This is a genomic window from Paenibacillus thalictri, from assembly GCF_004307995.1.
Classification (GTDB): domain Bacteria; phylum Bacillota; class Bacilli; order Paenibacillales; family NBRC-103111; genus Paenibacillus_AF; species Paenibacillus_AF thalictri.
In genome coordinates, this window is record NZ_SIRE01000020.1 from 57,672 (window position 1) to 115,342 (window position 57,671).

The 57,671-nt window shown below is 51.8% G+C and carries 44 protein-coding genes and 1 pseudogene (2 of these 45 cut by a window edge); 32 read left to right on the forward strand and 13 right to left on the reverse strand.

Translation table 11 applies throughout. The features are described from left to right. The 13 genes from EYB31_RS25825 to EYB31_RS25885 all read left to right on the forward strand — a co-directional run. Positions 1 to 293 carry the 3' end of an ROK family transcriptional regulator gene (locus EYB31_RS25825; protein ID WP_131016324.1) on the forward strand. 892 nt of this gene lie to the left of the window's left edge, so the window shows 293 of its 1,185 coding nt (coding positions 893-1,185); its start codon lies beyond the left edge, outside the window; its stop codon occupies positions 291 to 293. A 58-nt stretch (positions 294 to 351) separates the two neighbouring features. Then, a complete protein-coding gene (locus EYB31_RS25830) occupies positions 352 to 1,452 on the forward strand; it encodes an extracellular solute-binding protein (protein WP_131016435.1) in 1,101 nt (366 codons plus the stop codon). A 189-nt stretch (positions 1,453 to 1,641) separates the two neighbouring features. Then, positions 1,642 to 2,760, forward strand: coding sequence for an ABC transporter ATP-binding protein (locus EYB31_RS25835; RefSeq protein ID WP_131016325.1), 1,119 nt, complete (start codon positions 1,642 to 1,644; stop codon positions 2,758 to 2,760). Further along, positions 2,761 to 4,482, forward strand: coding sequence for an ABC transporter permease (locus tag EYB31_RS25840; protein WP_240762867.1), 1,722 nt, complete (start codon positions 2,761 to 2,763; stop codon positions 4,480 to 4,482). A gap of 54 nt (positions 4,483 to 4,536) precedes the next feature. Continuing rightward, positions 4,537 to 7,068 (forward strand): NEW3 domain-containing protein, encoded by a 2,532-nt coding sequence (locus tag EYB31_RS25845; RefSeq protein ID WP_240762869.1) that lies wholly within the window; start codon positions 4,537 to 4,539, stop codon positions 7,066 to 7,068. A gap of 61 nt (positions 7,069 to 7,129) precedes the next feature. After that, positions 7,130 to 8,647: an argininosuccinate lyase gene (gene argH, locus EYB31_RS25850; protein ID WP_131016326.1), complete on the forward strand. Its 1,518-nt coding sequence runs from the start codon at positions 7,130 to 7,132 to the stop codon at positions 8,645 to 8,647. Next, complete coding sequence (locus EYB31_RS25855; protein ID WP_131016327.1) at positions 8,644 to 9,984, forward strand: BadF/BadG/BcrA/BcrD ATPase family protein; 1,341 nt, start codon at positions 8,644 to 8,646, stop codon at positions 9,982 to 9,984. The genes argH and EYB31_RS25855 overlap by 4 nt, the downstream gene beginning before the upstream one ends. A 179-nt stretch (positions 9,985 to 10,163) precedes the next feature. Next, on the forward strand, positions 10,164 to 11,048 hold the full coding sequence (locus tag EYB31_RS25860) for a hypothetical protein (protein WP_131016328.1): 885 nt from the start codon (positions 10,164 to 10,166) through the stop codon (positions 11,046 to 11,048). After that, a complete protein-coding gene (locus tag EYB31_RS25865; protein WP_131016329.1) occupies positions 11,045 to 12,931 on the forward strand; it encodes an FAD-dependent oxidoreductase in 1,887 nt (628 codons plus the stop codon). The genes EYB31_RS25860 and EYB31_RS25865 overlap by 4 nt, the downstream gene beginning before the upstream one ends. A 144-nt stretch (positions 12,932 to 13,075) precedes the next feature. Continuing rightward, complete coding sequence (locus EYB31_RS25870) at positions 13,076 to 14,704, forward strand: type 2 periplasmic-binding domain-containing protein (RefSeq protein ID WP_131016330.1); 1,629 nt, start codon at positions 13,076 to 13,078, stop codon at positions 14,702 to 14,704. 157 nt (positions 14,705 to 14,861) lie between these two features. After that, positions 14,862 to 15,767, forward strand: coding sequence for an ABC transporter permease (locus EYB31_RS25875; RefSeq protein WP_131016438.1), 906 nt, complete (start codon positions 14,862 to 14,864; stop codon positions 15,765 to 15,767). Between the two features lie 88 nt (positions 15,768 to 15,855). After that, positions 15,856 to 16,683, forward strand: a complete 828-nt coding sequence (locus EYB31_RS25880; protein ID WP_131016439.1) for a carbohydrate ABC transporter permease — start codon at positions 15,856 to 15,858, stop codon at positions 16,681 to 16,683. Positions 16,684 to 16,719: 36 nt separating this feature from the next. After that, on the forward strand, positions 16,720 to 19,029 hold the full coding sequence (locus EYB31_RS25885; protein ID WP_131016331.1) for an AraC family transcriptional regulator: 2,310 nt from the start codon (positions 16,720 to 16,722) through the stop codon (positions 19,027 to 19,029). A 326-nt stretch (positions 19,030 to 19,355) separates the two neighbouring features. On the opposite strand, the gene EYB31_RS25890 is transcribed toward EYB31_RS25885, so the two are convergent. After that, the gene (locus EYB31_RS25890) at positions 19,356 to 20,885 is read right to left on the reverse strand and encodes a response regulator transcription factor (protein WP_165452620.1); all 1,530 of its coding nucleotides are present in this window, start codon (positions 20,883 to 20,885) and stop codon (positions 19,356 to 19,358) included. After that, the gene (locus tag EYB31_RS25895) at positions 20,866 to 22,635 is read right to left on the reverse strand and encodes a sensor histidine kinase (RefSeq protein WP_165452621.1); all 1,770 of its coding nucleotides are present in this window, start codon (positions 22,633 to 22,635) and stop codon (positions 20,866 to 20,868) included. Before EYB31_RS25895 ends, EYB31_RS25890 begins: the two co-directional genes overlap by 20 nt. 268 nt (positions 22,636 to 22,903) lie before the next feature. On the opposite strand from EYB31_RS25895, the gene EYB31_RS25900 reads away from it, so the two are divergent. From EYB31_RS25900 to EYB31_RS25925, 6 genes are all read left to right on the forward strand, one after another. Beyond that, complete coding sequence (locus tag EYB31_RS25900; protein ID WP_240762871.1) at positions 22,904 to 23,773, forward strand: carbohydrate ABC transporter permease; 870 nt, start codon at positions 22,904 to 22,906, stop codon at positions 23,771 to 23,773. Between the two features lie 35 nt (positions 23,774 to 23,808). Next, positions 23,809 to 24,663 (forward strand): carbohydrate ABC transporter permease, encoded by an 855-nt coding sequence (locus EYB31_RS25905; RefSeq protein ID WP_131016440.1) that lies wholly within the window; start codon positions 23,809 to 23,811, stop codon positions 24,661 to 24,663. 168 nt (positions 24,664 to 24,831) lie between these two features. Next, positions 24,832 to 26,061: an extracellular solute-binding protein gene (locus EYB31_RS25910; RefSeq protein ID WP_165452622.1), complete on the forward strand. Its 1,230-nt coding sequence runs from the start codon at positions 24,832 to 24,834 to the stop codon at positions 26,059 to 26,061. A gap of 36 nt (positions 26,062 to 26,097) precedes the next feature. Next, positions 26,098 to 27,489, forward strand: a complete 1,392-nt coding sequence (locus tag EYB31_RS25915; RefSeq protein ID WP_131016336.1) for an FAD-dependent oxidoreductase — start codon at positions 26,098 to 26,100, stop codon at positions 27,487 to 27,489. A gap of 176 nt (positions 27,490 to 27,665) precedes the next feature. After that, positions 27,666 to 28,445, forward strand: a complete 780-nt coding sequence (locus tag EYB31_RS25920) for an SDR family NAD(P)-dependent oxidoreductase (protein WP_131016337.1) — start codon at positions 27,666 to 27,668, stop codon at positions 28,443 to 28,445. Positions 28,446 to 28,598: 153 nt separating this feature from the next. Continuing rightward, positions 28,599 to 29,342 (forward strand): helix-turn-helix transcriptional regulator, encoded by a 744-nt coding sequence (locus EYB31_RS25925; protein WP_131016338.1) that lies wholly within the window; start codon positions 28,599 to 28,601, stop codon positions 29,340 to 29,342. 107 nt (positions 29,343 to 29,449) lie between these two features. On the opposite strand, the gene EYB31_RS25930 is transcribed toward EYB31_RS25925, so the two are convergent. The 3 genes from EYB31_RS25930 to EYB31_RS25940 form a co-directional block, all read right to left on the reverse strand. Further along, complete coding sequence (locus tag EYB31_RS25930; RefSeq protein ID WP_131016339.1) at positions 29,450 to 30,379, reverse strand: nucleoside hydrolase; 930 nt, start codon at positions 30,377 to 30,379, stop codon at positions 29,450 to 29,452. 97 nt (positions 30,380 to 30,476) lie between these two features. Then, the gene (locus EYB31_RS25935; protein ID WP_131016340.1) at positions 30,477 to 31,349 is read right to left on the reverse strand and encodes a putative RNA methyltransferase; all 873 of its coding nucleotides are present in this window, start codon (positions 31,347 to 31,349) and stop codon (positions 30,477 to 30,479) included. 437 nt (positions 31,350 to 31,786) lie between these two features. Continuing rightward, positions 31,787 to 32,266 carry a nucleoside deaminase gene (locus EYB31_RS25940; RefSeq protein WP_131016341.1) on the reverse strand — a complete coding sequence of 160 codons (480 nt, stop codon included), beginning with the start codon at positions 32,264 to 32,266 and terminating at the stop codon, positions 31,787 to 31,789. Positions 32,267 to 32,562: 296 nt separating this feature from the next. On the opposite strand from EYB31_RS25940, the gene EYB31_RS25945 reads away from it, so the two are divergent. The 11 genes from EYB31_RS25945 to EYB31_RS26000 all read left to right on the forward strand — a co-directional run bounded on the left by EYB31_RS25945 (position 32,563) and on the right by EYB31_RS26000 (position 46,086). After that, entirely contained in the window at positions 32,563 to 33,123 is a 561-nt protein-coding gene (locus EYB31_RS25945) for a sugar O-acetyltransferase (RefSeq protein WP_240762875.1), read from the forward strand. A gap of 157 nt (positions 33,124 to 33,280) precedes the next feature. Continuing rightward, on the forward strand, positions 33,281 to 34,096 hold the full coding sequence (locus EYB31_RS25950) for a tetratricopeptide repeat protein (protein WP_131016342.1): 816 nt from the start codon (positions 33,281 to 33,283) through the stop codon (positions 34,094 to 34,096). Positions 34,097 to 34,233: 137 nt separating this feature from the next. Further along, positions 34,234 to 35,442 (forward strand): PQQ-dependent sugar dehydrogenase, encoded by a 1,209-nt coding sequence (locus EYB31_RS25955; protein WP_131016343.1) that lies wholly within the window; start codon positions 34,234 to 34,236, stop codon positions 35,440 to 35,442. A gap of 304 nt (positions 35,443 to 35,746) precedes the next feature. After that, positions 35,747 to 37,579 (forward strand): sensor histidine kinase, encoded by a 1,833-nt coding sequence (locus EYB31_RS25965; protein ID WP_131016344.1) that lies wholly within the window; start codon positions 35,747 to 35,749, stop codon positions 37,577 to 37,579. Beyond that, positions 37,572 to 39,203: a response regulator gene (locus EYB31_RS25970; protein ID WP_131016345.1), complete on the forward strand. Its 1,632-nt coding sequence runs from the start codon at positions 37,572 to 37,574 to the stop codon at positions 39,201 to 39,203. Before EYB31_RS25965 ends, EYB31_RS25970 begins: the two co-directional genes overlap by 8 nt. 146 nt (positions 39,204 to 39,349) lie before the next feature. Further along, on the forward strand, positions 39,350 to 40,240 hold the full coding sequence (locus EYB31_RS25975; protein ID WP_240762877.1) for a carbohydrate ABC transporter permease: 891 nt from the start codon (positions 39,350 to 39,352) through the stop codon (positions 40,238 to 40,240). A 15-nt stretch (positions 40,241 to 40,255) separates the two neighbouring features. Continuing rightward, positions 40,256 to 41,164 (forward strand): carbohydrate ABC transporter permease, encoded by a 909-nt coding sequence (locus EYB31_RS25980; protein WP_240762893.1) that lies wholly within the window; start codon positions 40,256 to 40,258, stop codon positions 41,162 to 41,164. A gap of 117 nt (positions 41,165 to 41,281) precedes the next feature. Further along, positions 41,282 to 42,679 carry an ABC transporter substrate-binding protein gene (locus tag EYB31_RS25985; RefSeq protein ID WP_131016347.1) on the forward strand — a complete coding sequence of 466 codons (1,398 nt, stop codon included), beginning with the start codon at positions 41,282 to 41,284 and terminating at the stop codon, positions 42,677 to 42,679. Between the two features lie 25 nt (positions 42,680 to 42,704). Beyond that, positions 42,705 to 43,967, forward strand: a complete 1,263-nt coding sequence (locus EYB31_RS25990) for a sialidase family protein (protein WP_206105501.1) — start codon at positions 42,705 to 42,707, stop codon at positions 43,965 to 43,967. A 25-nt stretch (positions 43,968 to 43,992) separates the two neighbouring features. Further along, positions 43,993 to 44,745 (forward strand): RraA family protein, encoded by a 753-nt coding sequence (locus tag EYB31_RS25995; protein ID WP_131016348.1) that lies wholly within the window; start codon positions 43,993 to 43,995, stop codon positions 44,743 to 44,745. Positions 44,746 to 44,790: 45 nt separating this feature from the next. Further along, positions 44,791 to 46,086: a sialidase family protein gene (locus EYB31_RS26000; protein ID WP_131016349.1), complete on the forward strand. Its 1,296-nt coding sequence runs from the start codon at positions 44,791 to 44,793 to the stop codon at positions 46,084 to 46,086. A 22-nt stretch (positions 46,087 to 46,108) separates the two neighbouring features. Here EYB31_RS26000 and EYB31_RS26005 read toward each other — a convergent pair whose 3' ends face one another. After that, positions 46,109 to 46,441, reverse strand: coding sequence for a hypothetical protein (locus tag EYB31_RS26005; protein ID WP_131016350.1), 333 nt, complete (start codon positions 46,439 to 46,441; stop codon positions 46,109 to 46,111). A 21-nt stretch (positions 46,442 to 46,462) separates the two neighbouring features. Here EYB31_RS26005 and EYB31_RS26010 point away from each other — a divergent pair, with 21 nt between their 5' ends. After that, a complete protein-coding gene (locus EYB31_RS26010) occupies positions 46,463 to 47,299 on the forward strand; it encodes an MBL fold metallo-hydrolase (protein WP_131016351.1) in 837 nt (278 codons plus the stop codon). Positions 47,300 to 47,406: 107 nt separating this feature from the next. On the opposite strand, the gene EYB31_RS26015 is transcribed toward EYB31_RS26010, so the two are convergent. Both EYB31_RS26015 and EYB31_RS26020 read right to left on the reverse strand, forming a co-directional pair. Then, positions 47,407 to 48,807: a sensor histidine kinase gene (locus tag EYB31_RS26015; RefSeq protein ID WP_131016352.1), complete on the reverse strand. Its 1,401-nt coding sequence runs from the start codon at positions 48,805 to 48,807 to the stop codon at positions 47,407 to 47,409. Next, complete coding sequence (locus EYB31_RS26020) at positions 48,804 to 49,490, reverse strand: response regulator transcription factor (RefSeq protein ID WP_131016353.1); 687 nt, start codon at positions 49,488 to 49,490, stop codon at positions 48,804 to 48,806. Before EYB31_RS26020 ends, EYB31_RS26015 begins: the two co-directional genes overlap by 4 nt. Before the next feature lie 375 nt (positions 49,491 to 49,865). Between EYB31_RS26020 and EYB31_RS26025 the strand changes: the two genes are divergently transcribed. Continuing rightward, a complete protein-coding gene (locus EYB31_RS26025) occupies positions 49,866 to 54,923 on the forward strand; it encodes a cadherin-like beta sandwich domain-containing protein (RefSeq protein WP_165452623.1) in 5,058 nt (1,685 codons plus the stop codon). Between the two features lie 132 nt (positions 54,924 to 55,055). Here EYB31_RS26025 and EYB31_RS26030 read toward each other — a convergent pair. The 5 genes and pseudogenes from EYB31_RS26030 to EYB31_RS26050 form a co-directional block, all read right to left on the reverse strand. Then, positions 55,056 to 55,214: pseudogene (locus EYB31_RS26030) on the reverse strand (SAM-dependent methyltransferase); the annotation flags it as partial. Positions 55,215 to 55,410: 196 nt separating this feature from the next. Beyond that, positions 55,411 to 55,824, reverse strand: coding sequence for a carboxymuconolactone decarboxylase family protein (locus tag EYB31_RS26035; RefSeq protein ID WP_131016355.1), 414 nt, complete (start codon positions 55,822 to 55,824; stop codon positions 55,411 to 55,413). A 79-nt stretch (positions 55,825 to 55,903) separates the two neighbouring features. Further along, the gene (locus EYB31_RS26040) at positions 55,904 to 56,581 is read right to left on the reverse strand and encodes a Crp/Fnr family transcriptional regulator (protein WP_131016356.1); all 678 of its coding nucleotides are present in this window, start codon (positions 56,579 to 56,581) and stop codon (positions 55,904 to 55,906) included. A gap of 53 nt (positions 56,582 to 56,634) precedes the next feature. After that, positions 56,635 to 57,180 (reverse strand): hypothetical protein, encoded by a 546-nt coding sequence (locus EYB31_RS26045; protein WP_131016357.1) that lies wholly within the window; start codon positions 57,178 to 57,180, stop codon positions 56,635 to 56,637. 144 nt (positions 57,181 to 57,324) lie between these two features. After that, positions 57,325 to 57,671: the 3' portion of a hypothetical protein gene (locus EYB31_RS26050; RefSeq protein ID WP_131016358.1), read on the reverse strand. Its footprint extends 166 nt past the window's final position; only the last 347 of its 513 coding nucleotides appear in the window; its start codon lies beyond the right edge, outside the window; its stop codon occupies positions 57,325 to 57,327.

Here is a 57,671-nt window from a genome sequence, read left to right on the forward strand (position 1 = left end):
CAAGGAACGGGGATAATAAGGCTGAAGCGCTGCTTAAAGACATATTCAAACATTGGACCTTCGGTATCGCGAATGTGCTCAGTGTGCTTAACCCCGAGCTGCTTATTTTAAGCGGCGAAATGATACATATTCACGAGGAAGGCTTGCAGGAGATGATGGGGCAGCTGGCGTCATGGGTGCCTGTCGTGCCAAACATCAGAAAGGCTTCGCTTGGGCAACAAGCGGGAATTGTCGGAGCTGTGCACTGTGTGCTGGAATCGGTGTCCGATCAAATGCCGCTCACTATAATTTAGGAGGAATTTTGTGAGAACGAAGGGGAAAGCAAGAAAAACGTTGTTTGCAAGCGTCCTGATGACATTGGCATTAACCGTGTCCGCGTGCGGCGGCGGGAGCGCGCCCGCAGCCCAGCCTGCACCTGTGCCCGCACCGGCCAAAACACCCGATGCGCCGAAACCGGCTGAGACGGCCAAACCTGCGGAAGCTCCGAAACCTGCCGAAAAGCAGAAGCTTGTGCTGTACACAGGCCGGGACAACAGCGTAACCGACGTTGTCATGCCGAAGTTCAAAGAAAAGTATCCGAACATCGACGTCGAAATCGTACTGCTTGGCGCGCAGCAAATTTTGGAGCGGGTGCGTGCGGAAAAAACGAATCCGCAGGGCGATTTCTGGTGGGGCGGCACCAGCGCGGCTTTGAGTACGGCGGCGGAGGAGGGATTGCTGGATACGGTGAAGCCCGCTTTTGGCGACAAGATTCCGGCGCAATACAAGGACGCCAAAGACCGCTGGTACGGCGAGATGCTGCTTCCCGAAGTCATTATGTATAATACCGAAGCGGTCAAAAAAGAAGATGCCCCAAAAGATTGGGACGACGTCATCGATCCAAAATACAAAAACAAAATCATCATCCGCGACGTGCTCCCCTCCGGCACGATGAGAACGATTTATGGAGCGATGATTTTCCGTCAAAGCCCGACCGATTTCAAAAAAGGCTACGATTGGTTGTTGAAACTGGACGCCAACACCAAGGAGTACGCCGCCGATCCGACCGCGATGCTGCTGAAGCTGGCCCGTCAGGAGGGCACTATCGGCTTGTGGAACCTGCAGGACGTGATGTTCCAGAAGGTGAACAAAAAGCTGCCGCTCGATTTTGTTTATCCGGCCAGCGGAGCACCGATTCTTGTCGATGGCGTCGGCGTGATCAAAGGGGCCAAAAATAAAGATGCCGCCGTGAAGTTTTATGACTTCCTGTTCGAGCCGAAGCTGCGGGCCGAGCTTGCGGAAACGTTGTTCCAAATCCCGACCCGCGAAGACATCAGCAAAGATACGCTGCCTTCGTGGCTGAAGGGGCTGGATCTGAAGCCGCTGCCGCTTGATTGGAACGTCATGACCGCCAAGGATAAGGAATGGATGGAATATTGGGATCAGAACATCAAGGGCAAAGGCAAGAAATAAGGCGAATACGAGGCGGAGTAGAAGTTCTTACTCCGCCTTGCTGCAAATAGGATTCATGCTTACGAAGTGAACTTTGCAAAGCAAAGTTCTTAGGTCGATGCTTACTAAGTGAACTTTGCTGAAGCAAAGTTCTTAGGTCCAGCTTACGAAGTGAACTTTGCTAAAGCAAAGTTCTTAGGAGGGTCCAAGTTGATCGATGTTACATTAAGCCGCATTAGCAAACAGTTCGGCAAGGTGAACGGCGTTGAGGAGGTGGACATCCGCATCCGGCCGGGGGAGTTTTTTACGCTGCTGGGTCCGAGCGGCTGCGGCAAAACGACGACGCTGCGTATGATCGCGGGATTTTATTACCCCAGCTCGGGCCGTATTTTGTTCGGCGACAGAGACGTCACTTATCTTCCGCCCCATAAACGAAACACCGGCATGGTATTTCAAAATTACGCCTTATTTCCGCACATGACCGTTTTTGAAAATGTCGCCTTTGGGCTGCAAGTGCGCAAAAAAGACAAAACGTTTATTAAAGACAAGGTGGAGCAGGCTTTAAAGCAGGTGCATCTGCAAGGCTACGGCAGCCGCAGAATCGACCAGCTGTCGGGCGGCCAGCAGCAGCGTGTGGCGTTGGCCAGGGCGCTGGTGATCGAACCGAGCATTTTGCTGCTTGATGAGCCTTTGTCCAACCTCGACGCAAAGCTGCGGGAGGAAACCCGTCTGGAAATCAAAAAGCTGCAGCTGGAGCTTGGCATCACCACGATTTATGTGACCCACGACCAAGCGGAGGCTATGGCGATGTCCGACCGCATTATGGTCATGCAGGGCGGCGCGGTGCAGCAGCTCGGGAGCCCGCAGGACATCTACAACCGTCCGGCCAACCGGTTTGTCGCGTCGTTTATCGGCGAGACCAACTTGTGGGACGGCCGTGTGGAAAAAGTCGAAAACAACGAGGTGTATGTCCGGATCACCGACGATCTGCTCGTTTGCGGCTTAGCCCGCAATGCGTCTTCCGACTGCAGCCTGGCCCCGGGCAGCGCGGTGACCGTATCGATTCGGCCCGAATCCGTCGTGGAAGCGGGAGGGGAAACGTTCAGCGAACCGAACGGAGCGCTTTCTGGCGATAATAACCGCGTCACCGGCACGGTCGTCATCTCCGAATTTGTAGGCGCCAGCGTCAATTACGTGACGGAGGTCGGAGAGCAGCCGCTGAAAGCGATGTTTGTCAATCAAAGCCACCGATTGCGCGAACGCGGAGAGAAGATCGCCTTTCATATTCCGAAGGAACAGCTTTATTTTGTAGGACATGGGGGATTGTGAGTGAAAACAGAACTTGGTCTGCCCAGCCGCCGTCCTTTCTCCGCCGTCTCGTCCCGGTATTTCGTTTATGTGCTTGTGCTGCCGTTATTTCTCATCTTGCTTGGTTACGTCATTTATCCGTTTTATCATATATTTCTGGAAAGCTTTTATGTCAAAGAACAATTTACGCTGGCGGGGTACAACAAATTTTTTGATCTTGCGCATCCGGCCAATCTGGAGGCGCTCTGGACGAGCGTGTACATCTCCGTCAGCAGTGTGGTGCTGAGCGGCATCGTGGGCGTATCGCTGGCGCTGCTGCTGGAACGCTACAACTTCCCGGGCAGAAGCATATTGACCGTGCTGGCGATGGTGCCGCTTGCCCTGCCGCCGCTGATCGGCGTATATTCGTTTTCGTTTCTGTTTGCGGAAAGCGGCATTATTCCGAGGACGTTGAAGCTGTGGTTTCATCTGCAGGAGGTCCCGTTTGCCTTAAAAGGCATTTGGGGCGTGCTGATGGTGCACACCTTTACGATGTATCCCTACTTTTATATGACGGTATCGGCTGCGGCCAAAGGTCTCGACCCTTCGCTGGAGGAAGCCGCTTCCAGTCTCGGAGCGGGCCGGCTGTACGTGTGGCGCAGAGTCATTTTGCCGATGCTGACTCCGGCGATGATTGCTTCGTCGCTGCTGGTGTTTATGGTGTCGATGGCGTCATACACCGCTCCGCTCATTTTTGGCATTCAGCGAACGATGACGATGCAAATTTATTTATCGCGAACCAACGGCAATCTCGACATGGCGGCCGTACAGTCGACGATCTTATCGGCCGTTTCGATTTTGTTTCTGCTTATTATGAAATGGTATCAGAGCCGGCGCAGCTACCAGAACTTAAGCAAAGGCGTCGGCGTGCACCGGACCGAGGTAAGCAGCGCATTCGCCAAATACGCGGCCATCGTGCTGTCGGTGCTGATGATTATTATTTTGATGCTGCCGCTGCTGGTGATTATTCTGCTTTCGTTTGGTGTGGATAACGCCTGGACGGTGCAAATTTTGCCGCCGAAATATACGCTGAGCCATTACACCGATTTGTTCACGAACAGCAAAACGTGGCGGCCGATCGGCAACAGCTTGAAGATGAGCGCAATCGCAACGACGGGACTCATTATATTTGGCGTGGCGGCGGCGTATGCTTCCGTTCGTTTGAAGTTTAGAGGAAGATTTCTGCTGGACTTATTGATTATGCTGCCATGGGCGCTGCCTGGAACGGTGGTGGCGGTAAGCTTGATCTCGGCGTTCAGCTTGCCTTCGCTGTTTAGCTTTAATCAAGTGCTGATCGGCACGTTCTGGATTATTCCGCTGGCGTATTTCGTCAGGGACCTGCCGCTTGTTTTCCGCTCGACATCGGCCATGCTGATGCAGACCGATCCATCCGTGGAGGAGGCTGCCCGCAATTTGGGGGCTTCGTGGTGGTACAGCTTCCGGCGGGTCGTATTTCCGATGGCGTTTAACGGCGTCCTGGCCGGCGCGCTGCTTGCGTTTGTTCAGGGCATCGGAGAGTTCGTCGCTTCGATCCTGCTTTACAACAGCCAAACCACCCCATTGTCCGTGGCGATCTATCAGCGCATCTATGCTTCGGAATTCGGGACGGCCTGCGCTTACGGCGTGCTGCAGATGGTCACGATCATTATTGTTTTGTTCATATCGCAAAAAATTACCGGCAGCCAGACCGGCACCATTGTGTAATTTGCGCATTTTGTAAAGTAAGGGCAACTTTGATGGTAGAGGGGACTTTCGTTTATGAACCAAGGCAGGGTAAAGCCAGCCGTTTCCATGGATAAAAACGATGCAGAGGTCGGTTTGTCGGCAGCAAAAATGATCAACTCCCGGTACGGCATCGTGGATTTGTGGAAATCGATATTTCCGCTGTCTACCGTTTCCAGCGTGATGAATACCGGAGCCCATCCCGACGACGAGCACAGCGATACGCTTGCTTTTTATTCGCTGGGACGGGGGGCCGATACGTACAGCCTGATCGCAACACGCGGGGAAGGCGGGCAAAACGAGATTGGCGGCGAACTCGGCGATGCGCTGGGCGTCATCCGCACCCGCGAGCTGCAGCAGGCATCGGCGGTGCTCAATGTGACGCTCCGCTTGTTAAGCGAACAGATCGGGGACCCGATCTGCGACTTCGGTTTCTCCAAATGCGCTCAAGAAACGTTTGACAAATGGGGCGAGCGGGTCGTTTACGAACGTTTGATCCGGCATATTCGCATCACCCGCCCGGACGTCGTGTTTACGACATTTCTTAACGAACCGACGACACACGGGCACCATCGGGCGATGACGATATTGACGCTGCGGGCGTTTCACGACGCGGCCGACCCGGCGGTGTTTCCGGCCCATTACCGGGCCGGTCTCCGGCCGTGGCAGATCAAAAAGATGTACGTCCCGGCAGACGAAAACGACTATACTGTGTTTGTGCCGACAGGGGAATATAACGAGATTTACGGCGCTTCTTACGTACAGCTGGGTGAGCAGTCGCGTTTTTTGCATAAAAGCCAAGGCATGGGTTGGCATGTGGAGGAAGGGCCAAACAACAATTATTACAAACTGCAATTATCCACTACGCCAATCGTTTTAAAAGAAGAAGACTTTTTTACCGGCATCGCCGTTACATTCGAAGATTTGGCCGGGGAGATCGACAAGCTTGGCGGTGCCAGACAAGTTGTTCGGGGCTTGCGGCGCATTCACGGCAATGTGAAGCGACTGCTCGCTCAATATCCGCATTTTTCCAAGGTGGCGTTTGAAATTCAGCGGATGAAAACCAATGTGTGTGCCTCCTTGTCCGATATCGCTCACTCCCGGCTCAGCGAAGCCGTGAAGGCGGATCTTCTGCACAGGCTGCAGGTAAAACTGAAGCAGCTGGAGACGGCCGGAGCGGAAGCCTTATCGCTGATCGCCAAGGTGAAACCCGGCTCGAACGAGCTGGTACGCGGACAGACGACCCAAGTGACGGTGACCTGCTTTAACGGCGGCATCGTGCCTGTCCAGCATGTGCGCGTCAAGCTGAATGCTCCCGCGGGATGGGAAGTGGCGGCGACAGGCGAAACCGGTTTTGACAAACTGGTCTATAATGAGACGAGATCGGCGGAATATACGGTTAAGGTGCCTGACGACGCTGCTTATTTCGATCCGTACGCGGAGCCGGTCATTACGGCGGATATCGAATATGAAGCTTTTGATACACTAGGCAGCATTCGTATCGAACCGGCTCAGGCGATTGCCGTTATCCCGGCGTTTTCCGTCTGTTTGCAGCCGCCTTCGATGATTCTTAACACGCTGCAGCCGGCCGGACCGATTCCGGTGAAAGTAACGGTGCGGGGTGATCATCCGGAAGCGTGCGACGCCAATGTGTCGCTGCTTGTACCTGCCGGCTGGAAGACGGAACCGAAGACGCATACGTTAGATTTTACATTTAAGGGTGAAACAAAGGCGGTGTCGTTTGACGTGCATCCGTCATCCGAATTGACGAACGGGAGCTATCAGCTTTCCGTCATCGCCTGGAACGACAAGATGGAAAGCATCTGCAGAACGCAGGTGATCCAATACCCGCATATTGGCAGAAGTTATTGGATTCAGCAATCCGGGCTGCGGATCCAAGCGTTTGATCTGAAAATTCGGGAGAAGCTCAAAGTCGGGTACGTATCCAGCGGTTTTGACCGGATTGACGAATATTTGGAGCTGATCGGCGTCGATGTAACGAAGCTGGAGGAAAAAGATATTCAATTCGGCGATTTGTCCGAATATGATACGATTGTGCTGGGCATTCGCGCTTATGCGTTCCGCCCGGAGCTGACTTTGTGCAATGAGCGGCTGCTTCGATATGTGGAAAACGGCGGCAACCTGGTCGTTCAATACCATAAGCCGGAGGATAATTGGAAGCCGGAGCTGGCACCTTATCCGATTGAAATCAGAGAGCCGTTTATCGAATGGCGCGTCACCGACGAACATTCCGAGGTGCGCGTATTGGCTCCGGATCACAGTATGTTTCATGATCCGAATCACATTACGAAAGCCGATTGGGACCATTGGATTCAGGAACGCGCCATTTATATCCCTTGCGCTTGGAGCGAGCGGTATACGCCTTTGATCTCTACGGGCGACGCGGGCGAGCAGCCGTTTGACGGAATTTTTCTGACCGCGCGTTTCGGTCGGGGTGTCTACACCTACAGCACGCTGGTGTGGTATAGGGAAATTCCGAATTTGGTCCCGGGCGCGATCCGGATGTTCGCCAATATGATCAGTCAGACGGCGGCGGAAGGCCGGTGAAGCCGATTCCGCGGAGCGAAGAAAAGAAGAGCGTCGATGATGGAACAGGAGGACAACAAAGATGAGCGTTAACGAGCGTGAAAAGATTTTGCAGGAGGAGGGCCAAGTTTTCCCAGGGAAAACGTATGCCGAGGTGGTGCTTGGTCCCGCTTTTCGGGAGGCCAGAACTCACCTGCTGGGTCCGATGATGGCGATTAATAAAGCGCATTTGATTATGCTGAAGGAGCAGCGGCTGATCTCACCGGAGGAGGCCGGAGTGATTGCCGGGGCGATCCGCGGTGTTGATCTCGAAGCTCTGGGGAAAGCCGAATATACGGGTGAGTTCGAGGATTTGTTTTTTCAAGTGGAGAGCGAGCTGCTGAGGCTAGGCGGAGAGGTCGCAGGCAATCTTCATTTGGCACGCAGCCGCAACGATATGGGCATCGCCATTTACCGAATCGTGCTCAGAGAGAAGCTGCAAGAAGTATTGGCTTCGGCGTTGGGCCTGCAGCGCATATTGCTTGCTTTCGCCGAAGAGCATACCGATACGGTGATGCTCGGTTATACGCATACGCAGCAAGCTCAGCCTACAACGCTCGCCCATTATATGACAACGATGGCGGATTCGCTGTTCAGAGATATACGGCGCCTGATCGCCGCTTACGGCAATTGCAATCGCAGCAGCATGGGGGCGGCGGCGCTGACGACGTCCGGTTTTGCCGTCAGCCGGGAACGAATGATGGAGCTGCTTGCTTTTGACGGGATGGTGGAAAATTCGTACGACGCTGTCAGCGGCTCCGATTACGTGGCGGAAATCGCTGCTGCGGTGCAGCTGGCGGCGATCCATCTGGGCCGTTCCGTGCAAGACATGCTGCTTTGGTGCACGCAGGAGTTCGGCGCGTTGAAGGTATCCGCGCCGTATGTGCAGATCAGCTCGATCATGCCGCAGAAGCGCAACCCGGTATCGTTCGAGCATATGCGCTCGCTGCTGTCCAGCTGCGCAGGCAACGCGCAGACGGTGCTGACGATGATGCACAACACGCCGTACGGCGATATCGTCGATACGGAAGACGACATGCAGCCTTATGCATGGAAGGCGCTGCAGGTACTGGAGCAAATATACCGCTTGTTCGGTTGCGTGATCGGCACGGTGTCGGTGAACAAAGAAACGCTGCTGAAGCGGGCGCAGGGCAGCTTCGCTACCGTCACCGAGCTGGCCGATACGTTGGTGCGTACGGAAAATATCTCGTTTCGCACCTCGCACCATATTGTCAGCGGGGTAGTAAAAAAGGCGCTTGAGCGCGGTTTGGCGGCAAACGAGATCGGGCTGCCGCTCGTAAACGAGGTGGCGCGCGAGATCATCGGGCGCGAGGTGTCGCTCGATGCGGAGGCGCTGCGGCTGGCGCTTGATCCGGTTCATTTTGTAAGCATCCGCACGCTGCCAGGCGGGCCGAGCCCGCAGGAAATGCGGCGTCTGATCGCAAGCCGCAGGGAGCAGCTTGGCGTGCAAGAGGTGTGGTTGCGCGAAGCGGTGCAGACCTGCGGCGAGGCTTTAGGTCGGCTGGATGCCACATTGACCGGCTGGAGAACGGGTTCATGACCGGGCGGCTGACCGTGCCGCTGCTGGCGGTGGACGGCGGGGGCACGAAGTGTGCGGCGGTTTTTGCGGCTGCGGACGGGAGCTGGCTGAGCCAAGGCGGCGCAGGCTCCTGCAATTATCAGGGCGTCGGCCGGGAGGCTGCGACGCTTGAACTCGTTCGCGCCATCCGCGCAGCTAAGGCGGGACTGGCCGCAACCGGCATCGCAACGGCAGGCCGCACGAGCGCTTGCTCTTCGACTGGAATTGCCGGTGCTTCGGAAGCCGCGGGCAGCTTACGGACAGGCTCTGCAGGCGGGGCGGGAATTGTGGGCAGGCATGGGCTTGGGCTGGGCCTCGGGGCGGAATTGATGCCCGAGTTCAACCCGAAGCAGGACCTGATGCACGACCTGGACCCAAAGCTGAACCCGGAGCCTGAACCGATGCACGAGCTGGATCCGAAGCGGAGCCTGGTGCCGGAACCGACCGTCGGGTTGGGTCCCAAGCTGAGCCCAGGGCCTGAACCGGTGCTGGAGCTGAAACAGCAACCGGAACCGCTTCTCGAGCTGGAATGCGCATTATTTGCTTTGGCCGGTGTCGATACGCAGGCGGATTACATTATTGCCCGGGCAATGGCGGAAGAAGCGCTGCGGCAGGCGGGGATTACAGCGCATCGCGTGGTCGTGGAAAACGACGGGTTCTGCGCGTTGGTCGGAGCGACCGGCGGCCAGCCGGGGATTCTCGTCATTTCCGGCACGGGTTCAATCGTATACGGCACCGACGGTCAGGAAGCCAGCGCCAGAGCGGGCGGCTGGGGGCACCGGGTAGGCGACGAGGGAAGCGGTTATTGGATCGGCGCGCAAGCGATCAAGGCGATTCTTAAGGCAAGCGACGGAAGAGGCGAAGCCACATTGCTGGGTGAATGGATTTTTCCGCACCTTGGCATCGGCGGCGCCGAAGATTTGTTCAACTGGACATACGGACAGGAGTATTCCGTGGAAAAAACAGGTCGGCTGGCTCCGTTGGTCGATGCGGCGGCTCAAGCCGGAGACAAGATCAGCCAGCATATTTTGGAGGCGGCAGTAAAGGAGTTATTTGCCGCGTCTCAGGCGGTGATCGGCAAGCTGCGGTTGCGGGAAAAGCAGACGCCGTTTGCCGTCATTTTGCAAGGCGGCGTGCTGAGACATTGTAATTATGTCCGCGATCAGCTGTACCGGAGTCTCCGCGCCTATTGTCCGGGAGCCCGGCTTCATACTTCGGTTGGCGAGCCCATTCAAGGCGTCGTCGGAATGGGAGTGTCGCTGCTTGATACAAGCGGCAAAAATGAAATAATCAAAATTGGCACAGCCCTTCTCGATTGAGAGGGGTTGTGTTTTTTTTGTGCGATTTCTTGCTGCGCAAATAGTAAGCGGGTTTGCATGTGATGACATGGTCATTAAATGAGCATGAATTGCCGAAATGCCGATTGCCGCTTCGTTTCGGAGCTGTTTATACTAAAGCCGAATTGGCAGTGGATCACGTTTGAATACGGGGGGAGAATATGCAACCATCATTGGAAATGCTTATCGTCGGAGCCACCTTTGCCGGTATCGGCGCGAGCCTGAGCATGGACCGATCGTTTGCGATAGTCGAACGCACGACATTGGTCGGCCATGAATTCATTAACAGCTACCGGACTGGAAGCGACTGGAAGTCCGTGCCGGAGTTTCCGCCAACGCTGGAGCTTCAAAAGGAGTTTGAAGAAAAACGGCTGCTCACACTGGAAGGCCGGGTACATCTGGGCGGTATGGCGCCGATTGTATTCAAGCAATTGCTTCAATCGGGAAAATCCGGCTCGGTCCGGTTTATGACCGAAGTCGTCGGCATTGCGAGGCGGGCTGATGGATACGACGTGACGTTGTTTGACGCCGGCGGTATCCGCACGGTATGGACAAACCGGATCGTCGATACGACGTCCGACTGCCGGTCTTTGCCGGGGCGGTTTCCGGTGAAGGAGAAGGCGGTGTGCGCCGTTTTGCACAATACGAACGCAAGCGTTAATGCAGAAGCCAACGCCGCTACAAGCATCGTTACCGGTTTTAATGCCGGTGCCGAAAAGCCGGGACTGTCTATACCGAAGGAATTCGCCGACCGGATTAGTCCAGGGGCCTTTGCATCGGAAGCTTATTTACGGCTTCCGATTGCACCTGAAGCCGATTGGGCGGAAGCCCGTCATACGCTAAACCGCTTTTGGGCCGATCGCCCGGCTGAGCTGCAGGACTGGACGATCGCCGCTGTGGCTGACGAATTTGCGGCGGTCCCGGCCCGCAGCTGCGAAGAACTGGACAACGGCTGGCTTTGGATGCCGTCCGCCGCCTTCGAGAATCCGCTGTCGGCCATGGATGCCGGTTATGCATTCGGAAAAAAAGAGGTGATTTCGTCATGAAGTTGTTTCAACGCGAGCAAGGCAGCGTCGTATCAACCCCGGCTGAAGATACTGTCTTTGAGCGCAGCTATGATGTGATTGTGGTTGGCCTCGGCACGGCCGGGGCGATCGCTGCGATTACCGCAGCCCGCAGCGGCCTTCGCGTGCTGGGGCTCGAGCGGCTCACCGGCATGGGGGGCGCGGGGACCATCGGTGCTGTGCTTGGTTACTATTACGGCTCCAAGGGCGGCTTATATGAAGAAATTGATGAAGAGGTGCGCCGTCTGGAGGCCGCAGGCTCAGGTTATACGAAATCGGCGGGTCTGAACGGGGAGCTGAAGAAATATGTGTTGGAGCGTTATGCGCTTGACGCCGGAGCCCGCGTTTATTACGAAAGTGCTGTTATCGGCGTGTACATGGACGGAGCTTCCGTTACGGGTGTTCGCTGGATCGGCCCTGACGGCCTTAAGTCTGCGGGCTGCCGTATCCTGATCGACGCCTCGGGCGACGCCGAGGTATGCGTGATGGCGGGAGCGGCCAGCCGGACCGGCCGCTTGCTTGACGGCAAAGCCCAACCTTATTCCAACCCGATTGTATCGGTGCAGGACAACAAGGTTAGAGCATTTTATACGGACTCGGGTTATGTCGATCAGGCGCAAGAAGCGGACTTGTCGCAGGCGATTATCCGCTCCGCTTGTCTGCCGACCCATCTGCCGGAACGCCTCGAGGAATCGTGCAAATTTCTGAAGCTGGCTCCCCAATTGGGCATTCGCGAAGGACGGTTTATGGATGGCGAAGAGCAGGTCACTTTCGCCGATGTGCTGGAGGATCGTTTGACCGACCAGCCTGTCTTTTACGCTTATTCCAACATCGACAACCATGGCAAAGATATCGCCTTCGAAAGCGATCTTCAGCAGGACTGGGCGGTAGCCGCCAGCATGTGGGGCATTACGATGTCTGTTCCGATCCCGCTGGGCGCGCTGATTCCCAAAGGCTTCGACAATGTGCTGATCGCCGGACGCGCCTTGGCGATCGACCACGATCTAGCCGCATGCGTCCGGATGAAACGCGATATGCAGAAATGCGGCGAGGCTGCTGCGCTGGCCGCAAAGGTGGCTATCGAAGACGGGCTGCCGCTGCGCGAGATCGCTTACGACAAGCTGATGCCGCTGCTGCTGCAAACCGGCTGCCTGAATCCGGCCAACCATGTGCGCTTTAAGGAAAGCATGTCGACGCAAGACGAACATATCGCTTCGCTGCGCTGGCTGACGGACAAAAAGGACATCTGCGAAGGCTTATCCAGCCTGAAGCCGGGTCTCGCCATCTGGTCTGCGCGCAGATTAGGATCCCCCGTTATCGGGTCCGAGCTCAAGCAGTGGATGGCACAGGAGGATAACGAACACTTGCGCAAAAACAGCGCTTTTGCCCTCGCTTTGCTGGGGGATGTCTCCGCCATCCCGGTGCTCAGAGGTATGATGAGGGAACGGGATACGTTTGTTCCGAAAACAAGCCGTAAATACAACCAGGTCCGCGGATATGCGGCAATTTATTTGCTGGGCAAACTGGGCGACGCCGAGATCGTACCCGAGCTGCTGCACATCTTGAAAAGCAAAGAAGAATTCGTCAATTTATCGACCGATGTGGAGTTTATCAATCATGACGAGGAATATTTTTTCCAATATTTTTCCTTTTCGCTGATGGCGCTGCTGCGCACATCGGAGCTGCATCCGGAACTTCGGTCAACCGTGATCGCGGCAGTGGAGCCTATCGTCGAGGATCCGGCCTTTACGGCTAACGTCACTCTGAAGCCAACAAAGGATTTGAACTTTGATATGGCGGATACGGTGCGCCGGATCGTACGTGAGCAAATAAGCCGCTGGCAGACGGAATCCGTTCCTAATTAGAGATGCGCAATCCATACGGTGCGCATGTCATCATTTGCGCATTGCCGTCGCGAATTGCATATAGCATTTGGGATCGCTCCAGGTATACTGAAAATGGACCGGACATCGCGAATTTGATTTTTACTTTTTAGGGAGGTCATTGTTTTGAAAAAAAAGCTCACCGCTTCTACTGTTATCGTGGCGCTGGCCGGCAGTCTGCTAGCCGGCTGCCAAATTGCCGGCAAAGACGAAGGTTCGGCAAGCCCATCTCCTGCTGCCGGCAATAATACAGCCGCCGCAGGCACCGCTGCTCCGCCCTCAAGTGGCCCGGTCAAGCTTTCCTACTGGGTTGCGATGCCGGCTGACGCGGCCCGTTCGCTGAAAAATTTTAACGAAGCTTTGGTTTATCAGGAAATGGAGAAACGCACAGGCGTAAAAATAGATTTCATGCATCCCGCGGTTGGCAGTGAAACCGAGCAGTTTAATCTGATGATCGCTTCGGGCAAACTTCCCGACATTATTGAGAACGATTTCACGCGTTATCCCGGAGGCCCGGAGAAAGCGATTTCCGATAAGGTGCTGATCAAATTAAACGATGTGATTGATAAATACGCGCCGAATTTGAAGAAGTTTTTGAACGAGCACCCGAATTTCAAAAAGGAGATCGTCACCGACGACGGCTCCATCTACGTGTTCCCCGGTATCGGCATCGGCAACAACGCCGTTTCTTCGGGACTTGTGCTGCGCAAGGACTGGCTGAACGATTTGGGGCTGGCCGTACCCGAAACGATGGATGAATGGACCAATGTGCTGCGCCAGTTCAAGGAAAAGAAAGGAAGCAAAGCTCCGTTTACGCTGCGCCTTGCGGATTTGAACAAAGAGCTGTTTAACGGCGCATACGGCATCGGCTGGGAATTTTACATGGACAACGGCAAGGTCAAATACGGCCCTTATGAAGCCGGCTACAAAGACTACTTGACCCAGATGAGCGCTTGGTACAAGGAAGGGTTGATCGACCCCGACTTCGCCACACAGGATGCTAAATCGTTGGATGCCAAAATCACCAACAATACCGCAGGGGCGCTGACAACCGCGGTTGGCGGCGGCATCGGCAAATATTTGAACGCGATGCAGGACAAAGACCCGAAATACGATCTGGTCGGCGCTCCTTATCCGGTGCTGCGTAAAGGGGATGAGCCGAAGTTCATCAACAAGCCGTATGAATACCGCGGCGGCGGCAGCGCAGGCATCACGACCTCCAACAAAAATGTGGCCGAAACCGCCAAGTGGCTCGATTACTTTTACTCCGACGAAGGCCATATGCTGAAATCGTTTGGCGTGGAAGGCCAGACCTACAATATGGTGAACGGATACCCGAAATATACCGATCTGATTACGAAAAATCCGGATAAGCTGTCGATTGGCGAAGCGATGGGCAAATATTTGCGTGTTGCTCAGCCTTCCCCGGGGCTTGTCGGAGACGACCGATATGCGGATCAGTATTTTGCGCTGCCGCAGCAGAAAGAAGCGTCTGCAATCTTCAGCAAACACCAGAAAAACGCCGATGCGATTCTGCTTCCGCGCATTACGCAAACGCCGGAGGAAGCCAGCGAGCTTTCTTCCATTATGGCGGAAGTGAATACGTACCAAAGCGAAATGTTCCTGAAATTCGTGATGGGCGCCGAGCCGATCGGCAATTTCGATAAGTACAAAAGCCAATTAAAAAGCTTGAAAATCGAAAGAGCCATCGAACTTAAGCAAGCCGCGCTCGAACGCTACAACAAGCGGAAGTAGCCAGCTTGCAAGCTGCCGCCGGCGTGCAGTTGTTCGGTTCGGCGCGCCTGGCGGAACCAACGCGACAACAAACGGAAGATGAGGACTCGCCGGCAGGACGGGCCACGGAATGCCCTGCCGGCTTGTTTTCACAACAGATGGGGTGAAGAAAGCAAAAATGAGAAGCCTGCTGAACGATTACCGCAAACATAAATATTTGTACCTGATGATTTTTCCGGTGCTGCTTTATTACGCAGTGTTGCATTATGTGCCGATGTACGGGGCGCTGATCGCTTTTAAGGATTATCGGGTGGCGCAAGGCTTTTTGGACAGCCCTTGGGTTGGCTTTAAACATTTCCAAAGCTTTTTTGACAGCTATTATTTCGGCCGCCTGCTGAAAAATACGCTGCTGCTGAATGTGTACCAGCTGCTGTTTGCCTTCCCGGCACCGATTCTTTTCGCGCTGCTGATCAACGAAATCGGCGGGCGTTTTTTTAAACGGCTGGTCCAGACGGTCACGTATTTGCCGCATTTTATATCCTTAATTATCATTTGCGGCATGATTACGCAATTTGTCGCCCGCGACGGCGTCATTATGGATCTGCTCGTCTGGTTTGGCATGGATCGCACCGCGCTGCTGGCGTATCCGGAATATTTTCGGACCGTCTATATCGTCTCGGATATTTGGCAAACCGTCGGCTGGAGTTCGATCATTTATTTGGCCGCGATTACCGGCATCAATCCCGAGTTGTATGAAGCCGCAAAAATCGACGGCGCAAACCGCTGGAAGCAAACGCTGAATATCACTTTGCCCGGCATCGCCCCGATCATCATTATTTTGTTTATTTTGAAAATCGGCCATATGCTCGACATCGGCTTTGAAAAAATCATCCTGCTGTACAATCCGAACACCTACGTGACCGCCGATGTGATCAATACCTTCGTGTACCGCAAAGGCCTCGGCGCTTCGTTCGAATTCAGCTACGCGACGGCTGTCGGGTTGTTTCAGTCGGCGGTTAATTTTGTGCTGCTGGTCGTCGCCAATCAAATCAGCCGGAAACTCAGCGAAAACAGCCTTTGGTAGGTAAGGAAGGGGACGATTCATCTTGCATTCGAATACGATTCGCAAAAGCGCAGGCGAGACCGCTTTTTCGCTCATCAATATTTTACTTATGCTGTTTATGGTTGTAGTCACTTTGTATCCTTTTATTTATGTGCTGATGTCCTCGTTGAGCGATTCTCGGCTGCTCATGTCTCATACCGGGGCGCTTTTGTGGCCGCAAGGTTTTACGTTTGAAGCATATAAGCTTGTTTTCCTTAATCCGAACATCGTCAGAGGTTACAGCAACACGTTGTTTGTCGTCACCGTCGGGACGATCCTGAACTTGGTGCTGACCAGCATGGGGGCTTACGTGCTGTCGCGCAAAGGGGTGCCTTGGACCAACAAAGTGATGCTGCTGATCGTATTTACGATGTTTTTCTCAGGGGGGATGATTCCTTCTTATTTGCTGGTTAACAATTGGCTTGGCCTCGGCAATAATTTGTTTGCCTTGATTATCCCGGGGCTTATCTCCACGTGGAATTTAATTATTCTCCGCACCTCGTTTGGGTCCATCCCGGAAAGCTTGATCGAATCGGCCAAAATCGACGGCGCGCAGGATTTCCACATTTTGTTCCGGGTTGTGATTCCTTTGTCGATGCCGGTCATCGCGGTGATGATTTTATTTTACGGCGTGCAGCATTGGAATGCGTGGTTTTCCGCGATGTTGTATTTGCGGGACCGCAACTTGTTTCCGCTGCAGCTCATTTTGCGGGAAATATTAATTCAGAACAGCACGGAATATATGACCAGCCAATCTTCGGCGGGAGAGGTGGAGGCGGTCGGCGAAAGCATCAAATACGCGACGATTATGGTGGCGACGCTGCCGATTTTGTTCATTTACCCGTTTATGCAGAAATACTTTGTCAAAGGTGTTATGATTGGCTCTATAAAAGGTTAAGCCAGACCGCAGCGGAGTGTGAAGAGTGTGATTCGTATGGGACGTCGAAAAACAAACAGTGTGCTGAACAGATGGATCCGCTCCTATGCGCTCATTATGCTGATCCCTATCATCATTATGGTCGTCGTGTATATTCAAACAAAACATGTCATTGAAGACGAAATCAACCGGGCGAATTCCGCTTTGCTGACCCAGCTTCAGCAGGATATTGACAATCATATCGATTATACATACCGCTTAAGCGAAATGATTTCGCTTAACCCCAGGGTGCGGCAGCTGATGCGTACGCCCGAACATCTGGAGGCTGAGGACCGCATTGCGATGGTGCAGGCGCTGGCCGACTTTCGCACGTACAACAGCACAAACCGGTATGTGGACCATTTTTATGTGTATTTTAAGATGGGAGGTTTTGTGCTGACCGAATCGTCATATTACGATACCTCGATGTATTACGACTTGCGCCTCTCCGAAACCAGCCTGTCGCCGAACGGGTGGAAGCAGTTTTTGGGGAAGACGTACCGCGGGCAATTTATTAACATGCAGGAGGTAAAAGGGCAGGCGAACACCGGTATTTTGTTTGCGCAATCGCTGCCGATCGACGAGCGGAATACGCCGCTGGCGACCTTGATTATCGAGCTGAACGAAGAGAAGCTGCTGTCGGCCATCCGCAACATCCAAGCGTACAATCAAGGCAATGTGTATATTTTGGACGGCACAAACCATATTCTCGCTTCCTCGGAAAGAGACCATCCCGGACTGCCCGATTTTGCCAACCTGAACGGCGAACTTGGCTTCGTGCAAGGCAAGTCGAACGGCGAAGACGTCGTTGTTTCATTTATCCAATCAAACCGTACCAACTGGAAGTACGTCTACGTGCTGCCCTCCCGTTTATACAGCGAAAAAGCCGAATATATCCGCAATCTGACGCTTCTTATGCTGGCCGCGGCCGTGCTGATCTGCGCCGCACTGGCGGTATGGTTCGCCCGGCAAAATTACGTCCCGCTGCGCCGTCTGGTGCGTTCCTTGGCGGAGCGCTCCAAGCTGGATCCGGGCGCCGCGCTGAACGAATACGACTACATTGAAGAAGCGATCGAAAATACGATGGACCGCAACCATCAAATGAACCAAATGATTGAGAAGCAAAAAAACGTGCTGCGCTCCAACCTGTTTATCCGGCTGCTTAAGGGAAGAACCGAAAACGATTTTCCCGTCCGCGAAGCGCTGGCCGAATACAATGTCAGCTTCCGTGCCGGGCCGTTTGCGGTCGTTCTGATATTCCTTGAAGATTTCAGCGGATTTTTCCGCCCCCATGAAACCGATCTGGAGAAAAAACGGGAAATGGTCCGGCTGATCATTTCCAATATTGTGGAGGAGCTGTCGAGCAAAACGCATCAAGGTTGGGTTGTGGAGATTGATGAGCTGCTGGCGTGCATTCTGAATGTCAAACCGCAGATGCCGGCGGAAGAAGCGGAGCATGATGTGCTGCGGATGATCGAAGAAGCGCAGCGATTTATCGCCAGCCGCTTCCACATTTATTTTACCGCTGCCGTCAGCAAGCTTCATGAATCGCCGGCCGGACTGCCCGCCGCCTACCAAGAGGCGATAGAAGCGATGGAATACCGGATGCTGCTGGGCACGCAGACGATCATCTCCTACGAGCAGATCAAACGGCAGATCATGTCTTACGTATATCCATTGGATAAAGAGCAGCAGCTGATCAACTATGTGAAAGCCGGCGAATTCGCCTTGGCTAAGGCTGTGCTCGACGAGGTGCTGCATGTCAACTTGACCGGGCAGGAGCTGTCGATCGAGATGGTCCGCTGCCTGATGTTCGACATGATCAGCACGATGATGAAAGCCGCGATGGAAGCGAATCTCGGGCAAACCGAGCTGTACGAGGAAAACCGCAAAGCGATCCAGGAGCTGATGAGCGGCATCACCGTTGCTGCGATGAAGGAAAGGATGACGCTTTTCCTGAATAAAGTATGCAATCACGTCGATTCCAGAAAAAAAAGCCACAACTTCCGGCTGAAGGAAGATGTTTTGGAATTTATTCATGACCAGTACAGCGATCATAATATGTCCGTGAACACGATCTCCGAGAAGTTCGGCATCCACCCTTCGTATTTGTCACGTTATTTCAAAGAGCAGGTGGGAGATACGCTGACCGATTACATCAACAAGCTGCGGGTGGAGAAATCAAAGCAGCTGCTGCGAAACGACGAAATTTTGATCAAGGACATTTGCGATTCTGTAGGTTTTTACAGCATCAGCACGTTCATCCGGCTGTTTAAAAAATACGAAGGCGTCACGCCAAGCTTGTACAGGGAAAGCAGCAAGTATTGATGGCGGCGTCGAAGCAGCTCTTGATTTTTGCAGGAGAGGTTATTTTAAAGGATTGTTGCAGTTCCGCACGCAGGAGGGGGAGACTGCGGCATTAATGCCATTTGAATTCATTCCTTATATAGGCTTCTTTCCTATGTCCCGAAAATTGCAAGCGTAAAGCAACTGGAGCATCTGCTCGCAAAGCACATGGAGACGATTGCTGCGTTATGGACAAACAAGCTTCGCCAGCTTCGCCAGCTCCGCATTGCGGACTGACGAAGCTTTTTCAATTAGAACGGTTGAAAAAACTTAACTCTTTTCGGTGAGGATGTATGCCCGTTTTCAGTTCATATAGTGACCTTGCTTTTTTTATACTGCGCGGGTGTCAATTTTGTAAAGCGCTTGAAAATTTTCGCGAAATATTTGGGGTTTTCAAACCCGACCTGTTCTCCTATTGTGAACCAATAGGAATCGCAGCTTCGCAGCAGCTCCTTGGCTTTTTCAACCCTTGTTTCATGTAAAAAATGAACGAAGGTTTTGCCCGTGCATTTGGTGAACATATAGCTGAAATAGTTCTCGCTAAGATTCACTTCAGCCGCAACGTCCTGTACCCGCAGTGGTTTGTGGAAGTTATCCCGGATAAAGGAAATTGACTTTCCGATTTCCGAACTATGTTTTACCGACTTAAGATGATGCAGCTTTTCCTGAACTACGGTATGCAGCCGCAAGCACCAATCAAGCAGCTCGGGATACGTTCTTAAGTTGGTTATAATATCAAACGGCGTTTCGTTCATCAGGGAATCCTGCATATCCCCACCCCAATCATTAAGCAATGAAAGCACGGTAGACTGCCACCGGTAGATGCCGTCGCGGATTCGTTGGGCGCCCATCGATGTGTCGGCCTCACTTGGAAAGAGTTCATGAAACTTTTGAAGGGCCGTGTCATCTTCCAAGGTTTCAAGAGCGACCAAATATTCCTTTAGGCTGATGGCTGTAATAAAAGGCTGATTATTTTGCGGAAGTGTTCGCGGCGTGTAGATACTGACAAATCCGTTTCCATTATAAAACTTATGCTCCAATGCCGCAGCAGCTTGATGTATGGCTGTCGACTTTTCCGAGCTGGATTGAAAAGGGAGACTTAAACCGATAGAAACGGAATGGCCTCCCCCGGTTGCTTTTCGCAAAAAACTGCTAAGCGCAGTATGGACGATGGAGGGCTCAATGCCTCGATTCATGCATTTAATGAGAATCCAATAGACGCTAGGATCTTCCTTGTCCATGACCATATGGCGGGTTATGGATGCGCTCTTGGAATGCAGCATACTTTTTATTAGTTGTGATGCGGAGGAAGTAGACGAAACATAAATTTTCCCGATAAGGAGCCATTCATTACCCGTAATCCATTGCTCCCAATAGGGTACTGTTTTACCATGCAGCCATTCAGACATACTATCGTCTTCATGAACAATCGGATCGGGCGGGTCCGTTGGAATCGTAAGTGGTTCCGTCAAAGCGGATTTAATCTTCAAGACGGCGGTTAATAATTCTTCCGGGCTCATCGTTAATTTATGGACGTAGTCGATGACTCCAAGTCGCAGAGCTTCTTGCACCGATTGAAAATCTTCGCGCACACTCAGAATCATGATTTTGATATCGGGCAGTTCTTTACGGATGTGGCGGATCATTTCTAAGCCGTCCATAATCGGCATTTTAATATCGGTTATGACCATATCCGGTTTGGTCGTTCTTACGAGCTCCAATCCGCTGTAACCGTCCGCGGCCTCGCCGACGATTTCAATGCCGTGTTTGGCCCACTCAATACCTGAAATAATACCTTGTCTAACGAGAATTTCGTCTTCAACGATCAATATTTGCAACGGGATCTCCCTCATTTCTGAAAGGTAATTTGAGTGAGACATGAGTGGTGCCTTCAGCTTCACGGCGTTCTATATGGAGTCCAAACGATTCACCAAACATCATTTGTATGCGTTTATGAACGTTTTTTAGTCCGATTCCTGACAAGGAGTTGCTTTCAACCTTAGTTATCTGTTCAAGCATTTCACCTATTTTCGCTTTATTCACGAACAAACCGTTATCAACCACTTCCAGTAATAACGTACCTTGGGTATCTTTCCTGGACCGTATGACCATGATTCCTTGCCCGTCTTGAAAAGATGCATGCCGGTATACATTCTCCACCAAAGGCTGAAGTGACAGCTTAGGAACCGTAGTGTCCAGAGTTTCAGGAGCGATCTCCTCAATGACTTTAATGTTGTCTCCAAAGCGATACTTTTGAATAGTTAAGAAATATTGGACGTTCTCCAGTTCTTCCCTTAGCAGGACTTGCTCTTGCCCTCGATGAATGCTCATTTCAAGCAAATGACCCAGCGACACCAGCATTTCGGTAATATGCTTAGTACCGGCCATAATGGACATCCAGCGGATTGTATTTAATGTATTGTGCAAAAAGTGCGGATTAATCTGTGCTTGCAGCGCTTCCAGTTTGGCCTGTTCTTTGTGACGTTCCAGTTCGATTTCATGATCAATATGATTTCGCAGCTTAACAAGCATCGAATCAAAGCTTCTACCGACCAGCCCGATTTCATCCCGCGTACGGATATTGCTGGATACATCAAGATGCCCCTTCTGCACCAAATGCATCATTTCTCTGAGCTTACGCAACGGTTTGGTCAGCATCGAGGAAAAGAAGATAATAATCATCACAAAGATAGTCATACTGACGGCCAGCGTAATCGAGACGGTATTTCTTATTTTGTATATCGGTTCAAAGATTCCTTTATGCGGTACGAATTGAATGAAACGCCATTCGGCAAGAGGGTTGGAATACGTACTTACGACCATTTTCTCGCCTTCAATTTCGGTAGTAAAAGTATCATCAAACGCTGGAAGTGCCGGCTGGATATGAGTATACAGCCGTGCCGCGTAATTCGAATCGCTGCCTAGAATACTGCCGTCCTTCCCTACCAACAATCCATAGCTTTTACTGGAGGAACGGGATGAATTCAAAATTTCGAGGTAATAGGTTGTTGGCTCGCTAATGACCAGAACTCCTATTTGATTAAAGCTGCTGTCGCGAACGATCATTGAAACGGTTATCAGGTTTTGGTTTGGCCGTGCATAGCTTGGATGATTAAGCGTCCATACCATGTATCCGTTCTCATCCGATGTTTTTTGCCACCAGTCAGAGGAAGTAATGGCATCATACGCTTCTGCAGACTGGCCCCAGTTTGTATACAAATTGCCATAATTATCGAATAAGGAAAAGTACATCGTATTGCTGACGATAGCCGTGGATATTTCAATAAATTTTTTGTCCATTTGCTGGACTCCATCAAGATGCTCCCGCACGTTGCGGGGAGGCTCCAACAGCAGGCGGCGCACATTTTCATCGAGCATAACGGAGCTTGTGGCATTCATCATGGTGTTCAGCTTTCGGGTGAGGTCCATATTTACTTGATTAAGCCGGTCGGCTGCAGCCGATTCTATCTGATTTCGCAGCGTAACCTCAAATACACGGTACGCATAAATGCTTGATCCGAGAATGGGCAGCAGTACAAACGCGACAAAAGCAACGATTAACTTGGTGCGCAAACTGATAAATTTCAAGTTGGCCTCACACGCTTTCATAAAAATAGCGTTTTCAAATAACGCTTATAGGATAGTATAGTGATTCATTCGTGAACTGTAAATCCGATAAGCAGAATCCTGAGAATCGTATCCATATTTCGAAGAATCGGATCTAAAACGCTTTCATAAACAAGAATCGTATCCCTTTTGCATAGAAACATGAGTTTAACAAAAAAATAAAAGCGCTATCATGGGAAATAGCCAACACAGAAAGGGGGGGAAACAGATTAGATTGAGTCAGAAAAGAATGGATACATTAGCTGGCTGGAGCTTTATTTTGCCCAGTATATTAGGCTTCAGCACACTGACGGTGATTCCGATTTTATTGTCTCTTGTTATTAGCTTTACGAGCTGGAATTTCCTCGACGGCTTAGGGGGGATGAAATTTATCGGTTTCGATAATTTCAAACAGCTGATTTCAGACAAATGGTTTAAGGACAGCTTAACCAACAATTTACTATTTGTTGCGGGAACCGTTCCGGCAACCATCGTCCTTTCATTACTGACGGCGATTGCGATCAACAAAGGTGTTTTTTTGAAAGCGCCCATCAGATTGATGATATTTATGCCTTACGTTTCGAGCATAGTCGCTGTTTCCATTGTGTGGGGAACGCTTTATAACCCGTCTACCGGGCCGATTAACTCGTTTCTGCGAAGTATTGGAATTGCCGATCCACCCGGATGGCTGTCAGCCTCATCTTGGGCGCTGCCCGCCATTATGATTATGACCGTATGGGCTAACATTGGCTATAACATGATTATTTATTTAGCCGGACTGCAGGGAATATCCCAGGATCTTTATGAGGCGGCCAAAATCGACGGAGCGGGTCCCGTGACAAGCTTTTTTAACATTACAGTGCCTTTGCTTTCGCCTACCACGTTTTTTGTATTAATTACGAGCATCATTCACTCGTTTCAAGTGTTTATCGCTGTCTTTGTAATGACCAAAGGGGGGCCGGGATCATCAACTACTGTACTTACTTATTATGCCTACCGGACAGGTTTTGATTTCTATAAAATGGGCTATTCCTCAGCGATGGCGTGGATTTTGTTCCTCATTATATTTGTAATAACGTACTTACAATGGCAGGGACAGAAACGATGGGTCCATTATTAAGTGATTCCGCAAAAAAGGAGGGGGGTGTGATTAATATGCAATCCCGAAAAACATCCCGTTCGTGGATACAGGAAAACTATTTAACTATTATATATACGGTCATTCTGGTTGGATTCGGGATTGTGATGGTACTGCCGTTTGTGTGGATGCTGTCGACTTCTTTTAAAAAGCCTATCGACGTATTCGTCTATCCCATTGAGTGGATTCCAAAGTCATTTGAGTGGGATAATTATAGAAGGGTATGGACAGGTTCACAGCCGTTCAGCTCATATTACTATAATTCCATAAAGGTAACCGTACTTACGGTTATCGGAACAATTATAGTAAGCTCTGCGGCAGCGTACGGCTTTGCCCGGATTCAATTTCGCGGCCGGGATTTCGTGTTTTTCGTGTTCTTGGCAACATTGATGATTCCGGACCAGGTGACGTTGATCCCCAGATTTATTATCTTTAATTATTTGGGCATATACGATACCCATTTCGCACTTATATTACCCGGCATGTTTACGGCTTTCGGCGTGTTTTTGCTAAGACAGTTTTATGCCGGCATTCCCGAAGATTTTTCCGAGGCGGCCCGTATGGAAGGGGCGAGTCATTTTGGAGTCTGGACGAAAATCATTATCCCCTTGTCGAAGCCGGCGCTCGTATCTTTGCTTATTTTAAGCTTTACTTGGAACTGGAACGAGTTTGTCAATCCGCTTGTATTTCTTTCCAGCAAAAGCCTCTATACCGTACCGCTGGGATTAACCAATTTTATTGATGAATCGGGTACCGATTATACTTTAATGATGGCTGCGGCCGTCAGCTCCATATTGCCTGTCATCATTCTGTTCCTCGCCTGCCAAAAGTGGTTCATTGAGGGGGTGGTGTCGAGCGGGATCAAGGGTTGATATGATCAATACATTAAAATAAAGGGTGATCAAATGAAAAAAGCAGGGTTAACGTCATTGGTTTTGTGTATAACACTTACGGCCGTTTTGAGCGGTTGTTCTACGCAAGCGCCCACAACAACGGGAACAAAAACAGGGGAAACAGGGAAAGAGGCAGCGAAAAATGTTGTGAAGCTGAAATTCTGGGGGGGAGTGCCGGAGGAAGCGGGACCCAAGCAAGCTGTAGACAATTGGAATCAAGCCAATCCGGACATTCAGGTCGAATATGTGCGTTTTGTCAACGACGAGAGCGGCAACACGAAGCTGGAAACAGCGCTGTTGGCGGGAGGCCAAGTGGATTTGTTCATTAACTACCGGATGGATAAGCTTTCCAAGCGGATTGATGCCGGCATGGTTGAACCTTTGGATCCTTTTATTCAAAAAACCAATTTTAACATGGAAGACAATTTCGGCAAGGATGCGATCCATAAATTCAAAGATAAAACGTACTATATCCCCGCCATCATTCTGAATGATTTCGTCTCACTTAATAAAACATTTCTCGATGAAGCCAAGCTGCCGATTCCAACTTCATGGACATGGGATCAATACACCGAGTATGCGCAGAAGCTGACCAAAGGCGAGGGGGCAAATAAGCGGTGGGGATCCTATACGGATTTGCTGCAGCCTAAAATATACGAATTCCTGGATAAAGCGGTCAAAACGGAGCTGGGAGCCGACGCCTTTTATAAAGCGGATGGAACAAGCAATTTTGATCACCCTGCTATGAAAAAATATTTCGACATCATGTTCAATTTGGAACAAAAGTTAAAAGCTCAACCGCCTATAGCGGAAGCCAAAACAAGCAAAATGGAAGGCATACAGCTCTATTTGACTAATAAAGTTGCGATGCATTGGATCGGAACGGCAAGCTTGCGAAATATCAAGAATACCAAAGATTATCCGCACGACTTCATTACCGCATTTGCTCCGCCGCCAAAGTTAAGCGAGAACAGTAAATTTTTGGGGGGCGGCACGGGATATCTGGATTTTACAACGATTAACTCACGCTCCCAAAACAAGGATGCCGCATGGAAGTTTATGCAATGGTATGTAACCTCGGGCAACGAGCCTTTGATTGCCGGCGGAAGAGTGCCTGCCTGGAAAAAGGCGGATAAGGATAAAGTAGCCAAGCTTATACTTGGCGATAACCCAGAGAAGCTATTCGATGTAGAATCTTTTAAACGGGTCGTATTTGCGGATGTCCCTTATGTGAAGGACACCAAGTTTGATAAATTGGCTGAAATGCAAAAAATCGTTGAAGAAGAAGGCGAACGCGCATTAATCGGTGAACAGACGACGGAACAAGCGGTAAAAGCAATGAAATTGCGCTCGGACAAAGTATTAAGCGAGAAATAAACTTTATACAGATAGTGAGATAAGGAGATGTAATAAATGACAAATGCAGCTATTGCTTATAGTACGGAGGTACCGGTCGTAGCAGATGTCGATGTATTGGTAATCGGGGGAGGCCCGGCGGGAATCGGAGCCGCTATTGCAGCCGCGCGTGCCGGAGCGAATGTGGCCTTAGTGGAAAGATACGGCTTTCTGGGAGGCAATGCGACAGCGGGACTGGTCGGCCCGTTCATGACTTCATTCAGCGATGATGGAAAAACGCAATTGGTCAAAGGTGTGTTTGACGAGCTGGTGAGACGAATGGAGGCATTTGGCGGTGCAGTTCATCCGGAATATGTAAGAACGGGCAGCCCGTATTCCGGATTTTTCAGCAAAGGGCATGATCACGTCACTCCTTTCGATCCCGAGGCTGTAAAGCTGGCGGCTGCCGAGATGATGGAACAATATGGGGTGCGGTTATTCATGCACTCCTTCTTTCTGGAGTCCCTGACGGAAGACAATCGTGTAACGGGTGCGATTATTCTGAACAAGTCCGGATTACAGGCGATTCGTGCCAAAGTAACCGTCGACTGCAGCGCGGACGGCGATGTCGCGAACAGTGCCGGAGCGGCGATGGAGCAGGGCAGGAAGGCGGATGGATTGACTCAGCCTATGACGATGTTTTTTCGTGTAGCCGGTGTAGACGATGCGGCGGTTTTGAAATATGTCGAAGAGCATCCGGAAGAACGTGACTTACTGTTTGGCGATCTGATAGCTGAAAAACGAAAAACCGGTGAGTGGACAGTGAACAAAAACCATCTGGGTATTTATCAAACTACACAGCCGGGTGTGTGGCGGGTCAACACAAGCCGTGTTCAAGGCTTGGACGGAACGAAGGCGGAAGATCTGACAAAAGCGGAAATTGCAGGCCGCCGACAAGCGTTCGAATTGGTGCGGTTTTTTCGTAAATATTTCCCGGGCTTCGCTAATGCTGTGCTTGTCGATACTGCGACACAAATCGGTGTGCGGGAAACACGCCGCCTGATCGGGGAATACATGCTCACCGCCGATGATTTAATTAGCGGCCGGTCTTTTGAAGATGTAATCGCCCTGTACGGATATCCGATTGATATTCACAGCCCTAATGAAGTAACCACTGAATTTAGTAAAGAATTTTCAACCGCTAACATCTATCAACTGCCTTACCGCATCCTCGTTCCTGAAAAAAAGGACGGGTTGCTTCTGGCCGGCCGCTGTGTGTCGGCTACTCATGAAGCGCTCGGCGCGATTCGGGTTATGCCTTGCGCTTTTGCACTCGGTCAAGCTGCAGGAGTCGGGGCAGCTGTAGCCAGTCAGACCGGCGTAGAGCCTAGGCATGTCAATATTAAAGAAGTGCAGCGTATACTGGTGGAGCAAGGCGCTGTATTGCCGGATGAGAACGGACAGGTATAATCTGCAGAATAACAGAGAGAAAAGAAAATGAAGGATCCTTAAGATTAATTGGCGCATGGTCGATAAACCATGCGTCATTATTTCTTGCATGGATTCCAACTTAAGTTGTGAACCCTATCTTATCAAAATGAGGGAAATTCCCGGTAATTCAGTCTTATATAAAGGAGCAAATGTGTATGGGTATAAAGGATAAAATGAGCTTGCAGCAATATACTTCCATCATAACAGGCGGAGCCGCTGGGCTTGGAAGATCGATGGCGTCTGCTTTGGCCGAAATGGGTTCTAATTTAGTCATTGTAGATTTAAACCGTAATAAAGCTGACAGAGCTGCTGAAGAGCTTCGCGAGCAGTTTGGGGTACAGGTTTATGTAATGGAAGCAAATGTGTGTAGCCCTGAAGATGCGCTGCGTGTTCAGGAAGAGACTGTGCGGGAGTTTGGGCGTATCGATGTACTAATTAATAATGCGGGTATCGTAAAAAATGCCAAAGCCGAAGATACTTCCTATCAGGATTGGTTAGATGTCATGAATGTGAATTTGAACGGTGTGTTTCTTATGTCCCAAGCAGTTGGACGCGAAATGATCCGGCAGCGGAAAGGATCAATTATTAATATTTCTTCCATGTCAGGGATTATCGTCAATACACCGCAATGCCAAATCGCCTATAACGTATCCAAAGCCGGTGTCATCTCGCTCACAAAAACGCTAGCCGCAGAGTGGGCTCCTTATGGGATAAGAGTGAACACTATTGCGCCGGGTTACATGAAGACAGAGTTGACGGAGAAGTTTTTCTTGGAAGGAGGGCAATTAATAGACCGCTGGATGAGCATGACGCCGATGGGACGGCCCGGAGTGCCGGATGAGCTTCAAGGCATCGCTGTTTATTTGGCATCAGAGGCGTCTTCTTACACAACCGGCAGTGTTTTCTCGGTAGATGGGGGATATACCGCTTGGTAAAAAGTGCATAATGCCGCCGTTTATCCAAAGAAGGGCAGGCATGCTGTTATTCAGGAAATCTACCCGAGATCCCGTCGCGCGAGAAAAGGATTCCATGCACTCCCGTCGAATAGTGTACCTGATTCCACCCTACCAGCAAGGAGCCGGTACTCTATGAACTGCACCCTCCATTTTCTGCATCGCGCCGTTCGGGAAGCCAATAGCCATATTGACTTTCACCGGCACCCGATGTTCGAAATCGTCTATTACCGCAGCGGGACCGGGACAACGGCATTCGAACATAACGAATACCGGTATGAACCCGGCATCTTCACCGTGCTGCGCGCGAATACAGATCATAATGAAATCCGGCATACCGATACGGAAGTCGTGTACTTCGGCTTCTACTGCGATCAGACTCCGGTGGAGCTGAATACGGGGATGCATCGCGACTTTGCATTTACGATCAGAGGGCTTATCGAGCAGATGGATGCGGAGATGAACGCGAAGAAAAGCCACTACGAGTTAAAAATCAATGCCCTGCTGCAGGCGGTCATTATTGAGGTGCTCCGGCTGCAGAGTCCTCTTGCGCCTTCCGCTTCCGGCGAAGAACGGCATATTTGGAACGCCCGGCATTACATGGACCAATATTTCAGCGAAAAGGTGAACCTCACCCAGCTTTCCGCACTCAGCGGATACAGCTACGACCACTTTCGCCATTTGTTCAAGGACGAGGTTGGGGTTACGCCCATGCAATATTTGCGCCAGCTTCGGATCGACAAGGCGATCACCATGATGCGCGGACGCGATTCTAGCTTGACCGATGTCGCACTGGAATGCGGCTTTACCTCTCTTTCCCAGTTCAGCGCCACCTTCCGCCGCATCACTGGCAAGAAACCCAGCGCCTACCGGGTTTGAAGTCCGCTCTTACGTGCGGAAATGCACATGCAAAACAAAATCCCGGGGGCCGCATAAACGGCTGCCGGGATTTGCTATGAGCGGACGATGCTTCGCTTCCTAACCTATCAATTGCCGGCGGCAAATGCGTCCAGCTTGGCGAAGAAGTCTTTGAATATCCGGTCGCGATTCAATTGAACCGCACAGCGGATAAAGTGACGCGATGTATCCACGCTCCACGTGCCTTGTTCGGTTACGACCGGACTATGCACGATATGCGTCGTTACCCATGTAGGATCAAGCAGGTAAGCGATCGCCGCCATATCCCAAATCACTTTGGAATAGCCAAAATGATCGTTTGTGTATGCATAGAACCGCTCGAACAGAAAATCTCCGATCGCTCCGCGGCCTTTCACATATTTCTCCATTTCCGAAGTTGTTGTCAGCAGATGGCTTGTCACCCCTTGGCAGGGAATGAGCACCAAGGGGACACCACTGTCGAAAACAACTCTGGCGGCCGGAATATCCTGCACCAGATTGAACTCCCTTGTATGGTGCCAGCTCGGCATATGTCCGCCCAGCCAGATGACGACGATATTCTCCACAATTCGCGGCTCCATTAAGATGGCCGAAGCGATATTCGTAATCGCCCCAATCGCCACCACATACAGCGGGTCGCCCTCCGGCGAAGCCAGCGCCCGCTTGACCAGATCTTCCGCCGCCGCGCTGTTAACCGGCGTTTCTCCATCAGGCAAAAAGGAGGTTGAGCCGCGAAGTACGCCTCCCGCCGGATAACGTTTCATTTTGTCCAGCAGCCTTCCGATTTCATCATAACTTTTCTCCATCCCATCCGCCGGCCCTTCGGACCTGCTGTTCAGAAACGGAGCCGCATAAATCGCCTCGACGCTCAGACGTTCCGGAGACAGAAACGCCTGCACGACAGCAAATTGATCGTCAATTTCGTTATATGTATCGGTGTCGAGCACCATTCTGACTGTACCTGTGGGATGCTCCAGCCGCTGCAGCAGCAGTGGTGCGGGAATTTGCGGATTATTCATAAGGAATATGACCTCCTGTTGGTTTTTTTCGATTATACCATCGGCCTGCCGGAAACGCTTTCCGCTTTCGGTGAATCTTTTGTCAATTTCGGCTATTTTAGGTTTTGGAGCCGAGCAAAATGTCCAAGTCTATGGTGATCCGCGTGTTGTCTTGATGTTTGAACGATTCCATTCGCGTTTTATTTGATGACCAGGCAAGCGGGGTCATTTGCACCAAGCTGGCGATTTCCTCTTTATTTAAGTTTGCTGTGTAGTTAACATGAATGACATCTTGCAGGCGGAAATGCTTTTCAAAAAGCGCCGCAGAATGCCCGGCTTCATATGTCTTGGGACCGTCGTTTTCAAAAAGCGCCTCTCGCAGTTCCTTTAAATATCCGGGGCGAGGCACGACCTTCATGACGACTCCATCCGGAGTTAAAATCCGGTTGAACTCCTTGTAATTTGCCGGAGACAACATATTCAAAATAACATGAACCGACCTGTCCATAAGCGGCAGCTTCGCCAAATCGCCAACCAGCCATATATGATTTTTGTATTTTTTGGCGGCCATCATTATGGCTTCTTTGGAAATATCCAGACCGATTCCGGTGATGTCCGGATAAGTGCATTCATGTAAAATGGTTTGTAAATGCGATCCTTCTCCGCAGCCCATGTCCGCGATCAGCAAAGGATGTCCGGAAATTAAGCCAAGCTCGGTTATCGTTGCGGCTATGCGTTTGTGCAGCGGCATATACAATTCACTTTCCACGATCATTTCGCGCCTTGCAGCAAACAATAGCTTATTGTAGGCGCTGCTAGCCGGACGAGTCAGCATGTTCAGGTAACCGTGTTTGGTAAAATCAAAATTGTGATTTTGGCGGCACATCAGACTTTTGTGTTCGACAACCTGCATCGGACTTTTACAAAGCGGGCACATCAATGTGGATTTGCATATATGTATAAGTTTTGCGTTTTTTATCATCCCGGTCATTTACCTCATCCTTTCGCACATAAAAAAACACAGGTTATTTGCCTGTGTTTGAGAGTAAAAGGGAAGATGACCCGTCCATTATTTGTGAGGATGTACGCGATAATAAGCGTAATCCAATAAACCTCCCCTTAAACAAAGGGAAAGCAATAATCAACATAAATGAAGAAAGGCAGATAGATCCGCCTTCCTTCATATTTTTAGCGTATATGAAGATTATTAAAAATGGGCAGACTGATCCCGTTTACTCCGTTTGAGACAAACAGAGTCTTTGAACATATGGAATTATTTGTTCAAAGAAGGGAGTCGAAGTCTGACATAATACATCTTTAATAATCCTCCTGGTGGGCTCGAATATTACACTAGGACTATAACATTACATTTCGAAAACTTCAAGAAGCGAGGTTTGCCGCAACATCCGTTAAGTAAGTTTGCCTGCCTTACGTATGTGCGTGAAACTGACGGTGGAGCTCACGAACTTGCTCGGCGAGTTCAGGAACAGGACCTTCTATGACCGTATCGCAAATGACTTCGTGGATGGCCAAAGTGCGAACGCGCGGTGCCGCAACTTTCATCTCGCCGAGCCATTGCGCCAACTGTTCCGAAGAGCTTGCATATACAATCCGGCCTAATTCGACCCATCCGTGGGCCGCAGCGCACATAGGACAATGCTCGCCCGAAGTATAGACCGTCGCTTTGCTTCTTTCTTCCACCGTCATGTGTTGTGCAGCCCAACGGGCCAAGGCAAATTCCGGATGCTGGGTATGGTCGCCGCCAGCCACATGATTGTGGTCTTCCGCCAGCACCTCTCCGCCGGCCGAGACAAGGATGGAGCCAAACGGCTCGTCACCCGCTGCCAAAGCCGCTTTGGCGAGTTCAATACAGCGCTGTAGGTGCTTCAAATCCGTATCATTGATCATGGTCGAACCTCCTCATATTTCTGTTTATTTTGGACTGAAACGGACTTTCAAATGTTTGGTTCAACTTAAATGTTTTTCTCCGCTTTTTTGCATCCTTGCGTTTGCTTCCGTTCCATACAAGTATGCTATCATGAGGAGAATACAATGAAAAATATTTAAAAAATAGGTTTCGGCTAGGTTTTTCATATAGGGCGGACACCGGTTCTATAAATCAAGCGATTGCCCAATCTGCCCGATATGTGAGCAGGAACGCAAACCCGACTAAAAGAAGGCCATCGCAACGATGCACATGGAGAATGAAGGAGCTGGAAGATATTATGGACAAAGAAAAGGTGCATTACGTCAGAGGAACTGAAGAATTAAAACTTAAGAGCATTAGGGCTCAGAAGCTAATCCAGCAATTTAACCAATGTGATGTTGAAGATGCGGAGACAAAAGAGAATATCATTAAGGAATTGTTTGGAACGGTTGGGCCGGGAGTCAGCATCGAGCATAACTTCCATTGCGATCTGGGCTACAACATCCATGTGGGAAACAACTTTTATGCAGGATATAATTGTACGATTCTGGATATGGCTGAGGTCAGAATTGGCGACGATTGTATGATAGCGCCTAATGTTGGAATTTACACGGCCGGACATTCTATTGAACCTAAAGACAGGAACAAAAGCGGTTACGGTATCCCGATCACAATCGGAAACAACGTCTGGATTGGCGGCAGTTGCGTCATTTTGCCCGGAGTTACGATTGGTGACAATTCCATTGTCGCTGCAGGTTCGGTTGTGACCAAAGACGTACCGGAAAACACCATTGTAGCAGGCAATCCGGCGAAATTTCTAAAGGCAATCAGTGAATAACGTTGAGGGAACTGACTGGCACGAAAGCTGGCAGCTGTGATAAAGTAAAGTACATTAGCGTTTAATGTAATGTTTTGGTAAGCAGGATGTTTCTTGAGAATCGATTATTGGGAACCGGCTCCGTGAATTGGGGTCTATCGGTGAGAGTGAGGTAATTATGAAAGCTTGGCTGAAACCGCTGTTAAAAATAGTTATTCCAATTGTGATTGTTCTGATTTTGTTTCAAGTCGGAAGATGGTACGGAATTGCGGCGCTTGTTATTCTACTTGTTTATGCAGGGCTTAAACTGCGCGCTAACTTCTTCGTTGTTCAGGCGAATTCCCGTTTTGCCAAAAAAGATTTGATCGGGGCTGCGGAGAGCTTCGGCAAAGCTTACCAATTGAGCAAAAATGCTTCGTACGCGATCTCTCGGGCATTCCTCCTGCTGAAGAACAGACAAGTGGAGGAGGCGGAGAAGCTGCTGGCCGATATTTTAAAGCAACCTCTGGCACACACGGAGAAAATGAATGCAAAGATTAATTACTCCATGGCTTTATGGATGCTCGGGCAAAAGCAACAATCGCTCGAGTGGATGGAAGAGGTCTTCTCCGAGTTCAAAAATACGATCGTATATGGAAACCTGGGGTTGTTTTATGTCATGAACGGCGATCTCGACAAAGCGTTAAGCTTCAACCTAGAGGCTTACGAATATAACGATTCCGACAAAACGATATTGGATAATCTGGGTTACACTTACCACCTGCTCGGCCGCCATCAGGAAGCGAAGGAAACTTATGAGAAGCTTTTGGCATTAAAGCCGACGTTTGCTGAAGCTTTTTATTATTACGGTTTGACGCTTGGGGAACTCGGAGAGCGTGACCGGGCGGTTGAAGTGCTGGAGCAAGGACTGGAATTCGAGCCGTCGATGATGACCGATGTGAAACGGGATACGATAGAAAGCAAGCTGAAGGAATGGAGAACGGAGGAGATGTAATATAACGCAACGAGCGTGACTCCTTATTGCCGTCTTGCGTGTTGGCGGTGAAAGCTGCAGTGCAATCGCCGCCAAACCAGCCTTGGTTATGAGTTGCCGTCAGATCCGGGCCGAAATACATTTGACGAGGAGGTTCTATGATGCAAACATTTTATTCGCTGTTGATGCTGACCATGCTGCTGCTCACCGCCTGCAGCGGTCCTCAGCAGGCGAACCCGACCAAGGAGGCGGCGTCTCTGGAGACACCGCCGGCTCCCGCCCAGGCTCCGGCTCCGGTGTCGGCCCTGGTGCCGGCGGCGGTTCAAGTTCCGGCCCGCTATCAAAGCGCGTACCCTGGCGGAGACCGGAAGCTTCAGTTGCCGCCCGGCTTTACGATCCAGGTCTTCGCAGCCGGGCTGCAGGGGCCGCGTCATATGGCGATCGGACCGGACGGAGCGGTCTATGTGGCGGAGATGAGCGCCAACCGGGTGAGCCGCCTGGCCGATGCAGACGGTGACGGCGTGGCCGACTCTTCCGAGATTTACGCTTCGAACATGGAGAGAGCTCACGGGGTAGAATGGCATCAGGGAGCACTCTATGTAGGCGCCATTGACGGGATATACCGCTTCGACGGCAAGGGCGTCCGCGGGGAGAAGCTGGTGGACCTGCCTGCAAGCGGCTCGCACATCACCCGCACCGTCCGCTTCGGCCAGGACGGGCGGATGTACGTTACGATTGGATCGACTTGCAACGTCTGCAAGGAGGAGGACGCCCACCGTGCAGCGATGTGGGTTTACAACGCTGACGGTTCCGGCGGGCGCCTCTTTGCCCGCGGGCTTCGCAATACGGTGGACTTCGCCTTCCATCCGCAGACAGGAGCGATCTTCGGTGCGGACAACGGGCGGGACTCGCTCGGTGACGATCTCCCGCCGGAGGAGCTGAACCTGATCCGGGACGGCGGCGACTACGGCTGGCCGGTCTGCCACGGCGGACAGATCAGCGACCCGCAGTTCGGGCAACCCGACTCCTGCTCAACTACCGTCGCACCGGCACTGAAAATGCAGGCTCATTCCGCCCCGCTCGGTGTGCAGTTCTATAGCGGCACTCAATTCCCGGCCGCGTACCAGGGCCGGCTATTCATCACGTTTCACGGATCTTGGAACCGATCGGAAAGGACCGGATACAAGGTGGTCTCCGTTCCTTTTCAGAACGGAGAGCCATCGGGCCAACCGGAGGATTTCCTCACCGGCTGGTTAACCGGCTCCGGCGCCTGGGGACGTCCGGTGGGGGTGCTCCGGACCCCCGATGGCGCCCTTCTCATTTCAGACGACCAAGGCGGTGTTATCTACCGGGTCAGCTACCAGTAATGAAACTCAAGACCGGTCGACAGGACAATACTGCCGGTTCGAGCGGTGGCCCAGCCCTTGTGAACTCTCCGCCTCTCCCCCAAGAAATAGTGGCGCACGTGTCCGACGTGGCCAATCATCAAGTAGGACGTATCACGCCGTTGAAAACGAGAGGCCATGCCGCCTGCTCCGGCATATTCGGGTATGGAGCTAAATAGATTGGATCAGCAGACCCGGCGGGCAACCGCCGGGTTTTTGGCATGCATAAGATTTTAAACCAATCATAAAATTTCAATCTGTCCTAATTCCTGCGTATGGGCGCATAATGAATTATAGTATGATGGGGAAAACGGACACGATGGGAGCAAACGATATGACCCGGATGACATCGCTGATTATGAACCTGAAGCTGCGGAACAAACTTATCGTTTCTTTTGTGCTGCTTATTGTATTATCCACGCTCAGCATTGGATGGATTTCGTATTTGGAGCTGAAGCGCGCGATTGTCAGCGAGATCGGCCAGTCGATTAGGGAAACGCTGGAGCAGACGATGCAAAATATCGATTACAAGCTGAGGGATATCGACGATTTGTACGTCAAGGTCATCGCCAGCAAAGAGATGCAGGCGATGCTGGAAGCAACGGACGTAACGCCGAAAATAAGCCAAGCGTACATGACCAATTTTTACGATGCGGTGTATCCGGTCATCTTCGGGGGGCGCTCGGAGCAGCTGCAATCGGTCGTTATTTACGGGGCCAACGGCGTCAATTTGTCGTATAATATGCCGCCCGCTCCTAACCCGAGCCCGTCCGAAGTAGAAACGACAAGCGTGTTTCGGCAGGCGGAAGCGGCTCGCGGCAAGTCGCAGTGGATGTTTACGAATCAAAATATTTTTGCCGGTGACAAGCAAGGACCCAAGACGATCTCCAACGTCCGCAAAGCGCTGGCGCTGCTGACCTTCAAGGATTGGGGTCTGATGATGCTGAACGTGCGCGAAAGCTACATTTACGAAAGCTACAAAAACTTGATCAGCGATATGAAGGCGGTGACGTATATCGCCGATCCTAACGGGCTGATCGTATCCCATGCGGACAAAAGCTTGCTTTCCACAGCGGTTGATCCGCAGATCAAAGCGCTGATCATGTCGCAGCCAAAGGGCAGCGCGATCGTCAGGCTGGAAGGAACGACGTATTCCGTTCACTTTATTACTTCGGACTATACGGGGTGGAAACTTGTTACGATGATTCCGGAGTCGTCCATATATAAAAATATCAATATGGCCGGAAATACGATCATGACGATTTTTGCGGCAACGGTAACGCTGGCGGTTATTTTTTCGGTGGCGATCTCCTCCGGCATTACGCTTCCCCTGCGCAAGCTGCTGCGGCATATAAAGCGGGTACGGGACGGCAACATGGACGCCAAGGTGCACCTCGGCACACAGGAGGAATTCGGCCAGCTGTCGGAAAGTTTTAACGAAATGACGGAAGAGATCAAAGCGTTGATCGCCAAGGTGCGGGAAGATGAGAAGCAGATCAGAGAAGCCGAGCTGCGGGCGCTGCAATCGCAAATCAAACCGCACATCCTATACAACACGTTGGATACGATTTATTGGATGACCAAAACAAAGGAATATGACGAAATCGGCGAAATGACAACCGTGCTGGCGCAGTTTTTCCGGTTAAGCCTGAACAAGGGCAGCGAGACGACAACCGTCGCCAAAGAAATCGAGCATGCGAAGCATTATTTGGACATTCAAAAGCTGCAATATAAGGATAAATTCGATTACGGCATCGAAATGGACGAAAGTGTGCGGGATGTGCCTTGCATCAAGCTGATTTTGCAGCCGATCGTGGAAAATGCGCTGCTGCACGGCATTCGCCGAATGAAATACGAGCGCGGTCATGTCAGCATCGAGGCGCGGCGGAGCGGAGAGAAGATTGTCCTGACGATCCGCGACAACGGAGTGGGCATGGACAGCGGACAGATCGCCGATATTTTGCAGCAGCAGCGGTCGGATTCGGCGGGATACGGCGCTTATAACGTGCAGGAACGGCTGCATCTGGCTTACGGCAAAGAATACGGAATCCGTTACGAAAGCGAGCCCGGCGAAGGCACGGTCGTACAGATTACGATACCTGGAGGACATCATGTATAAGCTGATGCTGGTGGACGATGAAGAACGAGTGCGGACGGGGCTGCGAATCAGCCTGGATTGGGAAGAGCAGCATATTGAAATTGTCGGTGAAGCGGAAGGCGGCTTGGAGGCGCTGGAGATTGTGGCGGAAAAGCAGCCGGACATTATCATCTCGGACGTGCTGATGCCGCAGATGGACGGCTTGGAGTTTACGCAGCGGGCGCTGGAAATTGTGCCCCACGCCAAGGTTATTCTGCTGAGCGGGTACGATCACTTTGGTTATGTGCAGACCGCGATTCGCTATGGAGCGTTTGACTACATGCTGAAACCAAGCAAGGTCGAGGAGCTTGCCGCGGTGATCGGCAAAGCAAAGCAGGCGATCGAGGCGGAGCGCAGCCCGCTGAAAAACGCCGAGGAGCTGCGCCAGCAGCTGTTCCAAAGCATTCCGGTGCTGAAGGAAAAATACATCCGGTTTCTGCTCATGGGTCAGATGACGATGGAGGATATCCGCAAAAATTACGGTTATTTAAACCTTGCGCTGCAAGGAGAGCATTTCATGTGCCTTGTGATGGAAATCGACGAAGAAGGCGGCGAGCCCAGGCGGTACAGCATGCAGGAAAAGCAGCTTCTCATGTTTGCGCTGAAAAATATTTCCGAGGAGCTGCTTGGCGAGCAGTACGGGACGGAAGTCATCGAGCACGAGGAAAACCAACTGGTCGTCATCGTCAGCCCGCTGGAGGCGGCCAGCGAAAGCAGGCACGTGGAGCGGGTACAATCGCTGGCCAAGAAGATGCAGTATTATTTTCAGAATTACTACAAAAACTCCGTATCGATCGGCATCGGCGGCCTATACGCTGGCTCGGAACGAATCGCGCAGTCGTACGAGGAAGCGCGCGAGGCGCTGCAATACCGCTTATACTCCGGCAAGGGCAGCCTTGTCTTCAGCGGAGACATCGCTTATCGGAGCGGCCGCGAGCAGCTCTCTTATCCGTTCGAGCTGGAGGGCAAGCTGGCGCTGGCGCTGAAGATCGGGGATACGCTAGGATTGCGCAGCTGCACCAAGCAGTTCGTGCAGTTCATGATTGGCATGTATAACGTCAATCCCGAGCATCTGCGCGGCGTGTGCCTGCAGCTTGCATTCACGCTGCAGCGCAAGCTGATGGAGTGGAACATGGAAGGCGAGCGGGCCGTCGATTTGGCCAAGCTGGACGAGCAGATTAGGAAGCAGAAGACGATTGCCCAGCTCGAAAGCTGGCTGATCGGTTACGTCGACAAGCTGGCGGCGATCGTGGAAGAAAACAAACGGGAGCGCAATGTGTCGATCGTGCAGAAGGCGATCGCTTATATGGAAGAACGGTACGGCAGCGACATTTCGCTGCAGGACATCGCCGACTCGGTATTTTTGACGCCGAATTATTTTGCCAATTTGTTTAAAGATAATACGGGAGAAACGGCGATGAACGTGCTGACGAACATCCGGATCGCCAAAGCGAAGCAGTTGCTGAAGACAACCGAGCTGAAAAATTACGAGGTAGCCGAGCAGGTCGGTTATACGGACGCCAAATATTTCGGCCAAGTGTTCAAGAAAATCGTCGGCATGACGCCGGTCGAATACAAGAAAACGCACTATCCCGCCAATTCGTAGCGGCTGGCCCGGCGCAGCAGAGAGTGTTATTCGCGGAATACGATAAACAACGTAATTTTGCCGTCCGATCGTAAAAATTTCACCTGTATTTTATCGGCTCCGTCCCCAATAATTAGGCCCAGGGATGAGAAGGAGGTGTACACCCAGTGTTCCCGAAAAAAACATTCATTCACAGCAAAGACATCGTCGGGTACTTATTTCTGCTTCCGCTCATTGTAGGCGTGCTCGCATTTTCACTGTATCCGATCGGAGAGGCGTTCCGCATCAGCTTGTACCATCATAACGGAGTAAGGGGGATATGGACGGGACTAGGCAACTATGATTTCATTCTGCATGATACTTCTTTCTGGCGGGCATTAAAAAATACCGTCATTATGGGCCTTATGAGCGTTGGCATCGGCTTGCCGGTAAGTTTCATCGTCGCTTCGCTCATCAACAGCTTGGCGTTCCCGCGGCTCAGCGTGCTGATGAAAGCGGTTTATTTCGTGCCCAACGTCACCTCGACGATTGCCGCATCGATCGTGTTTCTACTGCTTTTTTACCCCACGGAAAAAGGCATCGCCAATACGGTGATGAATTTGTTCGGCTTCGCTCCGCTCGGCTGGATGGCCGATCCTCATTATGCGCAAATCAGCGTCATTCTGATGGACACATGGCATGGCGTAGGTTATTCGGTGTTGATTTGGCTCGCCGGACTGCAGTCGATCTCGCGTGATTTGTACGAGGCGGCGGAGGTCGACGGCGCATCGAAACTGAAGCAGTGGCTGTATATTACGATTCCCGGCATGAAGCCGGTCATCTTCTTTATGGTCGTGATGGGCACGATTGGCGCATTCAAGCGGTTTTCCGAGGTATTCGTCATCGGCGGACCCGACGGCAACCCGGGCGGCTCGCTGTTCACGCTGATGCTTTATGTGTACCGCTACGGCTTCTACACGTACGAGTTCGGCAAAGCGGCCGCTGCGTCCTACATCATTTTTATCATCATTTTTGCGGTCACGCTGATCAACTTTAAGATGTTTCAGAATAAGGATTAAAGCGAGTTGAATTTCATGGATATGGACATCGAAACCACTTCAAGCACCGCCGCCGTCACCGGCGCCAGACCGGCTTACCGGTCCCAACGCAAAGCGGAGCAGCTTCGCGCTTGGATCACGTTGGCCATATTAACCGCAGGCGGCTTGATCGTTATCGTTCCTTTTGTCGTGATGTTTTCCGTCGCGTTCGATAAGGACGCCGTGTTCGAAATTCCGTTTCCGTTCCGTATCGTTCCGGAGCATGTCAGCTTGGACAATTTCTACACGGCGATCAAAAACATCAATATGCCCAGGCTTTATTGGAACACGCTGATGATTGCGGTAGGCGTCATTTCGATCGGCACGTTTTCCGCGCTGCTGGCGGGGTATGCGCTTTCGAAGCTGAACGTCAAGGGGGGCAAAATCATTTTGCTCGTTGTGCTGGCCACGCTGATGATCCCCAGCGAAGCCACGCTGATTCCGCTGTTTATGCTGTTCAAAAACATGCATCTACTCAACACGTATTGGGCGTTTTATTTGCCGGCGATCGCCAACATCTTCGGCACATTCCTGGCGAAGCAGTTTATGGACGGCATCCCGGGAGAGCTGCGGGAAGCTGCGGTGATCGACGGGGCAAGCGAATTTCAAACGTTCAGCCGCATTTATTTTGCGCTAAGCATGCCGATTGTGGCCACGCTGATCATTCTGACGTTCCTGAACGTATGGAACAGCTTCCTGTTCCCGCTGATTATGCTTAACGATCCGGCCAAGTACACGATCCAGATCGGCATCGCGATGCTTCGGGCCAGAACGCAAACCGGCGAAGCGCTGCCCGGCCTCAATATGGCGGCGACCGTGCTGTCGATCATTCCGGTGCTGCTCGTGTATTTGTTTTTCCAGCGCTACATTATCCAAAGCATCGCCCATTCGGGCATCAAGCAGTAGCTTGGGGCTGACGAGACCGGCCATCACCCGAACGGGAGCCGCGCCGGGCAATCCGCTGTTTCAATAGACGGTTGAACAGCTGCATGAAAGCAGTCAACACAAAAGGGAGGTCTTTTCGTGGGAAAAAGCAAATTGAAAATGGCGCTGCTAGGTACAGTCACCTCGGCGCTGCTGGCTATGACGGCATGCGGCGGAGGCACAGACACTGGGAGCGCGGGTACAGGCAGCGCCGCCGATCCGGCCAAGGCGGCCGATCCGATTTCCGGCACAGTGCGCGTATCGGTATTCGGGTTTCCGCTGGAAGACGGCATCGATCCGGCTACCGGCAGCAATGTGAAGGGTGTCAGAGAGCTGTTCAAGCCGCTGCTGGCCAAACATCCGAAGCTGAATCTCGAGTTCAGCGAGGTGCCGACCAACGACCGTAAAGCGAAATGGCAGGCGCTTCTGCTCAGCAACAGCGTGGACGTGTTGTTCCTCGATTCGTCGATCGATTTTTATAACCAAGGTTTCTTGAAGCCGCTTGACGATTTCATGGCCCGTGACAAATGGAAGGACAATTTCTATGAGTCGCTATGGTCCGACCAGGAGCGGTTTACGAACCAAACCGACCATAAGGTGATGGCGACGCCGGGCGGATTGCAGACGAACACAGTCGTTTACGACAAGCAGATTTTTGACGATTGGGGCGTCGAACCGCTGAGCGACAAACCGACGGCTGCGGAAATTTTGGAAAAAGCGAAAAAGCTGACCGGCAAAAACCCGAAAACCGGCAAGCAAACATACGGTTTGTATTACGATCCGCGCAGCAGCAGCCACATGATGCTTGACTATTTCTCGGACGGCAACGGCGTGCAGATCGGGCAAACCGACTGGGCCAACTTTGGCAACAGCAAGCTGAATTTCAACACCCCGGCGATCAAAAAATCGATTCAAACGATGATCGACATGGTGCCGTATCTCCCTCCCGGCTACGAGATCGGACGCGGCTTCGAGAACTGGGGCAAAGCGGAAAATAATGTGGCAATCTGCCTATGGTGTTATAAAATGGATGAAGTGCTGAAAAACAAGCTGACCGACCGGTATGTCGTGACCAAAGGCGTCAGGGACAAAAACGGCAAAACGTCCTACGGTACGGGCCGCGTGTTCGCGATGGCCAAGGAGACGAAAAATCCGGAAGCGTCGTGGGAGGTGCTGAAGCTGTTGTCAGGTCCGGAGGGGCAGAAGTTTTTCTACGATAACTACAAAGAGCTGCCTACCTGGAAAAACGCCGACTGGGTGAACGACAAGGACAATCCGTACGCAAGGCAGCTGATGACCGTCGTCGCCGATACGAAAAACGTGCTGTTCCCGCCGATTACGTTCTCGACCATTCGCCCATGGATGGCGGATATCGTCTCGCGTGCGACACACGGACAGAAATATGACCTCGACGCAGAACTGGCGGATATACAGGTCAAGGTGGACAAATGGGTGGAAGAACAGAAGGCGATCGACGCCAAGAAAAAGACGAATTGACGTCTAATTAAGGGAGTGGACAAAAGTGGCCGTTCAACCGTTAGCGCAGCAATTTGTAAAAGTATATGAGTCGCCTGATCCCGACAACATCTGGACGTACAGTCCGGGCATCGCTGTGATGCCAAGCGGCCGTTTGATCGCTACGCTCGACCTGAGTGGACCGGGGATGGAAAGTTTCCCCGGACCCAAGCGGGTCATTGAAAACGGCAAGTTATGGTTCGGCAAAATATTCACCTCCGACGATAAAGGAGAAACATGGCAATACCGCGCCGATTTCCCGTTTATGCACGCTAGGCCGTTTGTGGCCGGAAACTCCGTGTACGTCATCGGGCACTGCAACGATCTTGCGATTATCCGCTCGGATGACGAAGGCGACACCTGGAGCGATACAAGCCTGATGACGGAAGGCGAAGTGTGGCATCAAGCCCCGGCCAACGTGCATTACGCCGGCGATCACGTGTATCTGGTGATGGAGAAAATGACGTTTACCGGGATGAAGACGTGGCCTTGCAGCATTTTTGCTCCGGTGCTGATGAGAGCGCATACAGACAGCAATTTGCTGCTGAAGGAAAGCTGGACGTTTGCCTCGGAGCTGGCGTTCCGCGATGCGGTTCCCGAGGATCAACTCGATTATTTCGGCGTGCCGTTCTACCAATCGCAGCCGATCACCGGCGTTATGGTCGCCCCGGGGCGGATGTGCGCGCCGGCCGGCTGGCTGGAAACCAACGTCGTGCAAATTACTGATCCGGATCATTATTTCTATGATCCGAATGGGCGCACCTTCCACTTATGGATGCGGGCTCATACCGGCGGCACCGGCTTTGGGGCGATCGCCAAGGTGGTCGAAAACGATGACGGTACGATGACAACGATGCTGGAGACGACGCCATCCGGTAAAAAGATGGTGTATGTGCCGCTGCCGGGCGGGCAGATGAAATTCCACATCGTATATGACGAAGTCGATAAGCTGTATTGGCTGCTCAGCTCGCAGGCGACGGACAGTATGACACGTGCGGACCGGCTGCCCGCGGACCGGTTCAACCTGCCGAACAACGAGCGGCACCGGCTGCAGTTGCATTTTTCCCGCAACTGCATCGACTGGTGTTTCGCCGGGCTTGTCGCCACCGGGAACTCGACGAAGGAAGCGCGGCATTACGCCAGCCTTGCGATCGACGGCAGCGATCTGTACGTGCTCAGCCGCTCCGGCGACGAGCGGGCGCGGGATGCGCACAACGGCAACTTCATCTCATTTCATAAGATCCGCAATTTCCGCGCGTTGGTGTATTAACGCAAAACGAAGGAGACAAACCGCCATGTCAGAGCGAATATTAAGCCACAGCGAACTGCTGCAGTTGAAGAGATGGAATACGCCAACCGTGTATAACGGCTGGGAGCAAATTACGAAGCATGACCGCAGAACCTGCTTTAATCTCGAAGAAACAAAAGACTATATGCCGCATATGGGCATGATGATCGGTTATGCCGTCACTGTCGTATGCGAGCCAAGCAACCCGGACCACCAAACGAACAATCCGGACGCCCCGGCGCAGTGCCGCGAATATATCGCCAGCATTCCCGGCCCGAAAATCGTCGTTGTTCAGGATCTCGACAAGCCGTATGCGTATGGTTCGTATTGGGGCGAAGTCGGCGCGAATATCCACCGTTCGCTTGGCTGCGTCGGCACGATAACCGATGGCGCGGTACGCGATTTGGATGAGATGAACAACGCGGGTTTTAAGGCGATCGCCGCCAAAATGTGCGTCGGCCACGCTTACAGCTGGCCGGTGCGCTGGAACTGCGAGGTCGAGGTGTTTGGCACGAAAATACAGCCGGGCCAGCTGATTCATGCCGACAAGCACGGTTTCCTGGTCATTCCCGAAGAGGATCAGCAGCAGCTGCTCGAAGCGGTGCGGTTCATGGATACGAACGAATGCGACAGCGTGATTGCCGCAGGCCGCAATGTAGCCGGTAAAACGACGGAGCAGGTGCTGCAGGCCATGAACGAAGCAGGCAGGCAGTTTGGTGCGGCGGCGAAGCAAAAATACGGCAAGCAGGGCGAATGGTAATCATACGTATATAAGCCATGATGGACACGAAAGGGATGCGAATACATGAGCTTGGACAATCCATTGACGACGGAAGAGCTGGCCGTTAAGCCGCTGGCGCCGAATTTCGTAAAAGTATATGAATCGCCGGATCCGCCTAACATTTGGGTATACAGTCCCGGCATCGCCGTGCTGCCGACCGGCAGGCTGGTCGCTACGCTCGATTTGAGCGGCCCGGGCATGGCCGATTTTCCCGGACCGAAGCGGGTGATCGAGCATGGCGACCTGTGGTTCGGCAAAATTTTTACCTCTGACGATAAAGGGGCAACCTGGCAGTACCAAGGGGACTTTCCGTTTATGCATGCCCGGCCATTCGTAGCCGGTAATTCCGTGTATATCATCGGCCACTGCAACGATCTGACGATTATCCGCTCCGACGATTGGGGCGAAACGTGGAGCGAAACGAGCTACATGTCCGAAGGGCAAATATGGCATCAGGCTCCTTCCAATGTGTATTACACCGATACGCATGTGTATTTGGTGATGGAACGAATGACGTTTACCGGCATGAAAATATGGCCGTGCAGCATTTTGGCCCCGGTGCTGATGCGAGGCAAGCTTGGCGATGATCTGCTGAAACGTGAGAATTGGACGTTTGCCTCCGAGCTGGCGTATTGCGATTGCATACCGGTGGATGAACTCGACTATTTCGGAACGCCTTTCTTCCCGACGGAGCCGATTACCGGCAAGTTCATTTCCCCGGGACGCAACAATGCGCCGGCCGGCTGGCTGGAAACGAACGTCGTGCGGTTTACCGATCCCGATCATTATTTCTACGATCCGAGCGGACGTACCTTCCATCTGTGGATGCGGGCGCATACCGGAGGCACGGGACTAGGCGCAATCGCCAAAGTCGTGGAAAACGACGACGGCACGATGACAACGATGCTGGAAAAAGCTCCGTCGGGCCGTACGATGGTGTTTGTGCCGATTCCCGGCGGCCAGATGAAATTCCACATCGTGTACGACGAGGTCGACAAGTTGTATTGGCTGCTCAGCTCGCAGGCGACGGACAGCATGACCCGTGCGGAAAAGCTGCCCGCGGAGCGATTCTGGCTGCCAAACAACGAACGCCACCGGCTGCAGCTGCATTTTTCCCGCAATTGCATCGACTGGTGTTTCGCCGGGCTTGTCGACATGGGCAATTCCCCCAAGGAGTCGCGCCATTACGCTTCGCTGGCGATCGACGGGGACGATTTGTACGTGCTGAGCCGCTCGGGCGACAGCCAGGCGTACAACGCGCACAACGGCAACTTTATCTCGTTCCACACGATCAAGCAGTTCCGCTCGTTAGTCTATTGATACTGATGCAGCTTAACAACCATCAAGGGTAAAGTGATGCTGCTGCCAAACGCCAAGGCACGTTTTTTACGTCGTCTTGGCGTTTTTTCGTTATTTCCGGGAGTTCCGTTGCCGCAAGCGAAGGTGTATTCGCCCGGTTCCTGCGGTTGCAGCAACGCCGGCAAATCGTATTTTGGCTGTTGACGGAGTGAGGAGATTCCAGTAGTGTCAGAAGCATGACATACATATTTAACACCGGGGAATAAAAGCTGCAAAAGACGGGGCTGACAATGCATTTGGCGGCGGCATACGGCGTGTCCGGCGGGCGATTGATCTGATCGGAATACGGTTTATGCCAGAACGCAGCGGTCCCCATATAACGAAGAGGTGAAAATCAATGAGACAACGCATTCGCCACAACGAAGAACTTGTACGGGAAATGAACGAAACGACCGTTCCTTACGGCATGCTGGCTTTATGGTTTATCGGGCAGGAGGGGGTTGTTGTAAAAGGCGGCTCGACAATCATCTATATCGATCCGTTTGTCTCCTCGGAAGCGGCATCCAGGAGGGCATACCCGCCGCCGCTTGCGCCGGAGCATATTACGAACGCCGACTTTTATCTGATTACCCATGAGCATCTTGACCATCTCGATCCGGGTACCGTGCCGGTCGTCGCCCGGCAAAGTCCGCATACCGAATTTGTCGCGCCGGCCTGCTGCCGCAGCCAGCTTGTTCAGCTTGGCGTACCGGAGCAGCGGATCCTTGATGCAATTACCGCCGAGCGCCGCAGCTTCGGCGATTGGGATTTGCTGCCGATCCCGGCGGCGCATGAGACACTTGAACGCGATGAAGAAGGCAACGACCGCTTTGTTGGTTACGTGATCCGCCTCAACGGCGTGACGTTGTACCATGCGGGAGATACGGTCATTTACCCCGGCTTGCTGGAAAAGCTGCAGGCGGAGGAAATCGACATCGGCATGCTGCCGATTAACGGGGGCGACTTTTTCCGGCGCAGCCGGGGGATCGTCGGCAATATGAGCTACATCGAAGCGGCCAAGCTGGCGGACGCCGCCGGTTTCGACCTCACCATCCCGCTGCACTATGACGTATTCGCCTCCAATGGCGAGCATCCGGGGAACTTCATTGATTACTGCTATGACAACTTTCCGTATATGAAATGCCATGTGATGGCGCGGACCGAACGTCTGATCTACGTGAAGGAAATACGTTAAATAAACCAGGGGCACGCCATATGGCTTGCCCCTGTGGTCAAAAAAGCACGTTCTCCCGCGTTCGCTCCATGCGGGTTCGGTTGCAAATGACCGTTTTTTTCCTTTATTTAACGAGGCAGCTTGATCTGAAACACTGTTTCCACGTTCGGCGTACTGTACATCTCTACGTTACCCTGGTGGGCAAGAGCGATGTCCTTGACAATAGCTAAGCCAATCCCCAATCCTTCCCCTTTTCTTCCGCCATCCGCCCGGTAAAAGCGTTCAAAGACATGCGCTTGATGTTCCGGAGCAATCCCTTTTCCTTTATCCTTCACGAATATATTTACGGATCGTTCGTCCGCTGTCAGCCGGATGCCGAGATATCGCCCATCTTTCCCATACCGGATCGCATTATCCAGCATATTTCGCAGCGCCCTTTCCATAAGAGGAGCGTCAATAGGGAGGTGAATGTCCTCGTCCGGAACATCGACATCGAGCAGAACCTGGTCGCCGTCGAGTATCATAATATACTCAACCGCCATTTTGCGAACGATCTCGGATAAATTATGATTCGCGAGGCGAATGGTCAGGTCATCCGCATCCTGGCGGGAGATGTCCAACATTTGATCCAGCAGCTTGTCCATATATCTGCAACGTTGAAGAATGATTTTGGCTCTGGCCTGCAGTTCTGTTTGATCTTTATAATTTCCGGTACGAATCATTTCCGTGCAGCCGAGCATCGTGGTCAGAGGCGTTCGCAGATCATGCGACAGATTGGATAACAGCAGCTTGCGCTTGTTCTCGAACTGCTGAATTTCTGCGAATTGAGATCGGATCCGATGCGCCATGGAGTTATAATGCTGCGAAAGCTGGCCAAGTTCGTCTTTGGATGTATCGATTAACTCTATCATGGGAGAATCGCTTTGGATATTCAGTTGATTCAGCGCATGGTTTAATTTGCGAATTCTTTTGTTTAGGGATGAGAACAACCATAAGGCCAGCAGAAAAGGTAATGAAAACGACAGGATAAGCGGCAAAACCAAGGTGAGCAATGATTTCAGCGTGCGAATCAGAAAATAAACTTCGCCTTGCTTCATTGCCGAGGCCGGAATGCTCATGAGCAAGAAATATGAATGTCCGTCCCTGGTTGCGGGTGTGAGGATATGAACATCTCTTTTCGTTAAACTCTTGGGCATATCCCGCATAAGCATCGCCAAGTCATGGAATGTAAATGTCGGATTAAGCCCCGCCGTATCATAGATGGACTGTCCTTGATCGTCTATCCACACCCACCGAATGGCAGGGTGTTCCGCGTGCGCGCGATCCAAGGTTTGTTTCAGCGCGTCTCCCCCGAAATCAGGCTGTTTCTTAATCGAATCGACGATGGATTGCGCAAGCGGATTTAAGTCGAACAGAGCGTATCCTTTATTGGCGATCTTCCCGATCCAGACTGAAGAGTAGCCGAACAGGACCATACTTAATGCGGCGCTAAGCACAAGCAACAGCCACAGCTTGGTACGTAATTTCATATTCCAGCTCCCGTCAAGCGGTAACCAACGCCGCGCACCGTTTGAATTTCCCAAGACGACTGAGTCCGTTCCAACTGTTTACGCAGCCGGCTTATATACACGCTTAAGTTGTTGTCGTCATACCGTTCATGCTGCCAGACCTGTTGATAAATTTCGAGCTTTGTCATCACGCGGTCGGGATTTTGCATAAGCAGCTGCATCAGGCTGCACTCTATCATCGTTAAGGGAATCTTCTCGTTATAGATGAACAGCGTATAGTTATCGACGTCCAGAAACATGGGGCTTAATCGAATGACTGGAGAAGTGTGACTGGAGATCGGATACCGTCTGCGCAGAACGGCTTGAATACGGGCCATTAACTCCATGGGGCTAAAAGGTTTGGTCATATAATCGTCTGCCCCGAGTCCAAGCGTGATGATCTTGTCTTGCTCCTGTCTTCTTGCGCTGACCACGATAGTCATCGTGCTTAGCCTGCGATTGCGCAAGTATTGCAGCACCTCAAATCCATCGCGATCATCCATCATGAGATCCAGAATAAGGATGTCAATCTGCTCGGTTTCCAACAGTTCGATCGCTTGTCTTCCGGATTCAGCTTCGAGCGCAAGCATTCCGGATTGTTCGATATGGGTATGGATCACTTCGCGAATTTGCGGATCGTCATCAACTACGAGTATACGTTCCATGTGTTTGTCGTCACCGCCAAAGATTCTAGATTAGCTTGATCATAACATGATTCTTTTAAAAATTGTCAGTTCCATGGCGCTGGTCTTGAATCCTTTAAGATTCCTTTAAGATTTCTATTAAGGAACTGTTGCTATAATTTTTTTAAGCTGGCATGGGTGCTAGTTAAGAAATATAACATACAGACGGTATTTAAATTGAAGCGGCTGTGGATCGGAAACATTCAAGATGGAAAGGAAAGAGCGACAATGGGGTTGAAATTTCGTCGTATGATGACGCTATTTGCAGTTTGTATCCTTGTTTCAGGGCTATTCTCGGAATTCGCGCCATTTGGTAACGATCATGCCTATGCAGGGACTGGCGGGGAGATCTATACCGTGGCAGGGGGGAATTATGGCGATTTGGGTGATGGAGGGCCGGCTGTCGATGCTGAACTTGCAAATCCGTCGGCAGTAGCGGTAGATGGCGGAGGAAATCTGTATATCGCCGATACAGACAACTTTAAGATAAGGAAAGTAGATGCTTCGACGAGAGAAATCAGCACAGTGGCCGGGGATGGAAACTATGGTTACGCAGGTGATGGAGTTTCGCCCCTGAGCGCTCAACTGCGTAGTCCGACAGGTGTGGCGGTGGATGTTTACGGCCATTTGTATATCGCCGATAAATACAACAACAGGATACGAAAAGTAGCGGGCGGCATTATTTCCACGATAGCGGGGACGGGAGAGAACGATTATTGGGGAGATAACGGTCCTGCGGATACAGCCAAACTAAGCGGCCCGGGCGGGGTAACGGTGGACGTCTACGGAAATCTGTATATCGCCGATACATCCAACCACCGAATTAGGAAAGTGGACGCCACCGGTACAATCACTACGGTAGCTGGATCGGATGATAGCGGTTTTGCGGGAGATGGGGGTCCGGCCGTCGATGCTCGATTATACTACCCGAATGCAGTAGCGATAGACGGTGCCGGAAATCTCTTTATTGCCGATACATACAACAACAGAATAAGGAAAGTAGATGCATCGACGAGAAAAATCAGCACAGTGGCCGGGTCGTCGGGAGTCGACGGTTATTCAGGAGACGGAGGTCCGGCCATTAACGCAAAATTGAATGAGCCGGAAGGAATAGCGGTAGACAACAGCGGAAATCTGTACATCGCCGATACGGACAACAACAGGATCAGGAAGGTCCTCCCGAATGGTAATATCATCACAATCGCGGGAACGGGAGTGTCTGGTTATTTGGGCGACGGAGGGGTAGGCAATCTTGCACAATTAAACGGTCCGACCGGATTAGCGGTAGACAGCAGCGGAAATCTGTACATCGCCGATAAATACAACTATGCGATTCGCAAGCAAGTAACGTATATTCCTTCGAGCGATGCGGGATTAAGCAATATTACGCTGTCTAGCGGTACACTTAGTCCGGCATTTGCATCCAGTAAGACTGACTACACGGCGAGTGTCGTTAATGGCGTGAGCAGTATCCGCGTTACGCCGACAACAGCGGATTCCCTCATAACGGTAAAAGTGAACGGTCAGAGCGTCGCAAGCGGAGCCCAATCAGAAGACATCAATTTGGACGTAGGGGATAATACCGTTACATTGGTGGCTTTGGCGGAAGATGGCGAAACGACGAAGACCTACACGATAACCATAGAGCGATTACGGAGCAGCAATGCGAACCTGAGTCAGTTAACGCTGTCGAACGGCACGCTCAGCCCGGCGTTCGCTTCGAATACGACGAGTTACTCGGCGAATGCAAATCAGAGTGCGATTACGGTAACTCCGACTATGGCGGATCCTATGGCTACTGTGAAGGTGAACGGGGCGACGGTGACGAATGGCACGGCATCTCAGTCGATTCCGCTAAACGTGGGCAATACTGCAATTACGGTCGTCGTGACGGCACAGGACGGAATAACAACGAAGACCTACATATTAACCGTAATGAGATCGATAAGCGCGAATGCGGATTTGAGCGGATTATCGTTGTCGGCCGGTACGCTCAGTCCGGCGTTCGAGGCGGACACGACCAGTTATACGGCGAACGTGGGGAATAGCATAAGCAGCGTGACAGTAACGCCAACGACAGCGGACGGCAGCGCGGCGGTGACCGTGAACGGAGTGCCGGTGGATAGCGGTGTTGCCTCCGCATCGCTGCCGCTTATTGTGGGGAGCAATACGATTTCGATGGAAGTCACGGCAGAGAACGGCACAACAAAAAAGACCTACACAGTAACAGTAACGCGAGCAAAAAGCAGCAATGCGGACTTGAGCGATTTGAGTCTGTCGAACGGAGTGCTGACTCCATCCTTTGTACCGGGTACGTTCAAGACGAACGTGGATTACCAGGTCAGCAGCGTCACGATAATGCCGACGGTATCGGACACGATTCACGCTGCGGTCACCGTCAGTCTCTACAACAGCAGCGGAACGTTAATCAGCGGACCGTATACGGTCGCGAGCGGCACGGCATCTCCGTTGCTGCCGCTCGCCGTGGGGAACAATACGATTACTATAGTGGTCACGGCAGAGGATGGAACGGCAAAGACCTACACGGTTGCCGTGACGCGGGGAGCGAGCAGCAATGCGGATTTAAGCAATTTAACACTGTCGAGCGGTCCGCTGATTCCGGCATTTGCGGGTACTTATACGGCGAATGTGGGATATAGTGTGAGCAGTGTCACGGTAACGCCGACATTGTCCGCTGCCGACAGCGCCTCTGTTACGGCAAGCGTGTATGATGGCAGCGGAACGAGGGTAAGCGGCCCACACCCAGTGGCGAGTGGTGCGGCATCCCCCTCGCTGCCGCTGAACGTGGGGGATAATGTCATTTTGCTTGTGGTGACGGCGCAGGACGGCACGGCAAGGACGTACACGGTAACGGTAACGCGAGCGGCGGCAAGCGGCAATGCGGATTTGAGCGGACTAACGCTGTCGAATGGCTCGCTAAGTCCGGCGTTTGAACCGGAAAGGACTAGCTATACGGCAAGTGTGGGAAATAGTGTCCAAAACGTCACGGTCACGATGGAAATGTCTGATGCAGGTAAGGTTACAACGACGGCGAGTGTCTATACTAGCGCTGGTACGCTCATAAACGGACCATTTGTGATGTCGAGTGGTACGGCAGCTTTTTCATTTCAGCTGAACGTTGGGAGCAATGAGATTCTGATCCTCATTAGAACACAAGACGACACGACGAAGACATACACAATAAACGTAACGCGAGCGGTGGGCAGCAATGCGGACTTGAGCGATTTAAGTTTGTCGAACGGAGTGCTGACTCCATCCTTTGTACCGGGTACTTATACGGCGAATGTGGGATATAGTGTGAGCAGCGTCACGATAACGCCGACGATATCGGACACGATTCACGCTGCGGTCACCGTCAGTCTCTACAACAGCAGCGGAGCGTTAATCAGCGGGCCGTATACGGTCACGAGCGGCACGGCATCTCCATTGCTGCCGCTCGCCGTGGGGAACAATACGATGACTATAGTGGTCACGGCGGAGGATGGAACGGCAAAGACCTACACGGTTGCCGTGACGCGGGGAGCGAGCAGCAATGCGGAATTAAGCAATTTAACACTGTCGAGCGGCTCGCTGATTCCGGCATTTGCGGGTACTTATACGGCAAATGTGGAACATAGCGTGAGCAGCGTCACGGTAACGCCGACATTGTCCGCTGCCGACAGCGCCTCTGTTACGGCAAGTGTGTATGATGGCAGCGGAACACGAGTAAGCGGCCCGCACGTATTGGCGAGCGCTGCGGCATCCCCCTCGCTGCCGCTAGCCGTGGGGAACAATGTGATCTCGATCCTTGTGACGGCGGAGGATGGCTCGACAAGGACGTACACGGTAACGGTAACGCGAGCGGCAAGCAGCAATGCGGATTTGAGCGGATTAACGCTGTCGAGTGGCCCGCTAAGTCCAGCGTTTGAACCGGAAAGGATCAGCTACTCCGCAAGTGTAGGCAACAACGTGAGCAGCATGACTGTAACGCCGGCAGTCGCGGACGACAACGCGGCAGTGACCGTGAATGGCGTGCCGGTGGCCAGTGGCGTTGCCTCCGCATCACTGCTGCTGAACGTGGGCAGCAATGAGATTACGATCCTCGTGACAGCGCAAGACGACACAACGAAGACATACAAGCTCGTCATAACCCGGGTGGCGCCTAACCCGGCGCCGTCCTCGTCCTACTCTGGGGGTGGAGGAGGCTCAGCACCAATCGTAAACAATCCTGTTATCGATTTGAACGGCCAGAAGTTAGATCTTACCGAAATCAATACCGAAAGGCCATTTGTGACCTTGGAAGCAACGCCGACAGACGGAGTGGTCATTGTTGTTGTTCCGGCGAGCATTTTAACCGAATTAGCCGCAAAAAATGCCGATTTTTACTTAGAAATCAAGACGCCATACGGCAGCTATCAAGTGCCGGCCAATCTAGCTTTGCTTATTCCGGAGTTGCCGGACTTGCTTGCGAAGAATGAGCTTCAAGCCGGAGATGCCAGCTTTAGGATTACGTTGACCGATAAATCCAGCGACAAGAACATGCAAGTTGCGATCGCGAACGCATGGCCGAATGGCAAAGTACTGGGGCCGGTTGTCGATTTCCGCATCGATATCGTCAATGCGAAAAGCGGCTTAACGATCGGAACGGCAGACAAGTTCAATCAGGCGCTGACGAGATGGATTCCGCTTTCGAACAACGCGACCGGATTGCCGAAGTTATGGGGAGCGTTCCGCTATCATGAGGCGACGAAGAAGTTTGAGTTTGTCCCGGCGAGGAAACTGAAGCAAGACGGCGTGTGGTATGCAGCCATCCGTTCTTATACAAACAGCGTGTATGTTGCGTTGGCCAATACGGCAAGTTTTGCCGATGTAGAGCAGCATTGGAGCAAAGCTTCAATAGAATTTGCTGCAGCGAAAGGGTTAGTGGAGGGAATCGGTGAAGGGCAGTTTGACCCCGATAAAATAGTGACGAGAGCCGAGTTTACAGTCATGCTTGTACGTTCCTTAAGACGTGGTTATTTCGCAGCGGGCTCAACAGGTTATGCCGATGTGAAGTCCGGCGTATGGTACTCCGACGTTGTTGCTCAGGCGCAGGAGCTTGGCCTGCTTGATTTTGTTAGCGGTGAGAGATTTAATCCCGATCAACCGTTGACCCGTATGGAAATGGCGAGTATGCTGGCAGCCGCCATTCACCTTGATCATCTGCCGGTAACAACCGAATCTGTAAGTTTGGACAACTATAAAGATATGGAAAGCGTAGAAGCAGATTACCTGAAAGACATTCGTCTAATGATCAAGCTGCAGATCATGACGGGTACGGCGGAAGATACGTTCAGCCCACAAGGCCAGGCGACACGAGCGCAGGCAGTAACTGTGCTGATTCGAACCCTGCAAGCGCTGGGGATGGTGGACTAGGTCCGAGTTCGTCGGAAGCTGTAAGGACAACTTCACGAAATATTCGCTCCTGCACTTCAAAATGCACCATTTTATAAATCGTTATAAACAAAAAGGATACCCGATTAACGGGTACCTTTTTGCATGCAATCTCTATAACTTAGCCATTATTATAAAGCGTTCCGAATTGGTCATAATACCTTTCTCAGTTTGATTTTCCTTAATAAATTGTTGAAGGATTTGGAAATCAACCTCAGTCCGTCCAAAGCCGGGAATAATGGGGGTGTGTTTTAGTAAAAAAATCAGGTTGTCCAGCCCGAAAACTAAATACCTCGAACGATACGGGAAAACATCCATTTCACCTCATTTGAAAGATAACCCAATTATAGTTCGAAGAGAGTTCGTCAATCAAGAAAGAAGCTAAAGATTTGCAGGGGCCGTACAGATTGAGATTGAGGTTTTGTCCTTAAAATGAAACGAAAAGCGGGAGTCAAAAAGAATGGCTCTTCTAACAGAAGCAATCGGGAGCGGCCGTTTGTCCGGGTGAACCGGGAGAAACCGAAGTTTGCTCTTCTGCTGCTTCAGCCCGGCCCAGCGCGTTCTCGTAAGCGATGATGGCATGGGTCGCATGGCTGAGCACCGCGCCGGCTCGTGTGGATGCGGCGATCATAACGGCGCTGACGATTTCCTCCTGCGTGCCGCCGTGCTTTTTGCATTTTTGCACATGGACGTCGATGCAGTAAGGGCAGCCGGTGACGTGAGCGACAGCCACGGCGATCAGCTCTTTTATTTTGGGAGGGATGACGTTAGAGCCGTGATACACTTCCTGCTCAAAAGCCAAAAAAGACGAGGCGGCCTGCGGAGCGAGTTTCATCAGGTCGGGAATTCGCGTCAGATTGGAACGGTCGTAATAATGAGTCATTGTAAATGCCTCCACTCAAGTTTAATGGATGTTACAAGACTCATTGTAGGGGAGATCAGGCCGGAGAACCGTAACTTTATCACAAAGGGGGCTCGGACATGGCGGTCAGGAAGCTGCGGTTAAGGATCGTGATTTTTCCGCGTTGCGAGGCGATGGCGCCTTTTTCCGCGAAGTCCTTCAATACGCGGGAGACAACCTCGCGGGCGGTGCCCAACTCGATCGCCAACCGTTCGTGGGTGATGTGCAGTCTGTCGGCATGCTCGGAGTGTCGAAGCAAATATGCGGCAATACGGCAGGGCACAGGCTGAAAAGCGACCTGCTCCAGCAGCGCCGTCACTTTGGTCATCCGCTCGACAAACTGTCTGTAAATGAACTGGCGAAATGGCTTGACCGTATCCATCCAGCTTTTGAACAAGGGGACGGGAATCAGCAGAACCTCGCTTTCCGTCTCGACCGATACCGATGCTTCGTATTCCATGTCGCCCATAATGCTGGCCATCATTAGCACGCAGCATTGCCCGCCTTGTACGCGGTACAGCGTAATTTCCCGGCCGGAAGAGCTTATTTTGTATACCCGGATCGACCCGCCGACAATAAACATGGCATGCTGGAGCACATGACCTTCGCGCACCGAATGCGGAGTGTCGGGAGTGACGGCAACAAGCTCGGCCGTATGCCATAGTTCCGCGGAGACGCTGGAGAAACTCGGAAATACTCCGCAAATTCGCCGGATGTGTTCAGGCTGCAAAGCGCTCATAGGGCAGTGGGCCTCCTTTATCGCATAAAAAAAGGATACCCGCAGGGCACCCGTTATCGTCTTGCCGACCTTCTGCCGCGAGCGGCTTCCAACCGGCCGCAGTAAACCTCCAGTTCATTAAACGGAACCGTGTAAAAGGTCATATTATTCACTCCGGCCGAAGCCGATGCGCCTGGCAGCAGCTTGAACTTGGAAAAAAGCCGTTCCTGCTCGTGGTCGTCGGCAGAAGTCCAAAATTGCACTTGCTCCACCTCAGGATTGCCTTCCTTCATCATGGTAAGCAAGTGCTGCAGGCTTCGGAGAAACAGCAGCGTCCGGCGGTATGGCTGCTGAAGAAATGCGACTTCGACTTGAGCGATGTGCCGGTCTTCATAATCATTAGCGCCAGTGCCGTATACGTAGCCGGCGGCGCCGACAGCCTCGTATGGTTCTTCGCTGACAATGAGCATTGCTTTTCCAAAAATTAACGGGCTGCTCAGAAAGCTGAGCTTCAGGGCAAAGGAGTACGGCAGCCCAAGCTGATCATGGTGCTGCAGCAAAAATCTCGTGTACGTCTCGTAATCCAATTCGAATTTGCATGTGCGAAATTCGAAAAACATTACTTTAACAGTACTCTTAAGGAATCGTTAGTTTTGACGATTTTACCGAAACCGCTGCCTTTCTTTATATCCTTTATGGATGGTGGAATTATGATCATGTGAGTTCCTCCTAAACATATCATTTTTTAATCTGGTACCTCTTTATTATACCTTCGCAAGCTTCGCTAGGGTAGCCTTTAAGTTGTTAATTTTCTCACAAAAGACCATTTCTTGCCCGTTTCTGCCGTCCCGCAAGTGGGAAAAGGTCATAAATTTGGAGTATAGTCTGCACAAATAGGTGTTTTCCTTTACGGCAGCAAACTGTACTTCCTGCACCTCGGGATGTTGTTCCGCAATATGGTCAACGATGAACCGCAGCCCGTTAAAAAATAGCCGCGAGCCTCTATAGGTTCTGTCGGCGACGGTTAAGCCGATCATCGCGGTGTGCCGGTCCGCAAATTCGTTCTCCGGCGTCCCGTGGTAATACGTAAGCGCAGCGATGGTACGATGCT

Bases quoted from the DNA above. Each gene is read 5' to 3' on its own strand.
- EYB31_RS25830 (WP_131016435.1), top strand. From the start codon at position 352: ATGACATTGGCATTAACCGTGTCCGCGTGCGGCGGCGGGAGCGCGCCC.
- EYB31_RS25845 (WP_240762869.1), top strand. From the start codon at position 4,537: ATGAACCAAGGCAGGGTAAAGCCAGCCGTTTCCATGGATAAAAACGAT.
- argH (WP_131016326.1), top strand. From the start codon at position 7,130: ATGAGCGTTAACGAGCGTGAAAAGATTTTGCAGGAGGAGGGCCAAGTT.
- EYB31_RS25855 (WP_131016327.1), top strand. From the start codon at position 8,644: ATGACCGGGCGGCTGACCGTGCCGCTGCTGGCGGTGGACGGCGGGGGC.
- EYB31_RS25860 (WP_131016328.1), top strand. From the start codon at position 10,164: ATGCAACCATCATTGGAAATGCTTATCGTCGGAGCCACCTTTGCCGGT.
- EYB31_RS25865 (WP_131016329.1), top strand. From the start codon at position 11,045: ATGAAGTTGTTTCAACGCGAGCAAGGCAGCGTCGTATCAACCCCGGCT.
- EYB31_RS25875 (WP_131016438.1), top strand. From the start codon at position 14,862: ATGAGAAGCCTGCTGAACGATTACCGCAAACATAAATATTTGTACCTG.
- EYB31_RS25880 (WP_131016439.1), top strand. From the start codon at position 15,856: ATGCTGTTTATGGTTGTAGTCACTTTGTATCCTTTTATTTATGTGCTG.
- EYB31_RS25885 (WP_131016331.1), top strand. From the start codon at position 16,720: ATGGGACGTCGAAAAACAAACAGTGTGCTGAACAGATGGATCCGCTCC.
- EYB31_RS25900 (WP_240762871.1), top strand. From the start codon at position 22,904: ATGGATACATTAGCTGGCTGGAGCTTTATTTTGCCCAGTATATTAGGC.
- EYB31_RS25905 (WP_131016440.1), top strand. From the start codon at position 23,809: ATGCAATCCCGAAAAACATCCCGTTCGTGGATACAGGAAAACTATTTA.
- EYB31_RS25915 (WP_131016336.1), top strand. From the start codon at position 26,098: ATGACAAATGCAGCTATTGCTTATAGTACGGAGGTACCGGTCGTAGCA.
- EYB31_RS25920 (WP_131016337.1), top strand. From the start codon at position 27,666: ATGGGTATAAAGGATAAAATGAGCTTGCAGCAATATACTTCCATCATA.
- EYB31_RS25925 (WP_131016338.1), top strand. From the start codon at position 28,599: ATGAACTGCACCCTCCATTTTCTGCATCGCGCCGTTCGGGAAGCCAAT.
- EYB31_RS25930 (WP_131016339.1), bottom strand. From the start codon at position 30,379: ATGAATAATCCGCAAATTCCCGCACCACTGCTGCTGCAGCGGCTGGAG.
- EYB31_RS25935 (WP_131016340.1), bottom strand. From the start codon at position 31,349: ATGACCGGGATGATAAAAAACGCAAAACTTATACATATATGCAAATCC.
- EYB31_RS25940 (WP_131016341.1), bottom strand. From the start codon at position 32,266: ATGATCAATGATACGGATTTGAAGCACCTACAGCGCTGTATTGAACTC.
- EYB31_RS25945 (WP_240762875.1), top strand. From the start codon at position 32,563: ATGAAGGAGCTGGAAGATATTATGGACAAAGAAAAGGTGCATTACGTC.
- EYB31_RS25950 (WP_131016342.1), top strand. From the start codon at position 33,281: ATGAAAGCTTGGCTGAAACCGCTGTTAAAAATAGTTATTCCAATTGTG.
- EYB31_RS25955 (WP_131016343.1), top strand. From the start codon at position 34,234: ATGATGCAAACATTTTATTCGCTGTTGATGCTGACCATGCTGCTGCTC.
- EYB31_RS25965 (WP_131016344.1), top strand. From the start codon at position 35,747: ATGAATTATAGTATGATGGGGAAAACGGACACGATGGGAGCAAACGAT.
- EYB31_RS25970 (WP_131016345.1), top strand. From the start codon at position 37,572: ATGTATAAGCTGATGCTGGTGGACGATGAAGAACGAGTGCGGACGGGG.
- EYB31_RS25980 (WP_240762893.1), top strand. From the start codon at position 40,256: ATGGATATGGACATCGAAACCACTTCAAGCACCGCCGCCGTCACCGGC.
- EYB31_RS25995 (WP_131016348.1), top strand. From the start codon at position 43,993: ATGTCAGAGCGAATATTAAGCCACAGCGAACTGCTGCAGTTGAAGAGA.
- EYB31_RS26000 (WP_131016349.1), top strand. From the start codon at position 44,791: ATGAGCTTGGACAATCCATTGACGACGGAAGAGCTGGCCGTTAAGCCG.
- EYB31_RS26005 (WP_131016350.1), bottom strand. From the start codon at position 46,441: ATGGGGACCGCTGCGTTCTGGCATAAACCGTATTCCGATCAGATCAAT.
- EYB31_RS26010 (WP_131016351.1), top strand. From the start codon at position 46,463: ATGAGACAACGCATTCGCCACAACGAAGAACTTGTACGGGAAATGAAC.
- EYB31_RS26015 (WP_131016352.1), bottom strand. From the start codon at position 48,807: ATGAAATTACGTACCAAGCTGTGGCTGTTGCTTGTGCTTAGCGCCGCA.
- EYB31_RS26020 (WP_131016353.1), bottom strand. From the start codon at position 49,490: ATGGAACGTATACTCGTAGTTGATGACGATCCGCAAATTCGCGAAGTG.
- EYB31_RS26035 (WP_131016355.1), bottom strand. From the start codon at position 55,824: ATGACTCATTATTACGACCGTTCCAATCTGACGCGAATTCCCGACCTG.
- EYB31_RS26040 (WP_131016356.1), bottom strand. From the start codon at position 56,581: ATGAGCGCTTTGCAGCCTGAACACATCCGGCGAATTTGCGGAGTATTT.
- EYB31_RS26045 (WP_131016357.1), bottom strand. From the start codon at position 57,180: ATGTTTTTCGAATTTCGCACATGCAAATTCGAATTGGATTACGAGACG.